This window comes from Ralstonia sp. RRA (assembly GCF_037023145.1).
Taxonomy (GTDB): domain Bacteria; phylum Pseudomonadota; class Gammaproteobacteria; order Burkholderiales; family Burkholderiaceae; genus Ralstonia.
The window spans coordinates 170,511-227,650 of record NZ_CP146092.1; the positions used below are offsets into that span (position 1 = coordinate 170,511).

Sequence of the window (57,140 nt, forward strand, 5' to 3'; positions counted from 1 at the left end):
GAACGCGCTCTTCGGAGACACCCGTGAAAATCAACCATATCGTCAACAACACGCCGGCCATTGCGCCGACCAAGGACGCTGCGTCCGGGTCGACGCGCGCGACCGGCTCGTCCTCGGTGGCCACGACGGCCACGGGCACGACGCGCCACAGCGACCAGGATTCAACCGTGCCTTCGCTGTCGGTCCATCAAGTTTCGCGCCAAGTGGGCAGCGGCGACTTCAACGCAGCACGCGTCGAGCAGATCCGCAGCGCCATTCAGAATGGCACGCTCAAGATGGACGCCGGCAAGATCGCCGATGCAGCACTGTCCGACGCGCAGTCGCTGCTCTCGGCACAAAGCAAGAAGGTCTGACGGGAGCCTCCCGTCGTCCGTCCCCCATTTCTCATGACGCCGCCGGCCCTTGGCTGATCGCGGCGGGGCGGTGTGCCGGCCGGCGGCTGCCCAAGCTCTCCAGCTAAAGGTCGCCAACATGGACAACACACTGCTGATCCGCACCCTTGCCGACGAGCAAGAACTGCTGCGTGCAGCCACTCTGACCCTGGAAGCCGAGGCGCAAGCGTTGCGCGACGGCGACATGGTCGAGCTCGAGCGCGTCACCCAAACCAAGCAGAAGCAGCTCACCGCCCTGGGCGAAGCCGACCGCGAGCGCCGCCTGTGGTGGGCGCAGCACGGCGGCGCCGATCCCTACGGGCTGGTCAAATACCTGCGCACGGATGAGACCGCCAGCCGCCTGTTCGACGAGAACCTGGCCCTGGCCCGCACCCTGCGCCAGCGCAATCTGGACAACGGCACCCTGATCGATCTGCGCCTGCGCGCCACGCAAAACGCGCTGTCGGTCCTGCACGCAGCCAACAACGGCGGCGGCACGCCCTACGGCCGCGACGGCAAGCAACCACTGTCGATGCCGCGCTTCTCGGTCGTCGCCCAATAAACCGCAGGGTCGTCAAAGACGGCCAACCGCCGGTTTACGTTTACGTCAATGGGTTTAAAGTGGGGCTAGCTGCCCCTGCCTGATCCTGCTATCTATAGAGGGTCTGGCACACCACCAATCGGGGTAAACAAAAAGGTTTACATCCCATTGATGGGTGCAACAAGCAAGCTGGGGATTTATTCTGCCGATTTTGGCGGGGTATATCCCCCGCGCCTGGCGACATAAACAAGAAAACCGGAAAGAAATCGCGCCTGAATGGCATGCCAAGGTTTCGGCCCGGCGGCACCGTACCTGGTGACTGCCGGTTGAACGGGGAAATATACCGAAACCGCGCGTCATTGCGTTTCTACCAGCCACGCCTGTATCAATTTGGATCTCGCCGATCCAAATGGGCGACGGCCGGCCATATTCCGGAAATGGGCAAACAACCATAACCAGACAGGCGGCGCAGTGAAATCGATCGTAGTTGAGGCACACCCCTTGGTGCGTGCCGGTGCGACCCACGTTTTGCAATCTTTGCCGGCCATTTCCGAAGTCGTCAGCGTCGACCCGGACGAGGCCCTCTTTGAAAACCTTGCGGCGCATGCGGACGCCGAGCTGGCCCTGATCGGCCTGCCCCTGCCGGGCATCGACGATCTGCCGGCGCTCTCTCGGTTGCTGCAGCAGCCGCACCCACGGCATGTCGCCGTGCTGGGTGAAAGCGATTCAGCCGCCCATGTGCGCGCGCTGATGCAATTGAATATCTCGGCTTATCTGCTGAAAAGCTATTCCGGCAAATTGATTGCAGCGGCATTGGAATTGGTGCTGGCCGGCGGCCGTTATATACCCGCCTCAATCGTGCTTGCCCGGTCGGATACGCTGACAGGTGGTGCCGCCAATGGCGCCGACGACTGCGCATTATTGGGACTCACCCAACGCCAATACGAGATTCTGGTTCTGCTCTCGCGCGGTCATCCGGTCAAAACCATCAGCCGCATGCTCAGCATTTCGGAGGCCACCGCCAAGGCGCACATCAATGCGCTGTACCGCCGGCTGGAAGTACGCAGCCGCACGGAGGCCGTATTCGTCGCCACCCAGCGTGGTGCCATGCTGCTGAATCAGCCGGGCACCGAGCCTTCCACAGCGCCGTTGCGCCTGGCTCGTACCGGCTGAGGCTGGCCGCCCACTCAACGTCCTCGCACAACAAAAACGGCGCCCGGAATCCGGACGCCGCTGCAAATGCGCGCCCGCGCTGTCGACACGCGGGCGGTGACAAGGAAAGCGCACGCTCACAACCGCTGTCAAGACGGGGAGACGGTTCCGGATTCGGAATGCCGCCGGAACAGCCCAAATCGTTTTTGATCGCGGTGCTCTGCGCTGTGCACTCATGCCGATACTGAAGATATCGGCAGCAGCGCATCAGAAGTGGTATTCGACCCGCACCATCGGCGTTTTTGCCAGTGAGCCGGGCACGGATGCCGGGTTGCCGAACTTGTTGCGCCAGTATTGATATTCAATGCCCGCGCGCAGCGTGTTCTTGCCCAGATGCAAAGGCGTGCCCAGGTCGTACATCAGCATGGCATCGATATTCAATTCCGGTGACGTTGGGCCACCGAATTCGTTCGTGCCCTTGGCCGCGATGTAGTTGGCATACCCCTCAAACGACAGGCCCGTCGAGCCGATGGGGATGCCCCATGCGGCATTGAGCATCGGATGCGCCTTGTAGTGGTAGCGGCTGGTCACCCCAATCGGCTCGTTGCTCTCCCACAGCATCAGCAGACTGATGTTCAGGAAGCCCGGGACATCCATCATCAACGTAGGACCCGCCACCAGCATGCGCTTCTTGGACGCATAGCCCGTATCGTTCTTGGTGTTCCAATCAAAACCGGCAGTCAGACCATAGCCACGGATCGGCCCCGCGCCGAGGTTCTTGTCGAAGACCTTGCCGATATCGAGCGTGTGGCGATACACCACATAGGCTTCCTGTGCGTTGCTGTCCTTGCTGTCCGATTGCAGCAGATCGACGTTCAGGTAGTTCGTGCCGTACTTGTATCCGTCGGCATGCGTAAAGTTGAAAACGTTCTTGTGAATACCGGTGCCGACAAACGGCTCGGCAAATTGCGTGCCGTAGCGATAGCCGATCGAGGTATCGCTCCATTCCACTGCCCCCGCATCAGCGGCCCCCATGGACAAGGCGGCTACCGTCAAGGTACAGGCCGCAAATTTGCCTACCGTCGTGTTTTTATGCGTTGTCATAGTGTTTGATTTCCTCCAGAAATTGACGCCAAAAAAGAATCCATTTGTATTCGCCCGGACTTTCGCTCCGAATCGGTATTGAGCGAATGCCCAACCAGATCGAGCCTTGGCAGGCATCGACCTCCTCAACCCGAGTCATCTCGGCCAAGGCCATCATTCGCGGTTGAGTGGATTGCTTTGCGGGGAAGGCGGCTCAACCCGCCCCGCACAATCGAGGCGGGTCAATGCAACAGCCGTGCCAGTCCAGCATGACGGCGTTGCGACACAACAAATGAGCGCTTTGGTGACAAAACGGCGGAGCGTAGCTTGACTACCTCAAGCAGACAAGTCCCAACGCCGGGGGGTGTGGCGCCGTTTCTGCACCGTGCTGGCGCAGGCGCAAGTTCAGTCGTTCTGGAGCACGCGGATGTCGACTTCGCGCGTGTAACGCTCGGTGGAGAAATCGCAGTACGTGAGGGAGATCGGTACATCGGCCAGGCTGTAGCCGATGCGGCGCACACGCACCAGCGGCACGCCAGCTGCCACGTCGAGCTGGCTGGCCTGGTGGGCATCCGCCACGCACGCCAGCGGCGCCTCGCGCGAGCGCGCGATGGTCAGGTTGGCGCGCTGGAAAACCTGCACGAACAGGCGATCTTCAAAGTCGCGCGCCTCGAGCATCGCCGCCAGCCTTGAGGTGAGCCACGTGCGCAACAGCATGATGGGTTTGCCGTCGACCTGCGCGCGGCGCTCCACAAACGCCACCTGTGCGCCCACCTCCAGACCAAGCGCAGCCGCCACGACCTCGTCGGCCTGCTCCATCCGGAATGCGCTGACGGTGTAAGCGGCGCCGGGCACATACTCCAACGCGGCATCGGACTGGCCCGGTGCGTACAGCACCGGACGATGCGGCCCCACGCGATCGAGTACCACGCTGCGCTGCCCGCGCGAGCGCTTGAGCAACCCGCGTGCGGCCAGCTCATTGAGCGTGCGGCGCGCAGTCAGCCGCGATACGCCGTAACGTTGGGCGACTTCGTTTTCGCTGGGGGCAATACTGCCAGCCGGCAAGGCGCCATGCAGGATGTCGAGCCGGATGCGATCGGCCAGTTCGAGGTATTTGGGGAGGCGGGGCGTCATGTCGACGTTATAGTCAGGAACGCCCATGCGCTCCAACAAAAACGGCCCACCGGTCTGGTGGGCCGCCGTACTGAAAAGGGCAAATCAGGCGATCAGGAATTTGTCGCGGTTCTTGCCGATCCAGGCCGGTGCACGGCCACGGCCAGACCACGTTGCGCCCGTCTTCGGATCGCGGTACTTCGCCGGCACGGGTGCCTTGGCACCAGCACGACGGCCGCGGCGCGGTGCCAGGCCCAGGTCTTCAGCCGTCAGGCCGTATTCGGCAACCGTTTGACGCACTTGCTGGATAACGGCTTCCAACTCTTTGGCGCGAGCGGTTTCGATCTGCTCTTCCAGCTTGGCCTTTTGTGCAACCAATTCCTTGTATGTCGCCATATGCGCTCCCAATAAATCCTGTTGTGGGTCAGATATTAGTTCAATTGTATTCATAACTGAAATGAAATTTCAACGGTTTTGATCGCGCACCGCGGCTTGCCGCAAGTGCACCAAAAGCGGCCGAATCAAATCAGGCACACCGAATGCTCAGGATTCAACCAGAAAGTCAGGTTGATGCATTCATCTGGTATACGCGATGAGACGAGACTGCAAACCTGCAAGGCACTGCATTTCAGTGCCACCACATTAGCAAGTGCCATTGGGTCCTGCAATTTCCGATGCCGACTTACGCCGGTACATTGCAGGCGACCAGCCGTGCCGCCGCCCATCAAGCGACATAGCGACTGGCGTTGGTACCGCATTGCTTCACCACTCTGGAGCGATGTTTGAGCGCCGCTAAAACCGTTTCAAAGCGGCATACCCTGCGGATGGATGGTTGGATACGCCCACGATGAATCCGTCCTTGCCCGCGTTTTACAGCCGGCTTTGCGCTTCGGCACGCCAGCACACATGCTGCTTACAGGCACAATTTTTTCTTTCCATAACGTTCATCGGTCGAGTGAACAGCTGTCTCGTCCTCACAATGCGAATTTGTATCTTGATGTCGGCGCGCAGATTGGCGTGCACGCCTTGCCGAACCAAACGGCATTTCACCGACAAGGGAAGCGCTTCAGATGCGGTGTTACTCGCGTCATCGAATCCGTATCGGTAGAACCGCCCTTTTCAGCGAATGCTGCAAACCACCGAGAACTGCGCAGACAAACCTAACATTTAGTGTGTTGTATAAATCACAAATCAACGATTTGCGCGACACGCAACTTTTGCGCATCATAAAAGTCGTTGTCCCGCCTCCGCAGGCTGGCGCCTGTTGCGTTGCCCGCGGACACATTCATTGCGTGGTACTCGGGCAATACCATTGGTTGGAGCGTGGGATGCAAGACGAACTTTCCTACCCGCTGTCGGCACAAAGTCTGCCCGTTCCCCTCTATGTCGTTCTCGAAGGCCGCATCGTGTACGCCAATGCGGCCGGCATCAGCATGGTGCGCGCGCTCTCGGTCGATCAGCTGCTCGGCGAGCCGTTCTCGCGCTTCTTTCAGGATGTGCCCGCCGCGCTGAATGCGTACGCAGGCGCCGATGCTGATCCGCAGACGCCCGATACAGCCGCCGCAGAGGTGGCTTCCGCTGTTGACCTGGGCACATCCGAGGCGCCGGTCACCGTCCGGCTGACCGTCACGCCGACACGTTTCGATGGCCTGCCCGCACAGCAGGTCGTGGTGCACGGGCTGCCTTTGCCGCTTGATGCGCAACTGCCTGGCAAGGCGGGCGAGCGCATCCTCAGCGCCGAGGCCATCGGCGCGGCGTTGCCGCACGAACACCTCGATCATCTGCTGTCTACGCTGCCGTCTGCCGCGTCGCTCGGGGAGCGCCTGCACGCGGTATTGCGCGCACTTGAGGCAGCGCTGCCCACCACGCTATGCGTCGTGACGCGTGTGGTATCCGGGCGGGCGCGGTTGTATGGCACACAAGCCGCCCGCGAACAACTGGTCGCGCCAGTCTCCGGCGAGCTCGATGTTGAACTTGCACGCATCGCTCCGCTGTTGAACGACGTGGCCCCCATTGAACTGATTCGCCGGTCCAATGTGCCGGCCGCCCTGCATGAGGTACTCACGCACGTGCTTGGCAAGGCGCTGCCCGCGTGGCTATGCCGCATCCCAGCCCAGCACGGCGGCATGACGTCGAGCGGTGATCTGCTGTGCCTGTTCTACCCCACACCAGCCGCTACACCCGATGACGCTGCATTGCGCACCGCTTGCGCCAGTTATGTCAGCGCGCTGGTCAAGCTGTTGCGCCTGGAAGGCGAGTACGCCCAAGCGCGTGACCTGCGCGATCAATACCGCCTGGTCGTCAACCACTTGAGCGAAGGCGTGCTCACGCTGTCCACCGATGGCCGTGTGCTGTCGTACAACCGCAGCGCGTCCGAGATCCTGCGCTTGTCGGGCGCTTCATGGAAAGGCCGCCCGCGCATGGCACTCAGCGACATGATGCTCGGTGAAGACGGCGCCATCCTGCCGCGCGCAGCATGGCCTTCCACGCTAGCAGCACGCACCGGACGCGCCATCAGCAACGTGGTGGTGGGCGTACCAGCCGGCAATGGACAGATTGTCTGGCTGCGCGAATCCGTGCTGCCGATGTTTTCACCGGACAGCGCCTCGCCGCATGCGGTGCTGGTCATCTTTACCGATATCACCGCGGAACGTTCGACCCACGAGCAGTTGCGCCTGCTGGAAACAAAGGACTCGCTGACGGGCTTGCCCAATCGCGCGGCGTTCATCGAACGGCTCGACGCACGCCTGGCCCTGCCCTCCACCGGCCGGGCCGCGCTGCTCTACATCGGGCTGGACCACTTCAAGACCGTCAACGAGGCGATGGGCCACCACATCGGCAACCAGGTACTGAACCTGGCGGCGCAGCGCATTCGCGCCGAGGCCGGCCAGCGTGCATTGCTGGCACGCCTAGGCGGTGACCAGTTCTGCGTGGCGATCGACGACACCGACACCGTCAACGCACTCGCCCAGCAGGTGCTCGATGCGCTGGCCAAGCCTTTTACCGGCGATGACCGCGAACTGCACCTGTCCGCCAGCATTGGTGTTGCGGCATATCCGGAAGACGGCAGCGATGCCGGCACACTGGTCAGCCATGCCGAGGCCGCCATGTACCGTGCCAAGGAGAACGGCCGCAACCGCATCGCGCGATACTCGCGTGCGTTGGAAACACAGATGCTGCGCCGCTTCACCTTGAACGAACGCATGCGCCGCGCCCTCGCGCGCGGGCAGGTGCGGCTGGTGTATCAGCCCAAGTACGCGCTTGCCTCGGGCGAACTGGTGGCAGTGGAAGCGCTGATGCGCTGGTCCGACCCGGAGCTGGGCGCGGTTTCACCCACCGAGTTCATCGCCGTGGCGGAAGAGTCCGGCTACATCCTTGAGCTTGGCCGCTGGGCGCTGATGCAGGCATGCACGCAGGGCCAGGTGTGGGAACGCAACTTCGGCTTCACGGGGCGCGTGTCCGTCAACGTATCGGCGCGGCAATGCGATGCCGGCGTGATCGAGCGCGATGTGGACGAAGCGCTCAAGGCGTCGGGCATGACGTCGTCGCGGCTCGAGCTGGAATTGACGGAGAGCGTGCTGTTGGCCGATCGCCTGTCGACGCAACGTCTGCTGACGAGCCTGGCCGCGCGCGGCGTGCGCATCTCGCTCGATGACTTTGGTATCGGGTTCTCGTCGCTGTCGTACCTGCGCAGCCTGCCGATTCACAATATCAAGATCGACCGCTCGTTCATCAGCGGCGTGCCAGCGGTGGCCGACTGCGTGGCGTTGACGAAGACCATCATTGCGATGGCGCGCGCGCTGAACATGACCGTAACCGCAGAGGGCGTAGAGACGCCCGAACAATCGGCCTTTCTCTCGACACACGCCTGCGATGAGGTGCAGGGCTTCCTGTTTGGCCGCCCGCTCGAGGTGCCCGCACTCGAGAGTCTGCTGCGTTCACTCAGCCGCGCGCAGGCATAAAAAAACGGACCCGCGGTTGTCACCCGGGTCCGCTTTCGCTTGAACGATGTGCGTATCGCCGTATCAGCGTGTCGATACGTTGCCCACCAGGCCGCCCAACGCAGCACCACCCAGCGTTGCACCTGGGCCGCCGATCAGTGCGGCACCAGCGAGACCGCCTACGCCCGCGCCGATGGCGGTATTGCGTTGACGCGCCGTCATGTCGGCACAACCGGTTGCCGTCAACACCGTGGCAGCCGCCAGAAAAATCGTCAGTACCCGGACCATGTTCTTCTCCTTCAAATGCGTCGGTCGCGACCCGAGATCGCCGGGATCGTCGTCATCGCGTACCGGGAGTCTGGTCGAAGACCGCCTGACATTCTGTTTCCGGTTGTAATCAAACGTTGCAAGAAGCTCACCGTGTCAACCCGACGGGGTGTGCCAAATCCCCGAGCAATGCCGACCAAAGCCCGTCGCCACGCGGGTCGGACAACGTTTCCCACAGACTTATCCACATGTTCTGTGCATAACCCGGCATGCCGTTAACCGTTGACATGACAACGGGCTTGACGGATTCCTGCAAACGTGTCGACAACGTAAAACGGGCAGGTCTGGCGAAAGTTATCCACATCGTGTGCGGCCGTTACATCAAGCAACAAATCCTTGTGCGTCAATCGGTTGCGACCGGTTTCGCAGGCGGTTTGGGCGTTGCTGTGAACAAATTGTGCAACTGCGAAGAATCGGGGCGCTACGCCAGATCAGCGGGGGTATCGACATCGCGCAGGATGCCGGCGTCGTTGCTGTCGATCCGGACGAGCATGGCAGGATCAATCAGGCGCCGCGCGCCTTCATCGCCGTCGAGCGAGGTCAAACCGGCAAAGAAATTGGCGCCGAAGCCGATGGGGTGGCCACGCTGCCCTGCGTGGAACGGCGCCACGCAGTGGTGCGCGTCGAGCGCCTGCGCAACCTGCGCAATGGTCTCGGGGGCAATCCACGGCATGTCAGCCAGGGCGATGACCCAACCGCCTGCGTCGGGACGAGCGCCAACGCCTGCCGCCAGGCTGGCACCCATGCCGTTGGCCGCCGTCGGGCATCGCACGACATCACAACCGGCCTCGGCCAACAGCACAGCCAGTTGCTCAACCTGCGCGCCATGCGTAGCGGCGGCGGGCACCACGGCCACCACATCCCCCACGGCTTGCCGTAGATGCCGCGCAGCCTGCACGGCGACAGGCGTGCCCGCCTGTATACCGCCACCGTCAGGCAGCGTGGCGAGCAGCTTGTTCACCGCACCCGCAGGGTCGAACCGGCTGCCGCGGCCCGCGGCCAGCAATACCCCAACAACAGCACCAGCAACGGGCCGCTTGTGCATCAAACCACCTCAGTCTTGAGCGTGACTTCCACGTTGTTGCGCGTGGCGTTGGAGTACGGGCACACCTCGTGTGCCGTGGCCACCAGCTTGTCAGCATCAGCTTGCGACAGGCCACCAACGCGCGCGGTCAGCCCGACCTTCAGGCCGAAACCGCCTTCGGAACGCGTACCAATGCCCACGTCACAGTGAATTTCGACGCTGCTCGGGTTGAGCTTGAGCATGCTCTTGGCGACAAAGTCGCATGCCGAGCCGAAGCACGCGGCATAGCCGGCGGCAAACAAGTCTTCTGGCGTGGTGGTGTTGGGCTTGCCTGGGCCGCCCATTGCCTTCGGGATCGACAGGTCGTGCGAGACCTGGCCATCGTCGGTTTGCGTGTGGCCGTTGCGGCCGCCTGTGGCGGTGGCGTGGGCGGTGTACAGGATGTTCAATGCCATGACGTGCTCCTCCGGGTGGAAAGACAACACAAGCGCGGACGCAAGAAACAGTCCGCTGAACAATAAAGCCGGCACACATTGCTGCATGCCGGCTCCAATCGCATCACGCGATGATGACAATTACACCGTGTCGAACGGCAGCTTGCGAAGGCGCTTGCCCGTCAACGCAAACACCGCGTTGGCCACGGCCGGCGCGATCGCGGGTGTACCGGGTTCGCCCAGGCCGGTCGGGTTGTCTTCCGACGGCACGAAGAACACGTTCACCGGTGGCGCGTCCGGCATGCGCACGGGCGGGTAGTCGGGGAAGTTGCTGTTCTTGGTCGCGCCGTTCTCGATCTCGATGGCAAAGCCCGGAGCAATCATCGCCAGGCCGAACACGCAGGCACCCTGGATCTGCGCTTCCGCACCCATCGGGTTGACCACGCGGTTGGCGTGCACACCGGCTGTCACGCGATGCACGCGCGGCTTGCCCTTGTCGATCGACACCTCCACCACATAGGCCACCACCGACTCGAACGATGCGTGCACCGCCACGCCCCAAGCCTGGCCTTTCGGCAGCTTGCGCTTGCCGTAGCCGGACTTGTCAACGGCCAGTTGCAGCGCGGCGCGATGACGCGCGTGCTCCTTGTCGGTAAAGCGCGCCAGGCGGAAGGCCACCGGATCTTGCTTGGCGGCGTGCGCCACCTCATCGACCATCGTTTCCATCACGAAAGCCGTATGCGTGTGGCCAACCGAGCGCCACCACAGCACCGGCACGTTCACGTCCGGATGGTGCACCGTCAGCTGCAAGGGGAAGCCGTAATCGTTCTCGATCACGCCTTCGACCATCGTGCTGTCGACACCGTTCTTGACCATGAACGCCTCGAACGGCGTGCCCTTGAGGATCGACTGGCCGACGATCACGTGATTCCAGCCGACCACCTTGCCGCTGTTGTCGACACCCACGTCCACGCGGTGCAGATGCATCGGGCGGTAGTAGCCGCCGCGGATGTCGTCCTCACGGCTCCAGATCACCTTGACGGGGCCACTGTGGCCTGCGGCTGCATACGCCTTGGCCACGTTGGCGGCTTCCACCACGTAGTCCGACGTGGTGATCGCGCGCCGGCCAAAGCCGCCGCCAGCCATCATCGTGTTCAGCTCGATCTTCTCTGGGGCCACGCCCAGCACCTTGGCGATCGCACCCTGGTCGATGGTCTGGAACTGCGAGCCGACCCACACTTTCGCGCCACTGATCTTGCCGCCAGCACTCTGCACGTCGATCGTGCAATTCAGCGGCTCCATTGGTGCGTGTGCGAGATACGGAAACTCGTAGTCGGCCTGAATGCGCTTGGGCGCCGACTGGATGGCGTTCACGTCAGCCGGCTTGGCCACCGTGCCGGGCTGGCTGGCGAGCTTTTTGTACGCCTCCATCAACGCTGGCGTCGACACCGTCGAGCCGGTGTCTTCCCAGCTCACCTGCAGCGCGTCGCGGCCCTGCTTGGCCGGCCAGTAGCCATCGGCAATGACGGCCACACCCGTGCCGCCACGATCCGTCGGGATCTGCAGCACATCGACCACGCCCTTCACAGCCTTGGCCGCTGCTGTGTCGTACTTGGCCACCTTGCCGCCAAAGCGCGGCGGGCGAGCCAGCACAGCTACCTTCATGTTCGGCAAGCGCGTATCGATGCCGAACTTGAGCGAGCTGTCGAGCTTCGCACGTGCATCCAGACGCGGCGTGGGTTTGCCGACAATACGGAACTGCGACGGGTTCTTCAGCGTGACCTGCGCCGGCACCGGCAACGCCATCGCGGCTTGCGCCAGCTCGCCATACGTGGCGCGGTTGCTGCCCGAGGTGATCACGCCATTGGCCGTCTGGCACGTAGAAGGATCCACATTCCAACGCTGCGCAGCAGCCGAAATCAGCATGGCGCGTGCGCGCGCACCCAGCTCGCGGTATTGCTGGAACGAGTGGTTCAGCGCAGTGGAGCCGCCCGTCATCTGGATGCCGAAGCCCGGGTCCTTGTACGGATCGCCCGCCGGCGCCAGGACGCCGCGAACATTGCGCCAGTCGACGTCGAGTTCTTCCGCCAGCGCCATCGGCAACGCGGTGTGCACACCCTGACCAAACTCCAGACGGTTCACCGCCACGCTCACGGTGTTGTCCGGGGCAATGATGATGAACGCCTGCGGCGGCGAAGGCGGCTTGGCCTTCGCGTCCTGTGCGCCTGCCAGCACCGGCGCAATACCAAGTGCAAGACCGCTGCCGGCCAGCGACGTGAGCTTCAGAAAGCTACGGCGATCCAGTGTCGCCACACCTGCGTCCGCAGAGGCCGGTTGAGGGTGCGCGCCGCCACCAGCCAGTGCTTCAAGATTTCGAATACGCATCATGAATTCTCCGGTGGGGCTCAGGCCAACGACTTCGCGGCGTCATGAATCGCCGCGCGGATACGCTGGTACGTCGCACAGCGGCACAGGTTGCCGGCCATCGCGCTGTCGATGTCGGCATCGGTCGGCTTCTTCTTGCTGCGCAGCAGACCCACCGCGCTCATCATCTGGCCGCTCTGGCAATAGCCGCATTGCGCCACGTCGTGCTTGATCCAAGCGTCGAGCACAGCCTTGCCGACCTTGTCATCGGCGATATGTTCAGACGTGGCGATCTGCTGACCGGCCACCGCGGAGATCGGCAGCACGCAACTGCGCGTGGGCTGACCATTCAAGTGCACCGTGCACGCACCGCACGACGCAACGCCGCAACCGAATTTCGTGCCGGTCAGGCCGAGGTTGTCGCGCAGCGCCCAAAGCAGCGGCGTCGACGGATCGGCATCAACTTCCACCGGTTTGCCGTTGATGTTCAACGTGACCATTGTGGTGTTCTCCTTGTGGGGCATGAGGGAGTCTTACCGTTATAAAGCCTTTGATACAGCGGGCCGGCGGTATGGACGGGGTGTATTAAAGCAGGTTCGCTTACGTTTTGCTGGCGAGTACTTCACATGGGATTTCCGGCGGACGAGGCGATTTGCCGCCCTGCCAGGTGCGATCCGGAACCGTCCGATTTTCGCCCAGGCAACTTGACAACGCCCGCGTCCGCCCGCAGTATCGAAGAATGCACTCCCAGCAGATCGCCCTTCTCACCGCTCCTGCCCGCACCCTCTCGTGCGTGCGCGGTCTGCTATCGCTATCCGCTTCCCTACTACGCGTGTAAGCGCGTAGACCTCTCTTCCCCCCCTCGTTCCGGTGTTTGACTGGTCCGTTGCGCAACAGGCGACGGGCCTCGTCTGATGTGGCGTCATCCGGTAATCCGTTCACCGATTTGGAGCTTCGCATGCCGACCTCGATCCTGCTTTCGCTACGACTACTGACCCGACTATCGCCCGGCAGCCAGACCACGCGCCCGTGGCTGTCTGGCCGCCACACCCGCACCCCGAACCCGGCCACGCCGGACGCCGCACGCGCGGTCGTCCCTGACGTAATCCACCGATCTCGATCTCACAGGACATCCACACCATGTTGAAGAACCCCGCCACCAAGTACCGCCCCTTCCCCCAGATCGCCCTCGCCGATCGCACCTGGCCCAACAAGACCATCACCCGCGCCCCGATCTGGATGAGCACGGACCTGCGCGATGGCAACCAGGCCCTGTTCGAGCCCATGAACGCCGAGCGCAAGATGCGCATGTTCAAGATGCTCGTGCAGATCGGCTTCAAGGAAATCGAAGCCGCCTTCCCCGCTGCCTCCCAGACCGATTTTGATTTCGTGCGCGAGTTGATCGAAGGCGGACACATCCCCGACGACGTGACCATCGAGGTGCTCACGCAGGCACGTGAAGACCTGATCCGCCGCACGATGGAATCCCTGCGTGGTTCCAAGCGCGCGATCATCCATCTCTACAACGCCATCGCGCCGGTATTCCGCCGCACGGTATTCAATACCGACCAGGAAGGCGTCAAGCGCATTGCCGTGCAAAGCGCCAAGCTGATCCGCGAGATTGCGGAGACGATGCCTGAGACGCAGTGGACGTACCAATACAGCCCGGAAGTCTTCAGCGGCACCGAACTGGAATTTGCGCTGGAAGTCTGCAACGCAGTGACCGAGGTCTGGGACCCCAGCCCGACGCACAAGATCATCTTCAACCTGCCGGCCACGGTGGAGATGGCCACGCCCAACATCTACGCCGACCAGATCGAGTGGATGCACCGCAACCTGGCGCGCCGCGATTCGATCATCCTTTCCGTGCATCCGCACAATGACCGTGGCACTGCGGTGGCCGCGGCCGAGTTGGCGGTGATGGCCGGCGCCGACCGCGTGGAAGGCTGCCTGTTCGGCAATGGCGAACGCACCGGCAACGTGGATCTCGTTACGCTCGCGCTGAACCTGTACTCGCAGGGTGTCGATCCGGCGCTGGATTTCTCGCACATCAATGACGTGGCACGTACCTGCGAAGACTGCACGCAACTGCCCGTGCACCCGCGCCATCCGTACGTGGGCGACTTGGTGTTCACGGCGTTCTCTGGCTCGCACCAGGACGCGATCAAGAAAGGCTTTGCGGTGCAACAACCCGATGCTCTCTGGGAGATGCCCTATCTGCCGATCGACCCGGCCGATGTGGGCCGCACGTACGACTCGATCATTCGCGTGAACAGCCAGTCGGGCAAGGGTGGCATCGCGTATCTGCTGGAATCGGGCTACGGCGTGGCGATGCCGCGCCGGCTGCAGGTGGAGTTCAGCAGCACCGTGCAGCAACTGACCGACGAAAGCGGCCGTGAAGTCACTGGTGCCGACATCTGGGCACTGTTTCAACAGACGTATCTGCGCACGGATGGCGCCGTCGGCTATGTATCGCACCGCCTGACAGAACAGGATGACGGCAGCCAGCACATCCGCCTGGTGGTCAACATCGACGACCATGAGCACGTCTGTGAAGGCACCGGCAACGGGCCGCTGGATGCGCTGGTGCACGCGCTGTCGCACGTGCTGACGGCACCCGTGTCGGTCCATCACTACGAAGAGCGCGCCTTGGGCCAGGGCGCCAATGCCGATGCCATTGCCTTCGCAGAGATGGCTGCACCGGGTGTGGCGGGCAGCGTGTTCGGCGTGGGTGTGGATGCCAACCTGACGACAGCGTCGATTCGTGCGGTAGTGGGTGGTGTCAATCGCCTGATAGCGCGTGCCGGCACTGGCATGCTGCGCAGCGGCAAGAGCGCGGCACAAGCGGCTTAACGCCCAGTACGCACAAGTCGGCCTCACGCAGTGGAGCGCCAGTTGCTAAATTGGAGAGATGCGGCCCGGGCACGCCCCGGCCCATCCCTTCCGAAGCGCGCAAGCGTGCACGTCCACTGCCAAAGGAGAATCGACATGACCAATCGTCCGACCGCGAAAGACAATGCCAAGCGTTTTGCCAGTGTGATCCAGGCGCTTCATGCTTGCCAAACCGCTTGCGAGCATTGCGCGACGGAATCCGGCAAGAACGGCCACGCTGAAACCATGGCGCGCTGCATGAGCCTGTGTACGGACTGCGCAGAATACTGCGCCATCACGCGCAGGTTCCTGGAGCGCAATAGTGAATTTGCTGAACTGCTGCTGGAAGACTGCGCCGAGATTTGTAACCAGTGTGCGGAAGAATGCGATCATCACGGCCAAGGCCATTGCAGCGGCTGCGCAACCGCCTGCCGCGCCTGCATGAGCGCCTGCCTGAAAGTCGCTGGCGTTGAGGCAGCCACCGCTGAACCGACCGTTTTCTAATCCCCTTTTTCAACGCATATGAAAATTGGCGAGCTCGCCCAGCGCACGGGCATCAGCATCGAGACCATCCGTTTCTATGAAGCGCAGGGCCTGCTGCCGCCGCCGGCGCGCGCCGCCAACAACTACCGCGTCTACACACCCGAGCATGCCGAGCAACTGGCCTTCATTGCGAAGTGCCGGTCGCTCGACATGGCGCATACCGAAATCCGCCGGTTGCTGGAACTGCAGAGCAACCCGCAGGCCTCGTGCGAGGAAATCAATCATCTGCTGGACGACCACCTGCGCCATGTTGAAGCACGCATTGCCGAGCTGACCGAACTCAAGCGCCAGATCGAATCGATCGGGCTGCGCTGCACGACGGCCGCATCCGTGGCGGAATGCGGCGTGCTGCAGTCGCTGCATGAAGAGCCGGTCGCCACCAGCCCCCACGGCCACAACCATGATCATGGCGAGGCCGAACACGCACATCGTCACATCCGCGGCGTGCATCGCTGACGGGCCATACCTGCTGCCGGGCACGTCACTTTGACGTGCGATACTCGCCGCATTTCACGACATGTGGATGGGGCGGATGAAGACGAAAACGGCAACGCATTTTCTGCATCAGCAACGCATGGCGCTCGGCGCGGTCACGATGGCCGCCGCTGCGGCAACGCATGCCGCAACGCCATCGCGCATCACCGATGTCACGCTGTATCCGGATAGCGCCACGGTTGTGCGCACCGCCACCGTTGCCGCCGGTGCACGCAGTGTCGAGCTGACCTGCCTGCCAACCACATTCGATGCCGACAGCTTGCGTGTCGAGAGCGAGAGCGCCATCCGCGTGGGTGATGTGCGTGTGGAAACCGTGCCCAGTGAAGGCAGTACTTGCGCAAAGACTGCCCTGGAAACTCAGATCCGCACTCTCCAAGATCAGCGAGCCGCGCTCGACGTGCAACTGCAGGCGAACGCGCTGTCGGCCAGCTACCTGAAGGCGGTAAGTGAACGTACCGGCGGCGATGGGCGTGCACCGGCCACGGACTTCTCAACACTGGGCCGCGCCACCGATGCGCTGGCGCGTAACGCGCAGGAAGTCTTCACGCGGCAAGAGCAACTGAAGAAGCGCGACGCCGAGTTGAAAGCGCAGCTCGATGCGCTGCAACGCACGCATGGTTCGGGCGCCGACACGCTGCGCACAGTTCGCATTGCCGTGGCAGCACCGCGTGGCGGCGAATTGCGCGTCAGCTACCAGACCGCGCGTGCGGGCTGGCGGCCGGCATATCAGGCAAGTGTGGATTCCGTGCACTCGAACGTCGTCGTTGAGCGACAGGCAACAGTTGCGCAATCAACCGGGGAAGACTGGCGCGGCGTTCGGCTGCGGCTGTCGACGGGCCAGCCACGCAATACGCCTCGTGGTCCGGAGCCGTATGCATGGCAACTGGACATCCAGCAACCGCAGCCCACACCCAAAGCCGCCCCTGCGCCGGTGTTCTCAAGGGCAGTCGCGCCGGCAGCCGTCGCCTCGGAAACCTCGCGCTGGGGGCTTCGTGGGACGGAAGACGCCCCGCTCTTTGACGTCAACACCATCCAGACCACCTTCTCCACCGAATTTGAAGTCCCCGGCGCCGTGGAACTGCCGTCCGATGCGCAGAAGGTGACCTTCTCGCTGGCAAGCGAAACGCTGCCCGCCAAGCTGACGGCGCGCAGCACACCCCGCATGGATCGCGCTGCTTACCTGATCGCGACCGTGGATCGCCCGCAGGGCGTCTGGCCGGGCGGCACGTTGCAATTGCGCCGCGACGGCGCGGTCGTGGGGACAACGACGTGGAATCCGGCAGGTGAAGACCAGAAGATCACACTTCCCTTCGGCCGCGATGATTTCGTGACGGTGGTGGTGGAAACACCCAATACCTTCCAGCGCAGCGTTGGTTTGCTCGACAACCGCAACGAGCGCCAGCTTGGGGCGCTTTACACGGTGCGAAACCAGCACCGTGACGCGATCACCGTCGAGATCCTAGAAGCCACGCCGGTCAGCCAGTCCGACGACATCAAGGTGCGCTCAACCTTCTCGCCGGAGCCGGCCAAGCGCGACTGGGAGCACCGCCCGGGCGTGATCGCATGGGAGCAGACGATTCCGGCCGGACAGAGCGCCCGCTTCTCCGCCGACTACCTCATCACCTACCCGAAGGACGCGCGCGTCACCGGCTTGCGTTGATGGTCTTCTCGTGCACGCGCTGTCGGATCGCGATGATCAGACGCGCGTGTGCATCACCCGCAGCCCGTTGAACACCACCAGCAGGCTCGCGCCCACGTCGGCAAAGATGGCCATCCACAGCGTGGCGTCACCCATCACGGCGAGTGCGAGGAACACCGCCTTGATGCCGAGTGCCAGCACGATGTTCTGACGCAGCACCGCCACCGTGCGACGGCTGATGCGGATGAAGCCGGCGAGCTTGCGCGGGTCGTCGTCCATGATGGCGACGTCCGCAGCCTCCAGTGCCGTGGCCGTGCCCGCTGCGCCCATGGCGAAGCCGATGTCGGCGCGTGCGAGGGCCGGGGCGTCGTTGATGCCGTCACCGACCATGCCGACAAAGCCATGCTGTGCGGCAAGTTCGCCCACCACGCGCTGCTTGTCGGCGGGGAGTTGCTCGGCATGGACGTTGTCGATGCCGACCGCCTTGGCGATGGCCTGTGCCGCGCGGCGGTCGTCGCCGGTAATCATGACGGGCTGCACACCCAGTGCACGCAGCTCAGCGATGGCCTGTGCGCTTTCCGGGCGCTCGCGGTCACGCACGCCGAAGAGTGCCACCGCACCGTTCGTGTCGCACAGCGTGACGGCGGACATGCCTTCAGCCTGCAAACCTTCCGCGGCGGCGCGCCAGTCGGCGGTATCAAAGCCGCGCTCAGCCACCAGTGCGGCGTTACCGAGGTGCCAGCGCACGCCACCCAGCGTGCCGGCCACACCACGGCCCGGCAGCACGGACAGGTCCTCAACCGCGCCCGCATCTACGGCGCCATGCGCTTGCGCAGCCTGCACAATCGCCACGGCAATCGGATGCGTGGTATTGGCGTCTAGCGCGGCGGCCACAGCCAGTGCCTGCAGGTGGGCGCCATCCGTGGCGACACTCAGATCCGCCACGGCGCGGCGCGTGCCCCGCGTGTCATCAGGCAACACCACGGCATCCAGCACCGGGCGGCCAGCAGTGAGCGTGCCGGTCTTGTCCAGCGCCAGCGCACGCAGGCGCCGGCCGCTTTCCAGATAGACACCGCCCTTGACGACGATGCCGCGTCGCGCCGCTGCAGCCAGGCCGCTGACCACCGTCACCGGCGTGGAGATCACCAGTGCGCAGGGGCAAGCGATCACCAGCAACACCAGCGCGCGATACGTCCACGTCAGCCAACCATCGGCAGTAACCAGGGGCCCGCCCACGGCAACCGCCAGCGCCAGCAGCATCATGGCGGGCGTGTAGATGGACGAGAACTTGTCGACGAAGCGTTGGGTGGGCGCGCGCTGCGACTGCGCTTCCTGAATGGCCCCAGCGATGCGCGCGAGCGTGCTGTCGGCGGCCACCGCCGTGGCTTCGGCCTCGATCACGCCGTCGGTGACGATGGTGCCGGCAAGGATGGTGTCGCCCACGGTCTTCTCCACCGGCAGGCTCTCGCCGGTGACGGGCGATTCGTCCAGCGCTGCGCGGCCGCTCACGATGCGTGCATCCACTGGCACACGGCTGCCCGTGCGTACTCGCAGGCGTGCGCCGATGGCGACCGTGTCAACGGCCACATCACGCCAGCCGCCATTGCCGTCAGTCAACTCTGCAGTATCGGGGGCGATGGCAATCAGTGCGCGTACCGCATCCCGGGCACGCACCAGGGCGCGTGCCTCAATGGCTTCGGCCACGGCAAACAGGAAGATCACCATGGCCGCTTCCGCCCACTTGCCGATCAGCAGCGCGCCGATGACGGCCACCGCCATCAGGAAGTTGATGTTGAACGTGAGCGCGCGCACGGCAATCCAGCCCTTGCGCAGCGTCGGTCCGCCGGCCAGTGCGATAGAGGCAAGCGCCAGCGCCAGCACCGGCCAAGCGTGATCCCCCAGGGACCAGGCGATGGCTTCCGCGCCAAACGCGGCCACACCGCCGATACCCAGCAGCCACGTGCGACGCGAGATGCCAGTGGGCTCAGCAGACGCCGCAGCCGCGCGGTCATGCGCCTCCAGCACCTCGCCATCCATGCCGATGGCGCGCAGCGCTTCCAGGAACGGCGTGACGTCGTCCACGGTGTGGTGGATGGTGAGGTGGCGCTCCAGCAGGTTGAAATCCAGCGCGATCACGCCGGCGGCGTTGCCCAGCTTGTTGCGGATCATGCGTTCTTCGGTCGGGCAGTCCATCTGCTGGATGCGGACCTTCGTGCGTCCCTTGGCGCGGGCCAGGACCGCGGCATCAATGGGGGCAACTACCGGTGCCGGTCCGTGTGCATGCGCATGATCGTGGCTGCAGCTATGGCCCTTGCCGTCCGCCTGCTCATGTTCGTGGTCATGGTCATGTTCATGGTCGTGACCGTGGTCATGGCCGTTTCCAGGCTGGTGCGCGTGGTCGGCAGACTCCCGTGCAACGGGATGATCGTGACCGCAGCAACCGCCGCAGCCAGACGCTTCCGGCTTGGCGGCGTGGTTGTGGGATAGGAGGGCGGAGGCGAGATCTGGTTTCATGCCTCCATTCAAAACCCTGAAGAAGCTTTAGGGTCAAGCCCTCATCTCAAATAGGGCTTTTGCTCCACTTAGTAACGATGGCGCGGGCTTCCGGCCAGTCGCCCAGGTCCGATTCGGCATTGATATGACCGCGCGCCCCCAGATCGATGGGCGTAGCGCCCCAGGCTTCGGCCTGTTGGCGGCTCCAGACGGCATCGCTGAAGGGGTCGTTGGTGCTGAAAATGAGGGTGGCCGGAAACGGCAGACACTGCTGCGGCACCGGCTGGAAGTCAATCAGCTCGGGTGGCGAATCTTCGCGGCCAAGCTGCGGTGGCGCCACCAGCAAGGCACCGCGCACGCGCGCTGTGTGGGCAGATGCCGCTGCCCAATGCGCCGTCAGCACGCAGCCCAGGCTGTGCGCCACCAGCACGACATCACCCGGTGCGTCACGCACGGCTTCATCCAGTGCGGTCACCCAGTCGGTCCGTTTGGGGGTGAACCACTCGCGCTGCTGAACACGGCGATCCCCGTGCAACGCCTCCCAGCGCGATTGCCAATGTTCGGGGCCGGAGTTCTGCCAGCCAGGCAGGATCAGGATGGTCGGGGCAGTGCTCACAGAGTCTCCAGCATCGGGTTGGAACGCGCCACATTCTGCCGGGATTTTCCGAGCGGCGCCTACATCACTTATCGTCAAATCAGCTCAATCCATCCAAATATTCGGTTTCACAGGCAGATCACCAGCTTCTACAGTCGCCTGTAAATCCCGCCAACAGGGATTCCGATTCCAAGCACTCGGAGGAGACCATGCTCGCACTGCTCGGGCTGCTGACCATCGTCGCGCTGTTTGTCGTCATCCTGACGAAGCGCATGTCGCCGTTGGTTGCGCTCATCGCCATTCCCGTCATCGCCGCGCTTGTGGGCGGCTTCGGGCTCAACACCAGCAAGTTCATCATCGGCGGCATCAAGGATGTGGCGCCCGTGGCGGGGATGTTCATCTTCGCCATCCTGTACTTCGGCATCGTCACGGATGCCGGCATGCTGGACCCGATCATCGACCGCATCCTGCGCACCGTGGGCAGCCGGCCGCCGCGCATCGTGGTGGGCTCGGCGCTGCTGGCGCTGCTGATTCACCTGGACGGCTCGGGCGCGGTGGCGTTCCTCATCACCATTCCGGCCATGCTGCCGCTGTACGACCGGCTCGGCATGGACCGCCGCATCCTCGCGTGCGTGACGTCGATGGCCTGCGGCGTGAACTTCCTGCCGTGGACGGGCCCGATGATTCGCGCCTCGGCCTCGCTGCACATGCCGGTGACGGACATCTTCAACCCGCTGATCCCGGTGCAGATTGCGGGGCTCGTCTTCGTGTTCGCGTGCGCCTGGCTGCTGGGCAAACGTGAAGAGAAACGCCTGGGCCTTGCCAACCACGGTGGCGCCACACAAGTCGTCGCCCGCCCGCTCACGGAGGCCGAACAGGCGCTGCGCCGCCCACGCAATTTCTGGATCAACCTCGTGCTGACCGTCGTGGTGATGGGCGTGATGGTGAGCGGCAAAGTCGACCCGGTGGTGATGTTCATGCTGGGCGTAGTGGCCGCGCTGCTCATCAACTACCCGAACGTCGATCAGCAACGCCAGCGCGTGGATGCCCACGCCAAGGCCGCGCTGATGATGGCGAGCATCCTGCTGGCGGCAGGCGTGTTCACCGGCATCATGAGCAAGTCCGGCATGCTCACGGCGATGGCGAAGACGGCGGTCGACTTCATCCCGCCTGCCATGGCGCACCACATTCCGGTGGTGCTGGGCGTGCTGTCGATGCCGCTGTCGCTGCTGTTCGATCCGGATTCGTTCTACTTTGGTGTGCTGCCGGTGGTGGCAGAAGCGTCGAAGATGCTGGGCGTGGCACCGGTCCACGTGGCGCAGGCTGCTGTGCTCGGCCAGATGACGACGGGCTTTCCGGTCAGTCCGCTTACGCCCGCGACCTTCCTCGTGGTCGGCCTGTGCGGCATCGATCTGGCGGACCACCAGAAATTCTCGATCCCCTTCCTGTTCGGTGCCTCGCTGCTGATGACCGCAGCGGCGGTGGTGCTGGGCGTGCTTCCGTGGTGATGGCATGACGACCCAGTTGAAAACACTACGCATCGGCGGCGGCGCCGGTTATTCGGGCGACCGCATCGAACCTGCACTGGAACTGGCAGAGCACGGCGACATCGACGTACTGATGTTCGAGTGCCTGGCCGAGCGCACCATCGCGCTCGCGCAGCAGGTGCGCCGCAAAGATCCATCGCACGGTTACGACCCGCTGCTCGAAGCACGCATGCGCGCGGTGCTGCCGGCCTGCGCGGCGCGCGGCATCCGCATCGTCACCAACATGGGCGCAGCCAACCCGCAAGCTGCAGCGGAACGCACGCGCGACATTGCCCGCGAGCTTGGCCTCAAGCTGCGCGTGGCGGCTGTCACCGGCGACGATGTGTACGACTTGTTGCAAACGCGCGGCCAGGACTTCACGTTGATGGATGGCGGTGAACCCGTTGCGTCGCTCGGTGCACGCATGGTGTCGGCCAATGCGTACCTCGGTGCGCAGGGCATCGTGGATGCTCTGGCGCTAGGCGCAGACGTCGTCATCACCGGGCGCGTGGCTGATCCCGCATTGGCGCTTGGGCCACTCATCCACGCCTTCGGCTGGCGCATGGACGACTGGCATCGCCTGGGCTGCGGCACGCTGGCCGGGCACCTGCTCGAATGCGCGGGGCAGATCACGGGTGGCTACTTTGCCGACCCCGGCATTAAGGACGTGCCCAATCTCGCGCGCCTAGGCTTCCCCATCGGTGAAGTCGGTGAGGACGGTGCCGTGCTCATCACCAAGGTGGCCACAGCCGGCGGCCTCGTCACCGAGGCAACGTGCAAGGAGCAGTTGCTGTATGAGATCCACAACCCCGCACGCTACCTCACACCCGATGTGGTGGCGGATTTCTCCAACGTACGCATGTACACCGATGGCACCGATCGCGTCGTCATCGAAGGCGCAACGGGCACACCGCGCACCGGTCAGCTAAAGGTATCGATCGGCTATCTCGACAGCTATATCGGCGAGGGCCAGATCAGCTATGCCGGCCCCAACGCAGTGGCACGCGGCAGGCTGGCGCTCGACATCGTGCGCGAGCGATTGGCGCTCACCGGTGTGCAGATGACGGAGACACGCTTCGAGTTGATCGGCGTGGATGCGCTGCACGGCGCTGCCCTTTCGCGCGCGGATGCGGAACCGTATGAAGTGCGGGTGCGGGTGGCGGCGCGCACGACGTCGATGGCCGAAGCCGTGCGCATCGGCAACGAGGTGGAAACGCTGCTGACCTGTGGCCCCTCCGGCGGCGGCGGTGCGACCAAGAGCGCGCGTGAAGTCATCGCCGTCGCGTCAACGTTGATCCCGGCCGAGCTGGCGCCTCACAACGTGCAGATTCTGGAGAGCTGACATGACCCGCATCCTCCGCGACCTTGCCCACACCCGTGCCGGCGACAAGGGTGACATCTCATGCATTTCCGTCATCGCCCATCGCGATGAAGACTTTGCCGTGCTGGAGCAACACGTAACGGCAGAACGCGTGCGCGCGCATTTCGCCGAGCTCGTTCACGGCGATGTTGAACGTTACGTGCTGCCGCAGTTGGGCTCGCTCAACTTCGTGCTGCACGGCGCGCTGGCCGGCGGCGTAACACGCTCGCTGGCGCTGGACGCGCATGGCAAGTCGTTGTCGAGTGCGCTGCTCACCCTGGAGATTCCGGGCTAAGCTGGCGCACCACGCCCCACCTTCGCCATGAACCTCTCCGTCAAGCAGCTCCGCGCCTTTGCCGCGCTGCGCGAGCACAAGAACTTCACGCAGGCGGCACAAACCTGCCATCTGTCGCAGTCGGCCTTCAGTGCATTGATCCAGAACCTGGAAGCCGATGCCGGCGTGCGCCTGTTCGATCGCAACACACGCCACGTTGAGCTGACGCCCGAGGGCGAAGCGTTTGCCGAATCCGCCCTGCGCCTGCTGGCGGACTTCGAGGCCACCTTTGCCGAACTGCGCGACCGCGCGGCTGCGCGCACGGGGCGTGTGACGGTGGCCGCGCTGCCATCGATTGCGGCGGGCATTCTGCCGGGCGTGCTGGCGGACTTTTCCGCGCAACATCCTGGCATTCAACTCGCCCTGCACGACTTACTGTCAGACCCGTGCATCGACATGGTCCGGCGCGGCGCGGCGGACTTCGCCATTGCAGCCATCGGTGCAGACATGGCCGGGCTGACCGCGCAGCCGTTCTGCACAGACGACTTCCATCTCGTCTGCCATCAGGGTCACCCGCTCGCGCACAAACCCTCGCTCAGCGTGAGCGACCTTGTCGACGCGCCGTTCATCCACCTCGCGCGCAACACGAGCATCCGGCAATACCTCGACGCTGCACTGCACCCGACGAAGTTGCGCAGCGGCATGGAGGTCGAGCACTTGGCCACGGCCGCTGCGCTGGCGGCGGCCAATCTGGGCATTACCGTCATTCCGGCGCTGGCGCTGTTCCAGTTCCGCCTGCCAGAGCTGGTGGTGCGGCCGCTACCGTTACCAGGGCTGGTGCGCACGCTGTACGTGATCCGGCGCGACGGGCGCAGCCTGTCGGTGGCAGCGCAAGGTTTGCTGGATCTGTTGCTGGCCCACCCCGTCCATACCGACAGCGAAGCCTGACGAGACTTGAGACTTGATGCGACGCAAACGCGTGCGCTCGCCAGGCATGGCAGCGTCAAACGAGGCTGCTACAGTGGACGCATCCTCACACCTGGAGCGCCCCATGTATCAACGCATCCTCGCCGGTTTTGACGGCAGCCACGAAGCCAGGCTTGCAGTCGATCAAGCCGCGGCACTTGCCCAGGCATTCGGCGGCCGGGTGCGCATAGTGTGGGCGATTGGCTCGCCAACCATGCCGGAGTCGCGCGAGATCTACAGCGTCGATACGCTGCGTAACACCGAACACCAGAGCGCCGACCACTCCCTGGCCGAGCTGCAACGTACGCTGGAAGGTGCCGGCGTTGTTGTCGAGACCGGCGTCCTGATGCTCGACTCCACCGACGACGACATCGGCAACGCCCTGGAGCACGAAGCCGTGCGCTGGCAGGCCGATACCATCGTGGTCGGTTCACAAAACCGGAGCGGGTTGTCGCGCATCCTGCTGGGCAGCGTGGCCGAGCGTACCGTCAAGCTATCGCGCCGCACCGTCATCGTGGTACGTGCGCAGCACGCTGATCACACAAGCGGCTAAAGAATCACTTTCACTAGAGCTGGCTTACTATGCAACTTGTTGCATAGTGAAAAGTGCTGTGCTATGTTGCCTCCACGCTGATGCAATCTGTTGCACTTCTGTTCAGGAGACACTGTGACCCAGCCCGCAGTTCGACACATCGCTACCGCTCTGTCCGCCCAGTCGCAAGCCACGCTCACCGCCTGGCACGCCATGCTTGAGAGCGGCAACATGGACGCGCTCGACGACCTGTTCGCCGAGGACGTCGTCTTCCGCTCGCCCGTGGCGCACACGGCGTATCCGGGCCGCACGGCCACCACGCTGGTGCTGCGCACCGTCAACACGGTCTTTGAAGACTTCCAATACCACCGCAGCTTCGCCACGGATGATGGTGCAAGCGTGGTGCTGGAGTTCAGCGCCAACGTGAGCGGCAAATCGCTCAAGGGCATCGACATGATCCGCTTCAATGCGAGCGGCAAGATTGTCGAGTTCGAGGTGATGGTCCGCCCGGCCACAGGCCTGCAAGCGCTGGGCGCGGCCATGGGAGCCAAGCTGGCCGACAAGCTCGCGCTGCTCAAGGCCGAGGCCTGATCCTCCGCGTCGCCCCCCTTCCTGATTCCATAACGATTTCCAACGGAGACTGCCATGTCGCTGCCGCCGATCCTGCAAAACCGCCTGTCCGTGCCCGTGGTGGGCTCGCCGCTATTCATCATCTCCAACCCTGACCTCGTGATCGCGCAGTGCAAGGCGGGCGTGGTCGGCTCGTTCCCGGCGCTCAATGCGCGCCCGGCCGAGCTGCTGGAAACCTGGCTGCAGCGCATCACCACGGAGCTGGCCGAATACGACGCGCAGCATCCGGACAAGCCATCGGCGCCGTTTGCCGTCAATCAGATCGTGCACAAGTCGAACGACCGCCTGGAGCACGACCTGGCGCTGTGCGTGAAGTACAAGGTGCCCATCGTCATCACCTCGCTGGGCGCGCGTGAAGACGTGAACCAGGCCGTGCACAGCTACGGCGGCATCGTGCTGCACGACGTCATCAACAACAAGTTTGCCAAGAAGGCGATCGAGAAAGGCGCGGATGGCCTGATCGCTGTGGCCGCAGGCGCGGGTGGCCATGCGGGTACGACCTCGCCGTTTGCGCTGATCCACGAGATTCGTGAATGGTTCGATGGCCCGCTGCTGCTGTCGGGCGCGATTGCCAACGGCAATGCCATTCTGGCTGCGCTGGCTGCTGGTGCGGACCTGGCCTACGTGGGCTCGGCGTTTATCGCCACGGAAGAAGCCAACGCGATCGAGGGCTACAAACAAGCCATCGTGGAATCCACCGCCAGCGACATCGTCTACACCAACCTGTTCACAGGCGTGCACGGCAACTACCTGCGCAAGAGCATCGAGAGCGCGGGCCTGGACCCGGAAGCCCTGCCGGAATCGGACCCGAGCAAGATGAACTTCGGCTCCGGCGGCGGTGCCAAGGCCAAGGCATGGAAGGACATCTGGGGCGCCGGCCAGGGTGTGGGCGCAGTCAAACGCGTGGTGCCGGCGGCGGAACTTGTCAAGCGCTTTGCCGAGGAGTTTGAAGTGGCGCGCCGTCGCCTGAACAACATCGAGGCACTGCGCGCCCCGGCGGGTGACAAGGCACCGGCGTAAACCGTCAGGCCACTAGGGCCCGTTGGCCCTAGGCCGTTACCGAGGCTGGCTCCAGCAACGGCAGCACATCGTCTGCCCACGCGAGCCAGCCTTCTTCGTAAACGATGCCGCGCTGAAGCACCGCATGCTGCAGCCGCTGGGCGCGCGTGAGATCAGCGCGCAAGAAATCGCGCTGTTCGATTTCGCGGAATGTGTTCAGGCGCGTACGGTGCTGCTCGATCAGGCGCTGCATCTCGCCAATAAAGCCGAGCGGGCCGATCACAGCCTCGGCGCGCAGCTTCACTAGCACCTCTTCACGGTTATCCGACGACACGGTCGGCTCCAGCACCCAGCGCGCTAGCTCTTCGCGCCCCGGCTGCAGGACCGTGTACGTCTTCTTGCGGCCGTCTTCCTCTTCCTCCACGCTGACCCAACCGGCCTCGGCCATGCGACCAAGCTCGCGGTAGATCTGCTGATGGGTGGCACTCCAGAAATAGCCCATCGATTTGTCAAAGCGGCGGGCGAGCTCATAGCCGGACGAGGGCTTTTCGAGCAGGGAAGTGAGCAGCGCGTGTTGGATGGACATGAGCGAAAAGTAACGTCGGCCTTGTGTTTCAGCGATCGGGAATGGCACACCGTTGCCCGATGCGATCTGCGAACTTTACAGAACAGTCATCGACACGTCATGCAGTGTTTGCCACTGTTGCATATCACTCGGCAGCCTGTGCCTGCGTGAAGTCCTGTGCCGCTTGCACGAGCCATGTTCGCAACGCCTGCAGCGGCGGATAGTCGGTCCGACCTGTGGGCCAGGCCAGATAGTAGCGCTCGGCGCTTTCCATCTCCGGCACATGGGGCAAGGCCAGCACAAGATCGCCCTGCCGCAATTCGTGAGCGATCAGAAAGCGCGGCAGCAATGCCACGCCCAGGCCCGCAACAGCCGCCTGGGCGGCGGTCGCAAACTGGTCGAACACCATGCCTTGCGTATCCCCCCCGTCCACCTGATGAGTGGCCAGCCAACGCGACCACGCGTCGGGGCGCGAAGCCAGGTGCAACAACGGTGCACCCAGCAGATCGCGCGGCTGCGCAAAGTTGTATCGGGCCAGCAGCGCCGGGCTGCAAGCGGGCACGACGGTCTCGCTCATCAACAAGGCGAGTTCGGCCCCCGGCCAGTGCTGCGGGCCGAAATGGATGGCCGCATCCACCGCCTCCCACTGGAAGTCGAACTGCGACAGCCGCGTCGTCAGGTTGATCGTGATGCCGGGGTGCTGATCGAAGAACTGCGGCAGGCGCGGTGCCAGCCAACGGGTGCCGAAGGTAGGGAGGATGGCCAGGTTCAGGCTGCCCCCTTGCGGATTCGCACGAAAGCCAACCGTGGCGCTGGAAATGCGCATCAACGCACCGCGAATGTCTTCCGCATACGCCTGGCCCGCCGGGCTCAGACGCACGGTCTGGCGCTCACGCACGAACAGCTCGGCCCCCAGGCGATCTTCCAGCGCACGAATCTGCCGGCTGACCGCGCTTTGCGTCAGGTGCAGTTCAGCGGCAGCCGCCGTGAAGCTCTGGTGGCGCGCAGCCGCCTCAAATGCGCAAAGCAGGGACATGGGCGGCAGAAAGCGGCGTGGCGGAAACATGCAAGGCCCTGGCGATTGGGTTGGGTGGTCAAGCGAGAAGCTGGCAGGTCATTCTATTCTGGAATGAACTCTGTCCGGATTATCGTTTGACCGGCTTCCAGTGCGCCACCTAGCATCGATCCAATCCTCGCCAATCCCCATCCCGTCATGAGCGCTTCGCATCAACCCACGGCCGATTCCTTCGTCTCCGCAGACGACATCCGCACGCGTTTTTCACGTGCCATGTCCGCCATGTACCGCCAGGAAGTGCCGCAGTACGGCACCTTGATCGACCTGGTAGCCGACATCAACGCGCGCACGCTGAATGCCCAACCCACGTTGCGCGCGCAGATGGCGCATGCGGGTGAGCTGGAGCGACTGGATGTGGAGCGCCACGGCGCCATCCGCGTCGGCACAGCGGCCGAGCTGGCGACGCTGCGGCGGCTGTTTGCCGTCATGGGCATGGAGCCCGTGGGCTACTACGACTTGTCGGTGGCGGGTGTGCCCGTGCACTCCACGGCGTTTCGTCCGGTGGCCGATGCTGCATTGGCGGCCAATCCGTTCCGCGTGTTCACGTCGTTGCTGCGGCTTGAGCTGATTCCCGATCCGGCCTTGCGCGAGAAGGCGGCAGCCATCCTGGCACGCCGCCAGATCTTCACGCCGCGCGTGCTGGAATTGATCGCGCAGTGCGAGACCGATGGCGGACTCTCCGACACAGATGCCGATGCCTTCGTACGCGAGGCGCTGGAGACCTTCCGCTGGCACAGCACCGCCACCGTCGACGCCGACACCTACCGCGCCCTGCAAGCGGCACACCGCCTGGTGGCCGACGTGGTCTGCTTCCGGGGGCCGCACATCAACCACCTGACGCCGCGTACGCTCGACATCGACGCTGCGCAGGCCGCCATGCCTGCGCGCGGCATGGACGCCAAGGAGGTGGTGGAAGGCCCGCCGCGTCGCAACTGCCCCATCCTGCTGCGCCAGACCAGCTTCAAGGCATTACAGGAGGCCGTGCGCTTTACCGATGATGCCGGTGCGCATACGGCGCGCTTTGGCGAGATCGAGCAACGCGGCGTCGCCCTGACGCGCAAGGGCCGCGCGCTGTACGACACGCTGCTGGCCGAGGTGCGTGACATGGGCAATGCCGGCAGCGCCGCGCCAGACTACGAGAGTCGGCTGGCACTGGCGTTCCGCGCCTTCCCCGATACCCATGAAGCATTGCGTGCGCAAGGGCTGGCCTACTATCGCTACAGCCTGACGGCATCGGGCGAAGCGGCGCAGATCGACGCCGACGCCTCGTTGGATGCGCTGCTAGCCAATGGTCACGTACAAGCCGATCCGATCACGTATGAAGACTTTCTGCCGGTGAGCGCGGCGGGCATCTTCCAGTCCAACCTGGGCGGCGAAGAACAGAAGCAGTATCAGGCCCATGCCGCGCAGCAAGCGTTTGAGGCCGCGCTGGGTGGGCGCGTGCATGACGAAATCGCCCTCTACGAAGCGGCACAGCAGCGCTCGGTCGACCAGCTGCGCACCGTGTTGCGCGGCATGCCCGTCGTGGATGCCACAGCATGAGCGACATGCCGGCCTTTGCCGCCCCGTTTGCGCACCCTGCAGGCTCGCCCATTCGCGAGCTGTTTCCGTACCTCAACCAACCGGGGATGATCTCGCTGGCTGGCGGCTATCCATCGCCCAGCCTGTTCGATGCCGAAGGGCTGGCGCAGGCGGCCGCCCAAGCCATGACGGGCGATGCGCAGACACTGCAGTACGGCGCAACGGAAGGACTGCCCATCCTCCGCACTGCGCTGGCAGCCCTGATGCGCGAACGCGGCATTCAGTCCAGCGCCGAACAGGTGATGGTGACCACGGGCTCGCAGCAGGCATTCGATCTGCTGGTGCGCGTGCTGATCGAACCGGGGGATACGGTTCTGGTGGAAGTGCCCGCCTACCCCGCCACGCTGCAAGCCTTGCGTCTTGCGCAGGCGCGCATCGTGCCCGTGCCGATGGACGAGCACGGCCTGCAAGCCGACGCACTGGCCGAGTTGCTACGCCAACTGCCCGCGGAGCAGCGTCCAAAGCTGCTCTACACCGTACCGAACTTCTCCAACCCCCGGGGCACGCTGCTGGCCGCCGAGCGCCGTGAGGCCCTGGTGCAACTGGCCTGCACCCACGGCTTTTGGGTGGTAGAAGACGACCCCTACGGCGAGCTGCGATTCGACACCGATGGCCCGATGCCGCCAACGCTGCGCACCATCGGCGACCGATTAGCCGATGGCGGCGTGAACCCGGTGGTGTATCTCTCCAGCCTGTCCAAAACCGTTGCCCCGGCACTGCGCGTTGGCTGGATGCTGGCCGACAACAGCCTGCTGCGCCGTTGCGCGGTCGCCAAGCAGACGGTGGACCTGTGTACCTCGCCACTGGCGCAGATGGTGGCCGCCCGCTACCTGGAGAGCGGGCGCTATCCGGCCACGGTGCAGCGCGCCCGCATCGAATATCAGCGGCGCATGCAGGCCCTGGTGCAAGGCGTCGCTTCCAGCTTGAGCGGCCACGTGCATTGCGCGCCGCCGGCGGGCGGCATGTTCGTCTGGGCCACGTTTGCACAGTCGATCGCCCCACAGGCGCTGTTCGATGCCGCTGTCGCCCAGCACGTGCTGTATGTACCCGGCAAGGCGTTCTACCCAGACAACACGCCGCACCACACCATGCGCCTGTCTTTCGCCGCGCCCGACGTGCCGCAAATCGAGCAAGCCGTGCAGCGGCTCGCTGCGGCCGTAAATGAAGTCCTCCGCTGACAGCTTCAGCGACTGACAACCTTCATCACCGTTGCCATGACACCCGACAACCTGATCCCTGCCTTGCGCGACATCGTGGGGGCCGCCCATGTTCTGACCGGCGATGCGTGCATCGAATACGAGACCGATTGGCGCCAGCGCCTACAAGGCAAAGCGCTGTGCGTAGTACGACCCGGCTCTACCGCAGAAGTGGCCGAGGTGATGCGTGCATGCGCCCAGGCCGGCGTCTCGATCGTGCCGCAGGGTGGCAATACGGGCCTGGTGGAAGGCTCGGTACCCAGTGGAGGTGGCCAGCAGGTCATCTTGAGCCTGCGCCGCATGCAGGCCGTACGCGCCATCGACCTCGCCAACATGACGGTTACGGTGGAAGCAGGTTGTGTGCTCCAGTCTCTGCAGGAGGCAGTACAGGACGCGGGGATGCTGTTTCCGCTGAGCCTGGGTGCCGAGGGCAGTTGCACCATCGGCGGCAACCTGGCGACCAACGCGGGCGGCACGCAGGTGGTGCGCTACGGCAATGCGCGCGAGCTGTGCCTGGGGCTGGAAGTGGTACTGGCCGACGGGCAAGTCTGGGAAGGCCTGCAGGGCCTGCGCAAGGACAACACCGGTTACGACCTGCGCAACCTGTTCATCGGCAGCGAAGGCACGCTGGGCATCATCACGGCGGCCACGCTGCGGCTGTATCCGCAGCCCGCAGCGCAGTTGACGGCTTGGGCCGCGGTGCCCTCGCTGGAGGCGGCCACGGCGCTGCTGGCCTTGTCGCATCGGCATCTGTCTTCTGCGCTCACGGGCTTTGAAGTGATGAACCAGGAGGGGCTCAAGCTCGTTGACGAGCACTACCCCCATCTGCGCGTACCGATGTGGCGCGACACGATGTGGTGCGTCTTGCTGGAAGCATCCGACAGCGAATCCGAAGCACACGCCCGGGCACAGTTCGAACACCTGCTAGAGACCGCGATGGAAGACGACATCGTGACAGACGCCATCATCGCGGAGAACCTCCGCCAGGCGCATGATCTGTGGCACATCCGCGAGAGCATCACGCTGGCGCAGGCGGCCGAGGGCCTCAACATCAAGCACGATGTGTCTGTGCCGATCTCATGCATTCCCGAGTTCGTGGCGCAAACCGATGCACAACTCCAAGCACTGGCGCCGGGCGTGCGACTGATCAACTTCGGGCACCTGGGCGATGGGAACCTGCACTACAACATGCAGGCGCCGGCCGGTGCAGATGCGGCCGCATTCATCGCGGCGCATGAGGCAACGATCAGCGATGCGGTCTATCAGGCCGTTCACCGGTTTGGCGGATCGATCTCGGCAGAGCACGGCATTGGCGCGCTCAAGCGCGACAAGCTTCCCCACTACAAGACGCCCGTGGCGCTGCAGTTGATGCGCACTATCAAGCAGGCGCTGGACCCGCAGTGTTTGCTGAACCCCGGCCGGGTGCTTGCCGCAGAACCCACTCAGTGAGCCGAATCAGATTGCCCTTCAGATCGCACGATACGCGTCGCTCACCGCCATGGAATGCATGGGCCGACGCAGCGTCGGATCAAACGGGTTGATCTGCGTGGTCAGCCGGTTGGCCTCGCGCAGCAGCATGTCGACCACGATGGGCAGCCGGTCGGCGCTCAGGCGGTTGACGAGCGTGCCGACCGACAGCGCGGCCACCACGTTGCCGTTGCGATCGAACACCGGCACGGCAATGCCCGCCATGCCTTCGAGCAACCCATCCGTCTTGGCGCTGTAGCCCTGTTCGCGGGCCTTTCTGACTTCGGAGCGCAGGTAGACCTCGTCATACACGCTGTAGTGCCGGATGCGCGGCAGGTTGTAGCGCAGCACCTCCTCCTGTTCTGCCTCGGGCAGGTGCGCCAAGATCACCATCGCGCCCTGGCCCACGCCCAGTTCGATCCGGCCGCCGACATCGCCCGTAAAGGTGCGAATGGGGTACTGGCCTTCCACGCGGTCAAGGCACACCGCATCGAAGCCCGAACGCACCAGCAGCAGCACCGTGTCGCCCAGGCTGGCATTCAGGCGCAGCAAGGCCGGCCGCGCCACCGCGCGCAGATCGTTCACCGTGCCCGCCTGGGCCGCCAGGCAGAACAGATCCAGGCTCAGCCGGTACAGCTTGTTCTGCTGATCCTGCTCGACCATGCCTTCCTGCGTCAGGCCCTGCAACAGGCGGTGCGTTGTGGCGGGGGTCATGCCCAGCGTCTTGGCCAGGTAGGTGACACGCACACCTTGGTGCTGCTGCTCCGCCATGGTGCGCAGGATCTGGAAGGTGCGGTGCATGGCACTGCGCTGATGCGCGTCGTCTTCGAAATCAGAAGCCATGAAGCTGGAATGGAGCGAATTGGGTTGATCGATTGTATTCCGTTAATCGGAATAAATTAGAGAAATATTCCGTTTACAGCGTATACACCTACGTAAACCCAATGTCTTGGCACGTGCATTGCAATAGCATATCCATATTCTTCAGACAAAGAATGCGGCCTCAGGACCCAGAACTAAGGCCCCGTCGCAAAGGATGACCGATGAGTTTTCTGCGCCTCAACCATGTCTCCAAGCAGTACGGCGACCTCCGCGTGGTTCAAGACTTCAACCTGGAGGTGCACAAGGGCGAGTTCGTCTCGCTGCTCGGCCCCTCGGGCTGCGGCAAGACCACGACCTTGCAGATGATTGCGGGCTTTGCGGAGGTGTCTGCGGGCACCATCGAGCTGGACGGCAAGAACATCACCCGTGCCAAGGCCAACGCACGCGGCCTGGGGATCGTGTTCCAGACCTACGCGCTATTCCCGCACATGACGGTGCGCGAGAACGTGGAGTTCGGCCTGGAGATGCGCAAGTGCCCCCCGGCCGAACGCCGCGAGCGCGCCCTGCAGACGCTGGCACTCGTACATCTGGACAAGCATGTCGACCGCTACCCGCGCGAGCTCTCCGGCGGCCAGCGCCAGCGTGTTGCCCTGGCACGGGCGCTGGTCATCAAGCCGCCGGTGCTGCTGCTGGACGAGCCGCTGTCCAACCTGGACGCCAAGCTGCGTGAAGAGATGCAGTTCGAGCTGCGCGAGATCCAGCGCAAGGTGGGCACGACCACCATCATGGTCACGCACGATCAGGCCGAGGCCATGTCGATCAGCGACCGCGTGGTCGTCATGGAAGCCGGGCGCATCACGCAGGTGGATACGCCGCTGGCGGTGTACGAGCACCCGCGCAATGCGTTCATCTCCACCTTTGTCGGCAAGGCCAATCTGCTGCATGCGTCGGTGGTGTCAGGCAGCGATGGCGAGATCCGCGCGACCGTCGGGTCGGTTCAGGTGGCGTTGCCGCCGGGCACCTCTGCCGGCAACTCCGTCGTGCTGGCGCTGCGCCCTGAAAAGATGACCTGCACCGCTGACGGCACCGGCCGCTGCGAAGGCCGCGTGACCGAACGCTTCTTCCTCGGCAATCAGTGGATGTACACCGTCGATACCCCGCTGGGCGCGTTGCTCGTGTCGGCCGTCAACGACGGCGGCGCGCCGTGCGATGTCGGTCAGACCGTGGGCGTGGACTGGCAGGACCAGTATGTGCGAGTCATTGGCGCCGCGGGGGCCGCAGCATGAACCGCGGATTCAACTGGGTGCCATGGAGCATGACGGGCCCTGCGCTGGCCCTGTTCACCGTGATGCTGCTCGTGCCGCTGGCGCTGAGCGCGGTGCTGTCCTTCAACGCGTTCGACATCGACAAGGGGCCCATCGCGGGCACCTTCACGTTCGCGCACTACCTGCACGTGGTGCAGGACCCATACTACTACGAAATCTTCTGGCGCACGCTGCGCATCTCGGCGCTGGTGACGGTGGTGTGCATTCTGGTCGGTGCGCCGGAGGCCTACATCCTGAGCCGGATGGGCAAACCGTGGCGCTCGATCTTTCTGCTCGTCATTCTGGCGCCGCTGCTGATCTCGGTGGTGGTGCGCGCGTTCGGCTGGAGCATGCTGCTCGGGCCCGAAGGCCTGATCAACGGCGTGCTCAGGGCCGTCGGCATCGGCCCGGTCAAGCTGCTGTACAACGAGACGGCCATCGTGATTGCGCTGGTGCACGTGATGCTGCCCTTCATGGTGATCCCGGTGTGGACGTCGCTGCAGAAGCTCGACCCGTGGGTGGAGAACGCGGCGCTCTCGCTGTCCGCATCGCACTTCACCACCTTGCGCCGCGTGGTGCTGCCGCAGGTCATGCCGGGCATTCTGTCGGGCAGCCTGATCGTGTTTGGTCTGTCGGCCAGTTCATTCGCCATTCCGGGCCTGCTGGGCGGGCGCCGCGTGAAGATGGTGGCCACGCTCATCTACGACGAGTACCTGAACGAGCTCAACTGGCCGCTCGGTGCGGCGATCGCGCTGATTCTGCTGGCGGCCAATCTGGTCATCATGCTGGGCTGGAACCGCATGATCGAAAGCCGCTACAAGAAGACGCTGGGCTGAGGGGGCGCACATGCAAAAGAACGGACCCCTCGCGCTCGCTTTCAACGCGCTCGTCATCACCTTCATGCTGGCGCCGCTGGTGATCGTGTGCATCGTCGCCTTCACCCCGGAGGAAACACTCACGCTGCCGACCAGCCATTTCTCGCTGCGCTGGTTTGATCAGGTGCTGCATCACCCAGATTTTGTGCAGTCGTTCTGGAACAGCCTGTGGCTGGGTGTAGCGGCTGCCACCATCTCCACTGCGCTGGCGGTGCCGGCAGCCATGGCGATCGTTCGCTCGCGGGCGCCGGGGCTGCAGTTTCTGCAGGGGCTGTTTCTGTCGCCGCTGATCATTCCGCACCTCGTGCTGGGCGTGGCGCTGCTGCGCATGTTTTCACTGGTGGGTGGGCAAGGCAGTTTCGGCTGGCTGATCTTCGCGCACGCGCTCATCGTCACGCCCTACACGATGCGGCTGGTGATGGCTGCGCTCGTGGGCTTCGACCACTCGGTGGAGCACGCGGCCTACTCGCTGGGCGCCAGCGGCTTCACGGTGTTCCGCCGCATGACGCTGCCGATGATCCTGCCGGGCATCACCGGTGGGTGGCTGCTGGCGTTCATCAACAGCTTTGATGAGCTGACGATGTCCATCTTCGTGGTATCGCCCGCCACCGTCACGCTGCCGGTCCGCATGTACATGTACGCCACCGAATCGCTCGACCCGATGATGGCCGCCGTCTCGGCGCTGATCGTCTTCCTCACGCTGGCGCTGATGCTGCTGCTGGACAGGGTCTACGGTCTGGACCGCATCCTGATCGGCAAGCATTGAGACAGAGACCACGATGAATGCTCCTGCAAAACCGATAGCCGTTGCGCAACTCCAGCGTCTCAAGGAACGCAACCGCCCCCCAGTGGCTTTCGTGCTGGATGGTCAGCCCGCCGAAGCACTGGCCGGCGACACCGTACTGACGGCGGTGCTCACGCAATCACGCCAATTGCGCATCAATGAATTCAGCCAGCAACCGCGTGCCGGCTTCTGCCTGATGGGTGCCTGCCAGGACTGCTGGGTGCGCCTGGCCGATGGCCAATCGCTGCGCGCCTGCCAGACCATGATCGAACCGGGTATGCATATCTGCACGCAGTTGGCCGGCACCGAGGGAGCCACGCAATGCTGACGACGACTGCGTCCGCTGCGCCCACGTTGCAGCGTCAGAGCCAGCACGATTTGCCGCCCGTCATCATCGGTGCCGGGCCGGCAGGTGTGCGCGCGGCCGAAACCTTGCTGGCACACGGTCTCAAGCCCATCGTGCTGGACGAGGCGCCGCATGCAGGCGGCCAGATCTATCGTCGCCAACCCGATGGCTTTGCCCGCACCGCTGCAGAGCTGTACGGCACCGAGGCCGCGCGCGCGCGGGCGGTGCATGCCACCTTCGACCGCATCCGACCGCAGATCGACTATCACCCGCAAACGCTGGTGTGGAATGCGCAGCCCGATCTGCTCGACCTGCTGCACGTGCCCACGCGCGAAATCAGCAGCCTCGCCTGGCGCGATGTGATCGTGGCCACCGGCGCCACGGACCGCGTACTGCCCATCCCAGGTTGGACGCTGCCGGGGGTCTACACGCTGGGCGGCGCGCAAGTCGCGCTCAAGTATCAAGGCTGCGCGATCGGCGATGCCGTGGTGTTTGCCGGCACTGGACCCCTGCTGTACCTGGTGGCCTGCCAGTACGCCAAAGCCGGGGCGAACGTGGTAGCGGTCCTCGACACCGCACCCGCTACCGCGCGCTACAAGGCCGCGCCGGCCATGCTGGGCCAGCCTGCCGTCATGGCCAAGGGCGTGGCGCTGGTTGCCTGGCTCAAGCTGCACGGCATTCCCATGCACCACGGTGTGCGGCTGCTGCGTGCCGAGGGCGATGCGGCGGTGGAACATCTAGTGTGGCAAGACAGCGCCGGCCGCGAACAGCGCACTGCGTGCTCCGCCGTGGGCATGGGTTACGCCCTGCGGCCCGAAACCCAATTGGCCGATCTGCTGGGCTGCGCGTTCGAGTTCTCCACACTGCACCGCTCCCACGTGCCCCGCATCGACGCGATGCGGCGCAGCTCCGTGGCGGGCGTGTACCTGGCGGGCGATGGCGCGGGCATCATGGGCGCCGATGCCGCCGAGTCCTCGGGCGCGCTGGCGGCAATGGCACTGCTGCAGGACCGGCAAACCGCTATCGATACCGACCGCGTACGCCGTCTGCAAACGCGTTTGCAAAAGATCGAGCGATTCCGCCATGCGCTGGAAACGGCGTTTCCGTTTCCCGAAGATTGGGCTGCGCACGCCAGCGACGATCTGGTCGTGTGCCGCTGTGAGAACGTTACAGCCGGCACGCTGCGCCAGACGGCCACCGAGTGCGGTGCGCATGAACTGAACCGCCTCAAGGCGCTGTGCCGGGTGGGCATGGGCCGTTGCCAGGGCCGTATGTGCGGTGCAGCGGCAGCGGAAATCCTGGCGCACGTACGCTCCGTACCGCTGGCCCAGGTGGGCCGCCTGCGCGGTCAGGCACCAATCAAACCCTTGCCGCTGGATGTGACTGCCGTGGAGGACGAGCATGCGTGAGCAACTGGCGTGCGACGTGGCCATCATCGGCGGCGGCATCATGGGCAGCGCCACTGCGCTTTTCCTGCGCCAGCGTGGGCTGACGGTCACGCTGCTGGAGCGCGACCTGTGCGGCTCGCGCTCGAGTGGCGTCAACTTCGGCGGCGTGCGGCGCCAGGGGCGTGCCATCGCACAGTTGCCACTGGCGCAGCGCTCGCACCAGATCTGGGGGCGCCTCACCGAGTTGATCGGCACCGAGGCGGAATACGAACGCAGCGGACACTTCAAGATCGCCCGCAGCATCGCGGATATGGAATCACTGGCCGACTATGCCGAGCGCAGTCAGAGCTTCGGCCTTGGGTTGCAGTTGATCGAGGGCCGGGCCGCGCTGCAGAAGTATTTCCCGATGGGAGGCGATCAGATTGTCGGCGGCTCGCTGTGCCCGGAGGACGGGCAGGCCAATCCGCGTCTGCTGTCTCCCGCGTTTGCACGCGCCGCGCAGGCTGCCGGCGCCGATGTGCGCGAGCACGCGCCGGTGCTGTCGGTCGAGCACGACGGCGCACGCTTCGTCGTGCATGCGCGCCAGCATGATCGTGACCTGGAGATCAAGGCCCCCGCCCTGGTCAACTGCGCCGGTGCCTGGGCAGCGCAGTTTGCTGCGCAGTGGGGCGAACCCGTGCCCATGTTCACCATCCCGCCCACCATGGGCGTGACCGAACCCTTGCCCTTCTTCCTACCGTGGAGCCTGGGCGTGGAAGGCGGCGGCATCTACTGCCGCCAGGTGCGGCGCGGCAATGTGGTGTTCGGCGGCGGGCGCGGCTACCTGCTCGACGACCAGCGCGCGCGCTCGTCGCACGTGGCCATCCTGCGCCAGTTGCCGCAACTGGCTGCCCTGCTGCCGCAACTCAAGGGCGCGCACATCATCCGCACCTGGAGCGGCACGGAAGGCAACCTGCCCGACGACCAACCCGTGATCGGCGCCAGCGCCCGTCGCCCCGGCCTGTTCCATGCCTTCGGCTTTGCCGGTGCCGGCTTCCAGCTGGGGCCCGGCGTGGGCGATGTCATGGCCGAGCTGATTGCCGAGGGCCGCACCAGTACGCCGATCGAACCCTTTTCCATCCAACGTTTTCTGCATCCCGACGCTTGATGCAGCTTGATGCACTTGATGCCCCAGGAGATCACCATGCTTGTGAAACACGCGAAAACATCGTTCGTTGCAGCGGCTGCCGGTGCTGCGCTACTTGCAGCTGGCACCACCCACGCCGAAACCAAGACGCTGTACATCGGCATGAACGGCGGCAACATGGAACGTACCTACACGCAGTTCGTGTTCCCGCCGTTCGAGAAGGCCAACAACGTCAAGGTGGTCGTCGTGCCCGGCACTTCGACCGACATCCTCGCCAAGGCTCAGGCCACCAAGGGCAAGGCCCAGATGCACGTGATGACGCTGGATGACGGCGTCATGTTCCGTGCCATCGGCATGGGGCTGTGCGAAAAACTCAAGCCTTCGGCCAACCTGTCGGCGGTGCCCGCCATTGCCCACCTCAAGGGTGACTACGCCGTGGGCCTGTCGATGGGGCTGACGGGTCTCGCCTACAGCACCAAGATCTTTGCCGACAAGGGCTGGGCGCCGCCCACCTCGTGGGCCGACCTGGCGGACCCGAAATACAAGGGCAAAGTGGTGGTGCAGTCCATGCCGGCATCGTCGTTTGGGCTGGACGCCTTCCTGATGTTCAACCGGCTCAAGGGCGGCACGGAAAAGAACGTCGACCCGGCGTTCAAGGCGTGGCCCACCACGATTGGCCCGAACGTGGTCGAGTACATCCCCAACTCGTCGAAAGTGGTGGAGATGATGCAGGCGGGCGATGCCGCCGTGTTTCCCTACACGCTAACGCAGGTTGAGCTGATGAAGTCCAAGGGCATTCCCATGGAGTTCGTTGCGCCCAAGGAAGGCGCTGTCGTTCTGCTGACCGCGCAGTGCGTGCTGGCCAACAACCCGGATGCCGATCTCGCGCAGAAGCTGGCGGACTACCTGATCAGCCCCGAGGCACAGGCGCTCGCCATGGAAAACGGTTCCTACAATCCAGTCAATCCGAAGGCACCGCTCAAGGGCAAGGCTGCGGAAGAGCAGAACAAGATGAACGGCATTCTCAAGACGGCCGTTGCGCTGGACTGGGACGTCATCAATGCCGAGCGCCCGGAGTGGAGCAAGCGCTGGAACCGCGTGGTCGAGCGTTGATCGCCCGGCAAGCGCACACTGATTGATCAGTTGAATACGAAAGAACAGTAAGGATGGATGTATGGCAGATTCCCGCACACGATTGCAAACGGTACTGAACGCCCTGGGCCTGGACTTGAAGGCCTACGAAGGCACGGACTGGACGAGCCGCGCCCCACGCGACGGCTCCGTATTGGCCCGCGTCAAATCGCACACCGCCGAGCAGGCGCAGGCCGCCATCCAGAACGCGCACACGGCGTATCTGACGTGGCGCACCGTGCCCGCGCCGGTGCGTGGTGAGCTGGTGCGCCGATTGGGCGAGGTGCTGCGCACGCACAAGGCAGCGTTGGGCGAACTCGTATCACTGGAGGCAGGCAAGATCGCCTCTGAAGGCCTGGGCGAAGTGCAGGAGATGATCGACATCTGCGATTTCGCGGTCGGCCTGTCGCGGCAACTGCACGGACTGACCATCGCCAGCGAGCGGCCCGGGCACCGCATGATGGAGACCTGGCACCCAATGGGGGTGGTGGGCATCATCTCGGCGTTCAACTTCCCCGTGGCGGTGTGGTCGTGGAACGCGGCGCTCGCCCTGGTGTGCGGCAATGCCATCGTCTGGAAGCCGTCAGAGAAGACACCGCTGACCGCCATTGCGTGCCAGCACCTGATGCAACAGGTGGTGGATGCGTTCAATGCGGAGAAGCCGGGCGCCATTCCTGCAGGGCTGAGCCAGTTGCTGATCGGCGGGCGCGACGTGGGCGAAGCGCTGGTGGTCAGCCACCTTGTGCCGGTGGTCAGCGCCACGGGCTCGACCCGCATGGGCCGTCAGGTTGGTGTGAAGGTGGCGGAGCGCTTTGGCCGTTCGATTCTGGAGCTGGGCGGCAACAACGCGATGATCGTGACGCCCTCAGCCGATCTGGAACTGGCGGCTCGCGCAATCACCTTTGCCGCCGTGGGCACGGCGGGCCAGCGCTGCACGTCATTGCGCCGCCTGATCGTGCACCGCTCGGTGGCCGACACGCTGCTGGCACGCCTGGAAAAAATCTACCAGAGCATTGCCATTGGCGACCCGCTGGCCGACGGCACGCTGGTTGGCCCGCTGATCGACCAGGCCGCTTTCGATGGCATGCAACAGGCACTGGCACAGGCACGCGCTGAAGGCGGCACGGTGCTCGGCGGTGAGCGCGTGCATGAAGAACTCGGTGCCGATGCCTGGTACGTGCGCCCCGCGCTGGTCAAGATGCCCAAGCCGACCCACGTGATGCAAAGCGAGACCTTCGCGCCCATCCTGTACGTGGTGGTGTACGACGGCGACACCGACGAGGCGATCGCGATCCAGAACGGTGTGCCGCAAGGGCTGTCATCGGCCATCTTCACGGGCAGCCTGAGCGATGCCGAGCGCTTCATGTCGTCGGCGGGCAGCGACTGCGGCATTGCCAACGTCAACATCGGCACATCGGGCGCCGAGATCGGCGGCGCGTTTGGCGGCGAGAAGGAAACCGGCGGCGGCCGGGAATCCGGCTCAGACGCGTGGAAGGGCTACATGCGCCGCGCCACCAACACCATCAACTACAGCGGCGCGCTGCCGCTGGCGCAGGGCGTCCGGTTCGACGTGTGACAACCAGGCGGCGACGAGGTCGGCTGTCGCATCTCGTCGCCTTCCTACCGCTCAGCGCGGGGGGCGCGTCCGAAAGCGCTCCATGAAACCGCTGGCACGCACTCCAGGTGCTGGCGCAAGATCGCGCCTGCGGCCCCATGACAGGGTGGATCGCACCGAATGCGCAGGCAATACGCCCGCAGCCCGCACTCCGGCGACAGGCCGTTCGCAATCGCTTTCCTGTGCTTCAATGCAGTTCGACTGCAACACTGCACCCACATGAAGCGCTTCGACGACCTGTACCTCTTCACGCGCGTGGTGGAAGCCGGTGGCTTTTCCGCCGCCGAGCGCGCCACGGGCATCCCCAAGTCACGCCTCAGCCGCCGCATTGCCGAACTGGAAACGCAGCTCGGCACGCGCCTGCTGCAGCGGTCGAGCCATCGCGTGTCAGTCACGCCGGTGGGCGAAGCGGTGTATCGGCATGCGCGCGACATGGCCGATGCGTCGGCGGCCATCGAAGCACTGGCGGGTGCAGCGCGCAGCGAGCCTGCGGGGGTCCTGCGCGTGGGCACATCACCGCTGCTGGCCGAGACCTTGCTCGCCGGCTGGCTGGCCGAGTTTGCCGATGCCCACCCGAAGCTGCGCATCGAGCTGGACCTCTCCAACACCTATGTCGACCTGATCGAGCAACGCATCGACGTTGCCATTCGCGCGGCCACCGGGCCGTTGCCGTCGCGCGACGTGGTGGCGCGCCATCTGGCGGTCTCACCGCGTGTGCTGGTGGGCAGTCCCACGCTGCTTGCCCGTGTGGAAGCGCCAAGAACGCCGGCCGATCTCGACAACCTGCCGTGCCTTGGCCACGGCACGCTTGCGCGCAGCCGCGACTGGGTTCTGCAGGATGCGCGCGGCCATCGGCTGGCGCTGCCCGTCCGGCCACACTTTGCCGCCGACAACATCATCGCGTTGCGCGAAGCGGCCATCGCCGGGTTGGGCCTCGCCATCCTGCCGCAGCACTGCTGCCACGAAGCGCTTGTTAATGGCCGCTTGCAGACGGTGTTGCCGAACTGGACGCCCGAGCCGGCTGACCTGCATGCGCTGTACCCATCGCGCGCGGGTGTACCGCCGTCGGTGAAGGCGCTGGTGGCATTCCTGCGGGAGCGTTTTGCCAAGGAAACCACCATGCAGCCGATCCACTGAGGCTGGCCACTTACCTCACCACCCTGCCGAAAAAGTCGAGCATGCGCGCACCGATTTCCTCGTGGTGCGTCTCCAGCGCAAAGTGGCCGCTGTCGACAAAGTGCACTTCTGCATCCGGCAGATCACGCTTGAACGCCTCCGCACCGGGCGGAATGAAGATGGCGTCATTGCGGCCCCACACGGCCAGCAGAGGTGGACGGTGCGCGCGAAAGTACGCGTGCAGCGCCGGATACAACGCGACGTTGCTGGCGTAGTCCAGGAACAAGTCCATCTGGATGTCGAGCTGGCCCGCGCGGCCCAGGAAGTACTGGTCAAGCAGATAGCCATCCGGTGCCACGCGCGTTGGATCGGGCACGCCGTTCAGGTACTGCCATTGCGTCATCTCGTCGGAGACCAGCCCGTGCAGCTCCCGGCGATGTGCTTCGTCCGGGTTGGCCCAGTAGGCCTTGATTGGCGCCCACGGGCCCTCACCAAAGCCGTCCTCATAGCCATTGCCGTTTTGCGTGACGATGGCCGTGATGCGTTCCGGATGTGCCATCGCCAGGCGCCAGCCGGTCGGCGCACCGTAGTCGAACACGTAGATCGCATAGCGCGACAAGCCAATCGCTTGCGTGAAGCCATCCACCACGTGCGCAAGGTTGTCGAAGGTGTAGCGGAAGCCCTCTGGCGCCTGCGTCAAACCGAAGCCCGGCAGATCCGGCGCAACCACGTGATAGCGCCCGGCCAACTGCGGAATCAGGTCTCGGAACATGTGCGAGGCACTCGGGAAGCCATGCAACAGCAGCACGGTGGGCGCGTCGGCCGGGCCGGCCTCGCGGTAGAACACGCGCACACCCTCAACGTCTGCCATGCGATGGCGGACGGCGGTGGGGGCATAGGCATCAGCAACAAGATCGGCCGGGTGGGCTGGGGCGTTCATGACAGGGTTCCTGGTGAGATTTTGGGGAACAGCACCGCAGCCACTGTAACCAGTGAAATTATATTTTTAAAGTTACATGAAATTTTCCCATTGGTCGCATTCCGATCTGTGATGCAAAACAAAACGGGCACGCCGTGTGGCGTGCCCGCGTGGGGAGTCCTGCAGCAGGAAAACTCAGGTGAGCCGCTCAAGCGCCTGGGCAGCGATACGGCGCGTGATGACCTCGGCGGAGTCTTCCGTGGCCAGTTGGGCGCCCTGGCCCGACCACAGGTTGATGAAATCGCCCGAGCCGGTCGGCTCGGTCTTGGCGCGCAGCGGTGCCAGCGAACCACCGGCCGTCGGGAAGGCCGGCGCAAACGCACTCATCGGGCCAATCTCACGCATCAACCGGTTGACGATGCCGCGCGCCGGGCGACCGGTGAACACGTTGGTGAGGGCGGTATCCGCATCCGTGGCCCGTTTGAGTGCGGCGCGATGGATGGCCGACGTCTTCGCTTCGGGCGAAAGCATGTAAGCCGTGCCGATCTGTACCGCAGATGCCCCCAGGGCGAACGCCGCCACCACGCCCCGCGCATCGCCAATACCACCCGCCGCGATCACCGGCACGCGCACCGCATCCACCACCTGTGGCACCAGCGCAAACGTACCAACCTGAGACTCGATGGACGTGGTGAGGAACATGCCGCGGTGGCCGCCAGCCTCGTTGCCCATGGCGATGACGGCGTCCACGCCGCGGGCTTCCAGCCAGCGCGCCTCTTCCACCGTCGTGGCGGCAGCGATCACCTTCGCGCCGCTGGCCTTCACGCGCGCCTGCAGTTCGGGCGCCGGCAGGCCGAAGTGGAAACTCACGACTTCAGGCTTGATCTCTTCAACCAGGGCACAGGTTGCTTCGTCAAACGGCGCGCGATTGACGGCCGGCACCTGCGTGTTCAGGTCGATGCCGAGCTCCGCGTAGTACGGCGCCAGATGCGCACGCCACTTGGCCTCACGCTCCGGATCAGGCTGCGGCGGCGTGTGGCAGAAGAAATTCAGGTTGATCGGGCCGCGTACCGCCGCACGAAACTGCTCGACCTGCTGACGAATCTGGTCTGCACTCAGCATCGCGCAGGGGATTGAACCCAAGCCGCCCGCACGCGCCACGGCAATCGCCAACTCGGCACCACCCACGCCAGCCATGGGCCCCAGCACGATCGGCACATCAATGTTGAACAACGCCAGCACGCGGGCATCAGGCCATGCGCTCATGATCTTCTCCAGCAAGGGTCTTGGATGGAGACATGGTAATGCGGCTGCCTTTGCGCGCGATCCCGGTCGTGGTGGCTCATCCCTCGATGTAACTAGAATAATTTCTCTATATGGTTACAATTACAGCATTGACGCCGAAGCTCATCCCATGCCCCAGCCCGCCGCCGTATCGCCTGACTCACCCGCGCTGATCGCCGACCACCCGGTGCTCGACATGCTCAACACCATCGCCAATGTCGACGGCCAGCCACACGACTTCTGGCAGACCGATGAAGATGTCTCTGACTGGCTTGTGCGCGCCGGCTGGTTGACAGAACCGCTGGCCGGTGGCTACCCGCCCGGCGTGCTGCTGGCCGTGGCGCGGCATCTGCGCGAGGTGATCCGCACGCTGGTGGAGGCGCGCAAGGCTGGCCGCCCTGCAAGCGCGGATGCGCTCAACGTGTTCCTTCGGCAAGCGCCCAGCCACCCTGTGCTGGTATGGGATGGCGACACCCCGCGCGTGGATCGCCTGCGCCCCGCCGATTCCGTCGAACAGCGCCTCGCCCCGCTGGCCGAGGCCGCCGCCCACCTGCTGGCGGAAGGCGATTTCCAACTCGTGCGCGTGTGTGAACACCCGGAATGCACGCTGTGGTTCTACGACCGCACCAAGTCGCACAAACGCCGGTGGTGCAGCATGGCCGTCTGCGGCAACCGGCACAAAGTGGCGGAGTACCGCAAACGCCAGCAAGGCTGATCCCCAGTCGTTCCAACGCTGGAACGCCGCGTCGCTGCCACGCTGGCTGCGCGCGGGCCGGCCAGTTCGTAACCTGTTCTCCCGAAACATTGCCCTCTTTCAGGAGAACACCATGTCGCAAGCCCAACCCTCCTCGCAGCGCCTGGCCGGCCGCACGGCCATCGTCACCGGCGGTTCGCGCGGCATCGGCGCAGCCGTTGCACGTCGGCTGGCCGCCGATGGTGCTCGCGTGGCCGTGGTCTATCGCAGCAACAGCAACGAAGCCAATGCGGTGGTCGAGTCCATCCGCAAGACCGGCGCAGAAGCCATTGCCGTACAGGCCGACGTGGCCGACGCCGCCTCCGTCAACACGATGGTCACCACGGTGCGCGAAGCCTTTGGCGCCATCGACATCCTCGTCAACAACGCGGGCATCCTGGAAGGCCAGCCGGTAGGGGAGATCGATCAGACGTCGTTCGACGCGCAGTTCCGCACCAACGCCTTCTCGGTCATCCTCGTCACCCAGGCGGTGCTGCCACACGTGCCGGCACGCGGCGGGCACATCGTGAATGTGTCGTCGAGCCTGGTATATCGGCCGCGCGCGGGGCTGGCGGTGTACGCCGCAAGCAAGGCAGCCGTCGACGGGCTCACGCATGCCTTTGCCATCGAACTGGGGCCGCGCAACATCACCGTCAACGCAGTAGCACCGGCGCTCACACGCACCGATATGACCGCGCCAATTCCCGATGAAGTGAAAGACCGCATGCGCGAATCGACCCCGTTGGGCCGCCTGGCCGAGCCGGAGGACATTGCAGACGCCATCGCCTTCCTCGCCTCAGACGATGCACGCTGGATCACCGGCCGCACACTCAAGACGGACGGCGGCTTCATCTAAGAAGCCCACTGAAACGGCCATACCCCGAGCCCATGCACCCAGACGGTTTGGCCGTACCCTGCCCTATGCGGCGCCTTGAATTTTTGTGGGCGGGCGGAAAAAAGAAGGAGGCTGTCTGAGCGCAGCGAGTTTGTCTCCTTCTCCGCCCGGTCACGGAAATTCAAGGAGTGGGTCGCCGCATCGGGCGCGCCTTTCTTTGCTTACTTTCTTTGGCAAGACAAAGAAAGTGAGTCGGCCCCGGCAGGGGACGAAACACCAGCGCACCACCACCGCCAGTAAGCCCGATCCGCGCCCGCAGAACGCAGGCGCGGCACTCGCATCTACATTTACTCAGCCAGTTGCTTAACGAGGCGATACAAGAACTCACGCCCGTCATATAGGCGCGCGATCTCGATACGCTCATCCAGACCGTGCGTACGCAGATCAGCCGGCTCGGTAAACAAACCCGACACGCCATACATCGGAATACCGGCATTGCGCATAAAGCGGCTATCGGTAGCGCCCGTGCTCATCGCTGGGATGACCGGCACATTCCACATCTGCTGCGTAAGCGCATCGACCGTCTTCACCAGATCACCGTTAAGCGGCGAAGCCGGGCTCGCGAGCGGCTTGTTGATGTAGCGCACGGCAATTTTGTCATTGCCAATTACCTGCTTGAGCTGACGATCAATGTCGGCCGGATCATCATGCGGCAGGATGCGGCAATTGACGGTTGCCTTGGCCGATTGCGGCAGCGCATTCTCCGCATGACCAGCGTTGACCATGGTGGCAACACACGTGGTGCGCAGTTGCGCGTTGTAGAACGGAATGGCCGACAGACGATCAATCGCCGCCTGATCCGGCTTGCCGGTACCGACCGAGCGCATGTCGTCCGCCAGCTGCCCCGTCGCCAGCGGCGCGCTGCGTGCGAAGTAGGTCTGCGTCACGTCCGCCAGCTTGACGGGAAACTGATACGCGCCCAGCCGATCCAGCGCTGCCGACAGCGCGTACACCGGGTTCGTCTTGGTCGGCACCGAGCTGTGGCCACCCACATCACGCACTTCAAGCTCGTACGTCGTGTACATCTTCTCGGCCACCTGAATGCGGTGGAGCACCGGCTTGCCGCCACGCAGCTCACCGCCACCGCCTTCGTTGATGCCGAATTCGGCCTTCACGAGTTCGGGCTTGTTGTTGACGATCCAGTACGCACCATTGCTCGGCACGTCGCCGCGCTCTTCGTCGGTGGTCAGCGCCAGGATGATGTCGCGCGAGGGCTTGAAGCCCTCCTGCTTGAGCTGCCCCAGCACGGAGACAAACGCCGACGCCATCGCCTTGTCGTCAATCGAACCGCGTGCGGTGAAGTAGCCATCGGTCTCTTGCAGCTTGAACGGATCGGTCTTCCAATCCTCACGCTTGGCTTCCACCACGTCGATGTGGGCCAGCAGCAGGATCGGCTGCTTCGCACCGGTGCCCTTGTAGCGCAGTACCAGGTTGCCCTTCTTCGGGAAGGGCTCGATCACCTGCATGTCGGAAGCGGCAAAGCCCGCGTCGGCCAGGCGCTTTTCCATGGCACGTGCGGCCTGGGTGGTGTCACCCACCGAATGCGTCGTGTTGATTTCGACCAGCTCTTTGTAGATGTCGTGGTAGCGCTGCTGCTCGGGCGTGAGCGTGGTGGGCGCGGGCTTGCTGGCGGGAATGGTCTGAGCGATCGCCCCAGCGCTGCATGCCAGTACGGCAGCAGACACAAGAGCGCGAACAGAAACACGACGACACTGGAAACGCATGACACCTCCGAATAATCGTTATGAGTGCACCGCATAAAAAAAGCGGGGCCGACCCAAAGGTCGACCCCGCAGTGTAGCGCCGCGGCAGCCAGATCGCTGCCGGGGCAAACCATCGGGAAATGGTGCGTTACATCGCCACGCGGAACACCGCCACAGCGCGGCGCAGCTCGTCAGCCTGCTCTTCCAGCGCCTGTGCGGCAGCAGCTGCTTGCTCAACCAATGCGGCGTTCTGCTGCGTCACGTCGTCCATCTGCGTGACGGCTTCGTTGATCTGCTCGATGCCGCTGCTCTGCTCGGCCGAGCCCGCGCTGATCTCACCCATGATGTCAGTCACGCGCTTCACCGCCACGACGATCTCTTCCATCGTCTTGCCGGCACGCGCCACCAGGTTCGAGCCCGAATCCACACGCGTGGCGGAATCCTCGATCAGCGATTTGATTTCCTTGGCAGCACCCGCGCTGCGCTGTGCCAGCGTGCGAACTTCACCGGCCACCACGGCAAAGCCGCGGCCTTGTTCACCCGCACGTGCAGCTTCCACTGCAGCATTCAACGCCAGGATGTTGGTCTGGAACGCGATGCCCTCGATCACCGCGATGATGTCGGTGATCTTGCGCGACGATTCGCTGATCTCGCCCATCGTTGCCACCACGTCCTGCACCACGGCACCGCCCTGCACGGCGATCTCGGAGGCGCTCACTGCCAGCGTGCTGGCCTGACGGGCGTTGTCGGCATTCTGCTTCACGATGCTGGTCAGCTCTTCCATGCTGGAAGCGGTTTCTTCCAGCGAGCTGGCCTGCTCTTCCGTACGTTGCGACAGGTTGGTGTTGCCGGCCGCAATCTGCTGCGTGGCCGAGGCGATCGACTCGCTGCCACGGCGCACCGTCACCACGGTTTCCTTCAGCTTGGCCTGCATCTGCTGCAGACCTTCCATCAGTTTGCCCATCTCATCACGTGAGTGGATACGCACGTCGGTGGTCAAGTTGCCGCCGGCAATCTCACGGAAGTGCACCAGCATCTCTTCCAGCGGGCGCGAGATGGCACGCGAGAGCACGACGTAGCAGCCGGCCGCCAGCGCAAGGCCCAGGGCAATGACGATACCGAATGTCCACAGCAATCCGCTGAAGAAGGATTGCGATGCCGCGTAGGCCGCTCCGGCCACCTCTTCTTGAATCGTGTTCAGACGGTCGGACTGTTCGGCGTAGGTGCGGTACTGCCCGGGAATCTTGTCCGTCACGAGTGCGCGGGCAGCATCCTTGTCGCCCCGCTTGATGGACTCGATGGCCGCGGCGATGCTTTCCTTGATGAGGGTTCGCTGCTTGCCTGCCTCACCCGCCACGCGCTCCTCTTCCGGCGTGGAGAATGGCAGCGCTAGGTAGCTCTTCCACCCTTGCTCGCTTGCATCCACATTTTTACCGACCGAGCTGATAGCGTCAGCCGTCTTGCCAGGATCCGTGTCGAGAATGGCGCGATCCAGCGAGGTGCGCGCCTGCGCCAGCTTGGATTCCGCCCGGCCCAGCATGCGCGTGGACGGCAGGTTGTTGGAGAAGGTTTCCTTGAGCGCCGCGTTCGAGCGCAGATTGCCGACCAGCCCCAGCGCACCGACGCCCGCCAGGAATACAGCCAGAACAAACAGCACCAGCGCCAGCCGGGCCTTGATGGAGAGCGTCTTCATATCCGTCGCTAGAAATTTTGTGGGGCAGAAACCGATTCCTCTGGGGGATTCGAGTTCAACAAAATTAACGACAGATGCTCATCAAACTTTAACCACATCCCGAGGGTTTCCCCGAGGAACAACGCCCCGCGCGCGTCTTGGGTCAAGCCAGCATGCGCTCCATCAGCGCGTTGTCGAGTAATACACCGCGCCGCGTAACGGTCTGGCGCGCGACCACGGCAAACCCGTTACGGGCGAAAAACGGCTCAGCGCTCAAACTCACGTGGGCTTGCACGCGCGTCATCCGGCGTTGCGCGGCCAGTTTGAGGATGTGGTTCATCAGGCTCTGGCCGACGCCCTGCCGCGCATGCGCAGCGGCCACGAAGAAGTGGTCGATATAGCCATTGGCTTGCAGGTCGGCGTAGCCCACGGGTTGTCCGTCGATCTCCGCCACAAAAGGCTGGATGCGGCGGATGCGCTCGGCCCATTGCCCGGCATCGTAGTGGGTGGGCGCCCAGGCTTCGAGTTGTTCGGGGCTGTAGCGCCCGGCAGCGATCTCATGCACGGCGGAATGGAAGACCGCGTGCAGGGCTGGTTCGTCACCAAGGCGGAAGGGGCGAATCAGCACGATGCTGTGAGTAAGCTCAAGCCCAGTAAGCAGAAGAACGAATTGAAAATTTTTCCCGCGAGCCACAAACCGGTGGCGGAAATCACTACTAGCAAGAAGGCACCTAGAAACGAGCTATCCAGGATGTACTTGAAGAGCACCATGCAAACGAAGGGTGCGACGATCACAGCAGGGGATCCGATTACCAGCACACACGCGTAGCACGCGATCAAGGCAAGCACCAATGCCAAAGCAGAACGCGGCATCGTCGCACGCTCTGCACCGACGGCCTGGGCCCCAAACCAAACCGGCACGGTTGCCACCGCAACAAACCCGGCCGCCCAAACCCCCAGCGGCAAACCCAAAATGTGCGAAGTCGCCACAACTCCCCCTCTTTTTATTAGTTAATAGGCGAGGCGATTATGCCCGGGGCGGTTCTGGAATTATTAAGTCAACCTTACTGACCGGCATACGGCAAATCCATCGACGCTAATACGTCCTTGATGTGCTGCGCCGCTTGTTGGGCGTTCTGCGCAGCCGGCACAGGCGGTTGCTGATCCGTCGACAGATTGCGCACGTGGTCATCAATGCTGATGCCCGTGCCCAGCGGCGCCAGCATCGCCGCTGATTCGTGCATGGCCCACTGGAAATCGTTGAGCGGTGCGTTACGCGCGGCCTGCAGACCGGCTGGGTCGGCAACCATGGGGCGGGCGACGACGGGGTCCCGGTTGTCATCGGGTGCAGTCAGCTCCAACACCTGGGCGAGGTCCGGCGCACTGGCATCGCGTGCAGTGAGCGGTGTCTGAATGTTGTAGCGGTTGCGCAGCGTCTTGATGATGGCGGTGTGGTCGTATGGCTGCGCCACCGTCGAGCGGAAGATCGTGCCCTTGGGAATCCACGGCGATACCACTACCGCCGGCACACGCACCCCCAGCCGGTCAAACGCGAAGAGCTGCCCCGGCTGCGGCGGGCTGGGCGGCACGGCAGACGGCGGCGGCACGTGGTCATAGCAGCCGCCATGTTCGTCAAAGGTGACGACCAGCAGGGTCTGGTGCCACTGCGGCGAGGTGCGCAGCGCGTTGTACACCTGGGCGACCAGCGCATCGCCATAGCCGATATCGTGCGGCGGGTGCATGTCATTCGGCCAGTTGAGATCGGCAAAGTAGCGCGGCTCGATAAAGCTGTACGAGGGCAAGTTGCCGTTGGCGGCATCGTCCAGAAAATCGTCGAACAGGTGGAAGTGGTCCAGATGCATCCACAGCCGCGTGAGCGTGAGCGACTGCGCAAAGTCGTGGTAGTAGACACGCCAGTCGTCCGGCACCACACCATCCAGCGCGTTGAACAGCGTCGGCATCAGATACGGAAAGTGCACGGGCGAGTTGTTCGGATAGCCGTGCGCCGTGCCGGTATGCACGAAGAAGCGGTTGGGCCACGTCTGGCATGGCGCGGAGGCAAACCACGCGTCGCTCACGGCGTAGTTGCGTGCCAGCGTGGACAGCGCCGGCACCTGGTCCGACGTGAAGAAATGCATGATGTCGCGCGGGTCACCGCCGTTCTTGGCGTAGTTGGTGGTGAAACCCTGCATGGCGGGCGTCTGCCCCAGCGGGGTTTGCGCGCCAAAGAGTTGCTGGTTGATGTCGGTGAACAGCTCGCCCGGATCGGGGCTGGGCAGCGTCATCACGTTGGGTGGCGCTGGGGTGGTCCACACGCGGATGGGGTCACCGCTGCCGTCGGGGTTGGTCTCGGTGCCGGAGAGCCCGTCAAACTCGGCGCTCTTGGGATAGAGCGTGCCGAACAGGTTGTCGAATGACCGGTTTTCCAGCATCAGCACGACCACGTGCTGGATGACGCTCAAGCCTGCCATGATGGCCCCCTCGTCTCGTTGTGCGGTGGCCGCCATATCCAGGCCAGGGCGACCTGCGGCTCACTATAGAAAGAAACGAAGGGGACTGGCGCCGCGTCTCTACCCACGTACCGCCGGCAGCACTCGCCACGCAATCAGTGCACTGAGCGCCGTCACCAGCCACACCACTGGCCACGACGACCACGCCAGCACATGCGGCAGGCACAGCGACGTCACCCCGAGCGCAGTAAAGGCGCCGGTATTGCCCAGGCCCAATGCCGTGCCGGCGCGCTGCACACCAGCCATCGTCGCCATCTCCGTAAAGCCCACACCATGCCACGCCGACACACTGATGCCGGCAACCACGATGGCCGCCACCAATGCCGCACGCATGATCGACAGATCGATCGGCAGCGCAGCCGTGGCCCATGCCACGCCGGCCAGCACGACGAACAACACCACACTCAGCCGGGCGCAGGCCAGCAGGTATGCACGGCGATTGCCGTGGCGATCCGTCCAGCGGCCGCTCCACACGCGCATGACCGCCGCGCCACCCTGCACCGCGGCCATCGTCAGGCTAAGCGTCAGCACGTTGGCGTGCGCAAAATCCCGCAGGAACACCGTGGCGAAGGCAACAACCGCCCCTTGCGGCACGCATAGCAGGCCAATGGCCAGCGCCATGCGCCAGAGCATCGGATCGCCGAGCGGGCCACGTCCGGTGTCGGCGGCGGCGGTCTTGGCGGTGGTGGTCACGATGTCCGGTGCCTCGCGCACCCACAGCCACGTCAACACCGCCGTCAACGCGCAGGCTACCGCCAGCACGCCGTACACCACGGCAAAGCCAGCGTGTGCAGCCAGGCTCGGCAACACCAGCGCACCAATGCCACCACCCAGCGGCACGGCAGTCTGGCGGATGCTCATGGCGAGACCACGCTCACCCTCACGGAACCAACCCATGACCGCGCGGCCGCTGGACCCATTCACGCTGCCGCCCAGCAGGCCGACGCTCAGCATGCCAGCCGCCAGCCACGTCAGCGGCGGCACGCTGCCATGCATGGGGGCCACGAAACACGCCATCACAAACAGCGCCAGCGCCGTCAGCCCGAGACCCGCCAGCAGCACGGCACGGTCACCCCAGCGGTCGGTCAGCAGGCCCCACGGCAGCTCGCTGATGGCAATGCCCAGCCCCAGCAGCCCCAGCGCGATGCCCAACTCGGCATTGCCCAGGTGATACGCCGAGCGGATGAACACCGCCGTGGTCGGGATGCCCGAAAACGCGGCAGAAAAGCTGGCATTGGCGGCCACGCCCACCCCCAGCACCTTCCAGCGGTGATGGCGTGAACGTTGGGCGGAACCAGCGGATGACAGCGCAACGGTGGTCATGATCGACTCTCCAGCAGTGCATTTGACAGGCGCAGTCTGGCGGAGGAAGATCCGTCTCAAATGTCGTTATTCCCTCATTTCAAGACATCATGCGCAGAATCGGCTTTCTGGTGTTTCCGGGCTGCAGCCTGCTGGATTTCACAGGCCCGCTGACCGCCTTTGATGTGGCCAACCGCCTGGCGCCGCAACCGGCCTACCGGATCGACGTACTGTCCGAAGATGGCGTACAGGTGCGGAGCGCGCCCGGCCTCGTCATGCAGACACAGAAGCTGGACGACCCGGCCTTCGACACGCTGATCATTTCGGGCGGCAACGGCCCGCGTGAGGACACGTTTTCCGCCACGCTGATCGCGTTCGTGCAGGAAGCCGCACAGCATTCGCGGCGCATGACGAGCGTGTGCTCCGGTGCGTTCGCGCTGGCCGCTGCGGGGCTGCTGGACGGCCGCCGCGCCACCACACACTGGCGTGTGGCCGCGCAATTGCAGCGGCGCTATCCGCACGTTCAGGTGCAAAGCGATCACATCTTCATCCACGACGGCCCGGTGTGGACGTCCGCCGGCATCTCGTCGGGCATTGACCTGGCGCTCGCACTCATCGAAGAAGACCTGGGTGTTGAAGTCTCCCGCGCGGTAGCGCGTGAGCTGGTGGTGTATCACCGGCGGCCGGGTGGGCAGTCGCAGTTTTCTGCGCTGCTGGAACTGGACCCGGCATCGAGCCGCATTGCGCGTGCGTTGAGCTATGCACGCGAGCACCTGCACGAAACGCTCGATGTGGATCGCCTGGCGGAAGTGGCGCATCTGAGCCGCCGGCAGTTCGATCGTGCCTTCGCGGCCGAGACCGGCCAGACGCCCGCCAAGGCGGTCGAAAAGCTGCGCGCGGAAGCCGCCCGGCCGCGCGTGGAATCCGGCGATGAATCCCTGGAACAGGTAGCCCGCGCCGTCGGCTTTGCTGATCCGGAACGCATGCGGCGCGCGTTCATCCGTGTGTTCGGGCAGCCGCCGCAGTCCGTGCGGCGTGGTGGGCGCTCAGCGCGGTCACAACTGGCGGCGTAAGACTTGCTGGTCACTGCAAACCCGCTACCCTAACGCGCTCAGCATCAACGCTTTTTGCCTCACCCTATGTCCACCGACACCACCCTGCCCCTGCTCTACAGCTACCGCCGCTGCCCGTACGCCATGCGTGCGCGCCTGGCGATGCTGCAGGCCAACCGGCGCTTCCAGACGTTTGAAATCGTGATGCGCGACAAGCCCGCCGCGCTGCTCGCGCTGTCGCCCAAGGGGACGGTGCCGGTGCTGCATCTGCCCGATGGCGGCGTGCTGGAAGAGAGCCTGGACATCATGCGCTGGGCGCTCGAATCGCCCGACCTCGAAGGCTGGTGGAGCCGCGCCCAGACTGACGACAACCTGGCGCTGCTGCGCACCAACGATGGCGACTTCAAACGCCTGCTCGACCGCTACAAATACCCTGACCGCTATCCGGAAGATGGGCAACCGCGCGAGGCCGTGCGCGCGCAGGCCGTGGCCGCGCTGCTGACCCCACTGGAAGCGCGATTCCAGGCACAGCGGTATCTTGGCGGCGCAACACCGTGCGCGACAGACTTGGCGATCTTTCCGTTCGTGCGCCAGTTTGCGGCGGTGGAGCCGGATTGGTTTGCAGCGCAGCCCATGCCCGCGCTGCAGGCTTGGCTGGGGGGTTGGTTGGGCAGCCGCCTGTTCGAGGTCTGCATGACCAAACAGCCCGTACAGGCCGCTGCCGTGTTTCCCGAGTTTCAGCCACTCACCTGACCCACCCACGCGGAGGCATTCATGAGCGCAAGCAACATGCAGGATCTGGCACCGGACAGCACCGCAGCACGCGTCGCCCTGTGGCGCGCCTTGCATGTTGAAGTCGACGCACCGCCGCATGTGCTGGAAGACAACGTCGGCCTGCAGTTGCTCGCACCCGAGCCCGGCTGGCAACAGCGCGGCGACATGCATCCGGAGTTCACACGCCCTTTTCGCGCCTCCATCGTGGCGCGGGCGCGCTTTATTGAAGACCTGGTCGTCGAGCAGGCTGCGCGGGGGCTGAGCCAGTACGTCATCCTGGGTGCGGGGCTCGACAGCTTTGCGCAACGCAGGCCGGACGTTGCGTCGCACCTCAAGGTGTTCGAAGTGGATCAGCCCAACCCCCAGGCATGGAAACGCCAGCGCCTGGCCGACCTTGGCTTTGGCGTGCCCGATTGGCTGCGCTTTGTGCCGGTTGATTTCGAAGCGGGCGGATCCTGGCAGGCAGGTCTTGCGGCGGCAGGCTTTGATGCGGGCAAGCCCGCCGTCGTCGTGTCGACGGGCGTGAGCATGTATCTCACCAAAGAGGCGAATGCGGCCACGCTGCGCGAAGTGGCGACGCTGGCACCAGGGTCAGTGCTGGCGATGACGTTCCTGCTACCGCTGGAAATGGC

53 protein-coding genes (1 of these 53 only partly in view) are annotated in these 57,140 nt (G+C 64.3%); 32 read left to right on the top strand and 21 right to left on the bottom strand.

Annotated features, from left to right (window positions below):
* Positions 1-23 precede the first annotated feature (23 nt).
* The 3 genes from flgM to V6657_RS18820 all read left to right on the top strand — a co-directional run bounded on the left by flgM (position 24) and on the right by V6657_RS18820 (position 2,085).
* Positions 24-353 carry a flagellar biosynthesis anti-sigma factor FlgM gene (gene flgM / locus V6657_RS18810; RefSeq protein WP_048935595.1) on the top strand — a complete coding sequence of 110 codons (330 nt, stop codon included), beginning with the start codon at positions 24-26 and terminating at the stop codon, positions 351-353.
* A 118-nt stretch (positions 354-471) separates the two neighbouring features.
* A complete protein-coding gene (locus V6657_RS18815) occupies positions 472-933 on the top strand; it encodes a flagellar protein FlgN (protein ID WP_048935596.1) in 462 nt (153 codons plus the stop codon).
* Positions 934-1,383: 450 nt separating this feature from the next.
* A complete protein-coding gene (locus V6657_RS18820; RefSeq protein WP_082170299.1) occupies positions 1,384-2,085 on the top strand; it encodes a response regulator transcription factor in 702 nt (233 codons plus the stop codon).
* Positions 2,086-2,331: 246 nt separating this feature from the next.
* On the opposite strand, the gene V6657_RS18825 is transcribed toward V6657_RS18820, so the two are convergent.
* The 3 genes from V6657_RS18825 to V6657_RS18835 all read right to left on the bottom strand — a co-directional run bounded on the left by V6657_RS18825 (position 2,332) and on the right by V6657_RS18835 (position 4,656).
* The gene (locus tag V6657_RS18825) at positions 2,332-3,168 is read right to left on the bottom strand and encodes an outer envelope protein (RefSeq protein WP_248694774.1); all 837 of its coding nucleotides are present in this window, start codon (positions 3,166-3,168) and stop codon (positions 2,332-2,334) included.
* Positions 3,169-3,552: 384 nt separating this feature from the next.
* On the bottom strand, positions 3,553-4,281 hold the full coding sequence (locus V6657_RS18830; RefSeq protein WP_048932962.1) for a GntR family transcriptional regulator: 729 nt from the start codon (positions 4,279-4,281) through the stop codon (positions 3,553-3,555).
* Positions 4,282-4,365: 84 nt separating this feature from the next.
* On the bottom strand, positions 4,366-4,656 hold the full coding sequence (locus tag V6657_RS18835) for an H-NS family nucleoid-associated regulatory protein (RefSeq protein ID WP_021193457.1): 291 nt from the start codon (positions 4,654-4,656) through the stop codon (positions 4,366-4,368).
* 932 nt (positions 4,657-5,588) lie between these two features.
* Between V6657_RS18835 and V6657_RS18840 the strand changes: the two genes are divergently transcribed.
* Positions 5,589-8,222, top strand: a complete 2,634-nt coding sequence (locus tag V6657_RS18840) for a GGDEF and EAL domain-containing protein (RefSeq protein WP_048932897.1) — start codon at positions 5,589-5,591, stop codon at positions 8,220-8,222.
* Positions 8,223-8,285: 63 nt separating this feature from the next.
* On the opposite strand, the gene V6657_RS18845 is transcribed toward V6657_RS18840, so the two are convergent.
* From V6657_RS18845 to V6657_RS18865, 5 genes are all read right to left on the bottom strand, one after another.
* Positions 8,286-8,489 (bottom strand): hypothetical protein, encoded by a 204-nt coding sequence (locus tag V6657_RS18845; protein WP_039596769.1) that lies wholly within the window; start codon positions 8,487-8,489, stop codon positions 8,286-8,288.
* Between the two features lie 460 nt (positions 8,490-8,949).
* On the bottom strand, positions 8,950-9,573 hold the full coding sequence (locus V6657_RS18850; RefSeq protein ID WP_048932898.1) for a nucleotidyltransferase family protein: 624 nt from the start codon (positions 9,571-9,573) through the stop codon (positions 8,950-8,952).
* Positions 9,573-10,007, bottom strand: a complete 435-nt coding sequence (locus tag V6657_RS18855; protein WP_048932899.1) for an organic hydroperoxide resistance protein — start codon at positions 10,005-10,007, stop codon at positions 9,573-9,575. Before V6657_RS18855 ends, V6657_RS18850 begins: the two co-directional genes overlap by 1 nt.
* A 120-nt stretch (positions 10,008-10,127) precedes the next feature.
* Complete coding sequence (locus V6657_RS18860; protein WP_048932963.1) at positions 10,128-12,371, bottom strand: xanthine dehydrogenase family protein molybdopterin-binding subunit; 2,244 nt, start codon at positions 12,369-12,371, stop codon at positions 10,128-10,130.
* 20 nt (positions 12,372-12,391) lie between these two features.
* Positions 12,392-12,850 carry a (2Fe-2S)-binding protein gene (locus V6657_RS18865; RefSeq protein WP_048932900.1) on the bottom strand — a complete coding sequence of 153 codons (459 nt, stop codon included), beginning with the start codon at positions 12,848-12,850 and terminating at the stop codon, positions 12,392-12,394.
* 640 nt (positions 12,851-13,490) lie between these two features.
* Here V6657_RS18865 and leuA point away from each other — a divergent pair.
* The 4 genes from leuA to V6657_RS18885 all read left to right on the top strand — a co-directional run bounded on the left by leuA (position 13,491) and on the right by V6657_RS18885 (position 17,919).
* Entirely contained in the window at positions 13,491-15,203 is a 1,713-nt protein-coding gene (leuA, locus tag V6657_RS18870) for a 2-isopropylmalate synthase (RefSeq protein ID WP_048932901.1), read from the top strand.
* Positions 15,204-15,338: 135 nt separating this feature from the next.
* On the top strand, positions 15,339-15,725 hold the full coding sequence (locus V6657_RS18875) for a four-helix bundle copper-binding protein (RefSeq protein WP_048932902.1): 387 nt from the start codon (positions 15,339-15,341) through the stop codon (positions 15,723-15,725).
* 18 nt (positions 15,726-15,743) lie between these two features.
* On the top strand, positions 15,744-16,220 hold the full coding sequence (gene cadR / locus V6657_RS18880) for a Cd(II)/Pb(II)-responsive transcriptional regulator (RefSeq protein ID WP_021193448.1): 477 nt from the start codon (positions 15,744-15,746) through the stop codon (positions 16,218-16,220).
* 76 nt (positions 16,221-16,296) lie between these two features.
* Entirely contained in the window at positions 16,297-17,919 is a 1,623-nt protein-coding gene (locus V6657_RS18885; protein ID WP_048932903.1) for a DUF4139 domain-containing protein, read from the top strand.
* 36 nt (positions 17,920-17,955) lie between these two features.
* Here V6657_RS18885 and V6657_RS18890 read toward each other — a convergent pair whose 3' ends face one another.
* Entirely contained in the window at positions 17,956-20,412 is a 2,457-nt protein-coding gene (locus V6657_RS18890; protein ID WP_048932904.1) for a cation-translocating P-type ATPase, read from the bottom strand.
* 46 nt (positions 20,413-20,458) lie between these two features.
* Positions 20,459-21,007: an alpha/beta hydrolase gene (locus V6657_RS18895; protein ID WP_048932905.1), complete on the bottom strand. Its 549-nt coding sequence runs from the start codon at positions 21,005-21,007 to the stop codon at positions 20,459-20,461.
* A gap of 188 nt (positions 21,008-21,195) precedes the next feature.
* On the opposite strand from V6657_RS18895, the gene V6657_RS18900 reads away from it, so the two are divergent.
* The 7 genes from V6657_RS18900 (at position 21,196) to V6657_RS18930 (ending at position 27,294) form a co-directional block, all read left to right on the top strand.
* Positions 21,196-22,494 carry a citrate:proton symporter gene (locus V6657_RS18900; protein ID WP_048932906.1) on the top strand — a complete coding sequence of 433 codons (1,299 nt, stop codon included), beginning with the start codon at positions 21,196-21,198 and terminating at the stop codon, positions 22,492-22,494.
* A gap of 4 nt (positions 22,495-22,498) precedes the next feature.
* A complete protein-coding gene (locus V6657_RS18905) occupies positions 22,499-23,854 on the top strand; it encodes an acyclic terpene utilization AtuA family protein (RefSeq protein WP_048932907.1) in 1,356 nt (451 codons plus the stop codon).
* Between the two features lies 1 nt (position 23,855).
* Positions 23,856-24,167 (top strand): hypothetical protein, encoded by a 312-nt coding sequence (locus V6657_RS18910; RefSeq protein WP_048932908.1) that lies wholly within the window; start codon positions 23,856-23,858, stop codon positions 24,165-24,167.
* A 27-nt stretch (positions 24,168-24,194) separates the two neighbouring features.
* Positions 24,195-25,094, top strand: a complete 900-nt coding sequence (locus V6657_RS18915; RefSeq protein ID WP_048932909.1) for a LysR family transcriptional regulator — start codon at positions 24,195-24,197, stop codon at positions 25,092-25,094.
* 103 nt (positions 25,095-25,197) lie between these two features.
* Complete coding sequence (locus V6657_RS18920) at positions 25,198-25,665, top strand: universal stress protein (RefSeq protein ID WP_048932910.1); 468 nt, start codon at positions 25,198-25,200, stop codon at positions 25,663-25,665.
* 192 nt (positions 25,666-25,857) lie between these two features.
* Complete coding sequence (locus tag V6657_RS18925) at positions 25,858-26,235, top strand: nuclear transport factor 2 family protein (protein ID WP_082170140.1); 378 nt, start codon at positions 25,858-25,860, stop codon at positions 26,233-26,235.
* 54 nt (positions 26,236-26,289) lie between these two features.
* Positions 26,290-27,294 (top strand): nitronate monooxygenase family protein, encoded by a 1,005-nt coding sequence (locus V6657_RS18930; RefSeq protein ID WP_048932911.1) that lies wholly within the window; start codon positions 26,290-26,292, stop codon positions 27,292-27,294.
* Between the two features lie 28 nt (positions 27,295-27,322).
* Here the strand turns inward: V6657_RS18930 and V6657_RS18935 are convergent, their stop codons facing one another.
* On the bottom strand, positions 27,323-27,859 hold the full coding sequence (locus V6657_RS18935; protein WP_048932912.1) for a PadR family transcriptional regulator: 537 nt from the start codon (positions 27,857-27,859) through the stop codon (positions 27,323-27,325).
* Between the two features lie 124 nt (positions 27,860-27,983).
* Positions 27,984-28,904: a LysR substrate-binding domain-containing protein gene (locus V6657_RS18940; protein WP_048932913.1), complete on the bottom strand. Its 921-nt coding sequence runs from the start codon at positions 28,902-28,904 to the stop codon at positions 27,984-27,986.
* 147 nt (positions 28,905-29,051) lie between these two features.
* Between V6657_RS18940 and V6657_RS18945 the strand changes: the two genes are divergently transcribed.
* Genes V6657_RS18945 through V6657_RS18955 form a run of 3 tightly spaced genes read left to right on the top strand, consistent with a single transcriptional unit; the run spans position 29,052 to position 33,139 of the window.
* The gene (locus V6657_RS18945; RefSeq protein WP_048932914.1) at positions 29,052-30,455 is read left to right on the top strand and encodes a VOC family protein; all 1,404 of its coding nucleotides are present in this window, start codon (positions 29,052-29,054) and stop codon (positions 30,453-30,455) included.
* 5 nt (positions 30,456-30,460) lie between these two features.
* Positions 30,461-31,672 carry a PLP-dependent aminotransferase family protein gene (locus tag V6657_RS18950; RefSeq protein ID WP_048932965.1) on the top strand — a complete coding sequence of 404 codons (1,212 nt, stop codon included), beginning with the start codon at positions 30,461-30,463 and terminating at the stop codon, positions 31,670-31,672.
* 36 nt (positions 31,673-31,708) lie between these two features.
* Positions 31,709-33,139, top strand: a complete 1,431-nt coding sequence (locus V6657_RS18955) for an FAD-binding oxidoreductase (RefSeq protein ID WP_048932915.1) — start codon at positions 31,709-31,711, stop codon at positions 33,137-33,139.
* 18 nt (positions 33,140-33,157) lie between these two features.
* On the opposite strand, the gene V6657_RS18960 is transcribed toward V6657_RS18955, so the two are convergent.
* Positions 33,158-34,000 (bottom strand): IclR family transcriptional regulator, encoded by an 843-nt coding sequence (locus tag V6657_RS18960; protein ID WP_021193433.1) that lies wholly within the window; start codon positions 33,998-34,000, stop codon positions 33,158-33,160.
* Positions 34,001-34,200: 200 nt separating this feature from the next.
* Here V6657_RS18960 and V6657_RS18965 point away from each other — a divergent pair, with 200 nt between their 5' ends.
* The 9 genes from V6657_RS18965 to V6657_RS19005 all read left to right on the top strand — a co-directional run bounded on the left by V6657_RS18965 (position 34,201) and on the right by V6657_RS19005 (position 43,685).
* The gene (locus V6657_RS18965) at positions 34,201-35,265 is read left to right on the top strand and encodes an ABC transporter ATP-binding protein (RefSeq protein ID WP_048932916.1); all 1,065 of its coding nucleotides are present in this window, start codon (positions 34,201-34,203) and stop codon (positions 35,263-35,265) included.
* Positions 35,262-36,119, top strand: a complete 858-nt coding sequence (locus V6657_RS18970; protein WP_048932917.1) for an ABC transporter permease — start codon at positions 35,262-35,264, stop codon at positions 36,117-36,119. Before V6657_RS18965 ends, V6657_RS18970 begins: the two co-directional genes overlap by 4 nt.
* A 10-nt stretch (positions 36,120-36,129) precedes the next feature.
* A complete protein-coding gene (locus V6657_RS18975) occupies positions 36,130-36,924 on the top strand; it encodes an ABC transporter permease (protein ID WP_048932918.1) in 795 nt (264 codons plus the stop codon).
* A 13-nt stretch (positions 36,925-36,937) separates the two neighbouring features.
* Positions 36,938-37,270, top strand: a complete 333-nt coding sequence (locus V6657_RS18980) for a (2Fe-2S)-binding protein (RefSeq protein ID WP_048932919.1) — start codon at positions 36,938-36,940, stop codon at positions 37,268-37,270.
* Positions 37,264-38,697 (top strand): FAD/NAD(P)-binding oxidoreductase, encoded by a 1,434-nt coding sequence (locus V6657_RS18985; protein ID WP_048932920.1) that lies wholly within the window; start codon positions 37,264-37,266, stop codon positions 38,695-38,697. The genes V6657_RS18980 and V6657_RS18985 overlap by 7 nt, the downstream gene beginning before the upstream one ends.
* Positions 38,690-39,823, top strand: a complete 1,134-nt coding sequence (locus V6657_RS18990) for an FAD-dependent oxidoreductase (RefSeq protein ID WP_048932921.1) — start codon at positions 38,690-38,692, stop codon at positions 39,821-39,823. The genes V6657_RS18985 and V6657_RS18990 overlap by 8 nt, the downstream gene beginning before the upstream one ends.
* 36 nt (positions 39,824-39,859) lie before the next feature.
* Positions 39,860-40,915, top strand: coding sequence for an ABC transporter substrate-binding protein (locus V6657_RS18995; protein ID WP_137884788.1), 1,056 nt, complete (start codon positions 39,860-39,862; stop codon positions 40,913-40,915).
* Positions 40,916-40,976: 61 nt separating this feature from the next.
* Complete coding sequence (locus tag V6657_RS19000) at positions 40,977-42,509, top strand: aldehyde dehydrogenase family protein (protein ID WP_048932922.1); 1,533 nt, start codon at positions 40,977-40,979, stop codon at positions 42,507-42,509.
* Between the two features lie 258 nt (positions 42,510-42,767).
* A complete protein-coding gene (locus V6657_RS19005) occupies positions 42,768-43,685 on the top strand; it encodes a LysR family transcriptional regulator (protein ID WP_048932923.1) in 918 nt (305 codons plus the stop codon).
* A 10-nt stretch (positions 43,686-43,695) separates the two neighbouring features.
* Here V6657_RS19005 and V6657_RS19010 read toward each other — a convergent pair whose 3' ends face one another.
* Together V6657_RS19010 and V6657_RS19015 are read right to left on the bottom strand one after the other, a co-directional pair.
* Positions 43,696-44,604, bottom strand: coding sequence for an alpha/beta hydrolase (locus V6657_RS19010; protein WP_048932924.1), 909 nt, complete (start codon positions 44,602-44,604; stop codon positions 43,696-43,698).
* Between the two features lie 174 nt (positions 44,605-44,778).
* Complete coding sequence (locus tag V6657_RS19015) at positions 44,779-45,849, bottom strand: nitronate monooxygenase family protein (RefSeq protein ID WP_048932925.1); 1,071 nt, start codon at positions 45,847-45,849, stop codon at positions 44,779-44,781.
* Positions 45,850-45,997: 148 nt separating this feature from the next.
* On the opposite strand from V6657_RS19015, the gene V6657_RS19020 reads away from it, so the two are divergent.
* Together V6657_RS19020 and V6657_RS19025 are read left to right on the top strand one after the other, a co-directional pair.
* The gene (locus tag V6657_RS19020; RefSeq protein ID WP_048932926.1) at positions 45,998-46,582 is read left to right on the top strand and encodes an ABATE domain-containing protein; all 585 of its coding nucleotides are present in this window, start codon (positions 45,998-46,000) and stop codon (positions 46,580-46,582) included.
* Positions 46,583-46,694: 112 nt separating this feature from the next.
* A complete protein-coding gene (locus V6657_RS19025; RefSeq protein WP_048932927.1) occupies positions 46,695-47,456 on the top strand; it encodes a 3-oxoacyl-ACP reductase family protein in 762 nt (253 codons plus the stop codon).
* Between the two features lie 326 nt (positions 47,457-47,782).
* On the opposite strand, the gene V6657_RS19030 is transcribed toward V6657_RS19025, so the two are convergent.
* From V6657_RS19030 to V6657_RS19055, 6 genes are all read right to left on the bottom strand, one after another.
* Positions 47,783-49,219 (bottom strand): M20/M25/M40 family metallo-hydrolase, encoded by a 1,437-nt coding sequence (locus tag V6657_RS19030; RefSeq protein ID WP_048932928.1) that lies wholly within the window; start codon positions 49,217-49,219, stop codon positions 47,783-47,785.
* A 127-nt stretch (positions 49,220-49,346) separates the two neighbouring features.
* A complete protein-coding gene (locus tag V6657_RS19035) occupies positions 49,347-50,891 on the bottom strand; it encodes a methyl-accepting chemotaxis protein (protein ID WP_048932929.1) in 1,545 nt (514 codons plus the stop codon).
* A gap of 142 nt (positions 50,892-51,033) precedes the next feature.
* The gene (locus tag V6657_RS19040; protein ID WP_048932967.1) at positions 51,034-51,501 is read right to left on the bottom strand and encodes a GNAT family N-acetyltransferase; all 468 of its coding nucleotides are present in this window, start codon (positions 51,499-51,501) and stop codon (positions 51,034-51,036) included.
* Entirely contained in the window at positions 51,492-51,860 is a 369-nt protein-coding gene (locus V6657_RS19045; protein WP_048932930.1) for a hypothetical protein, read from the bottom strand. The genes V6657_RS19040 and V6657_RS19045 overlap by 10 nt, the downstream gene beginning before the upstream one ends.
* Positions 51,861-51,934: 74 nt before the next feature.
* Positions 51,935-53,341 carry an alkaline phosphatase family protein gene (locus V6657_RS19050; RefSeq protein ID WP_048932968.1) on the bottom strand — a complete coding sequence of 469 codons (1,407 nt, stop codon included), beginning with the start codon at positions 53,339-53,341 and terminating at the stop codon, positions 51,935-51,937.
* A 99-nt stretch (positions 53,342-53,440) separates the two neighbouring features.
* Positions 53,441-54,703: an MFS transporter gene (locus V6657_RS19055; protein WP_048932931.1), complete on the bottom strand. Its 1,263-nt coding sequence runs from the start codon at positions 54,701-54,703 to the stop codon at positions 53,441-53,443.
* 89 nt (positions 54,704-54,792) lie between these two features.
* On the opposite strand from V6657_RS19055, the gene V6657_RS19060 reads away from it, so the two are divergent.
* From V6657_RS19060 to V6657_RS19070, 3 genes are all read left to right on the top strand, one after another.
* Entirely contained in the window at positions 54,793-55,755 is a 963-nt protein-coding gene (locus V6657_RS19060; protein WP_048932932.1) for a DJ-1/PfpI family protein, read from the top strand.
* Positions 55,756-55,821: 66 nt separating this feature from the next.
* Positions 55,822-56,487: a glutathione S-transferase gene (locus V6657_RS19065; RefSeq protein WP_048932933.1), complete on the top strand. Its 666-nt coding sequence runs from the start codon at positions 55,822-55,824 to the stop codon at positions 56,485-56,487.
* A 21-nt stretch (positions 56,488-56,508) separates the two neighbouring features.
* Positions 56,509-57,140 carry the 5' portion of a class I SAM-dependent methyltransferase gene (locus V6657_RS19070; RefSeq protein ID WP_048932934.1) on the top strand. The gene runs 235 nt beyond the window's last position, so only the first 632 of its 867 coding nucleotides appear in the window; it begins with the start codon at positions 56,509-56,511; the stop codon falls past the right edge of the window.

Bases quoted from the DNA above. Each gene is read 5' to 3' on its own strand.
- V6657_RS18815 (WP_048935596.1), top strand. From the start codon at position 472: ATGGACAACACACTGCTGATCCGCACCCTTGCCGACGAGCAAGAACTG.
- V6657_RS18825 (WP_248694774.1), bottom strand. From the start codon at position 3,168: ATGACAACGCATAAAAACACGACGGTAGGCAAATTTGCGGCCTGTACC.
- V6657_RS18830 (WP_048932962.1), bottom strand. From the start codon at position 4,281: ATGACGCCCCGCCTCCCCAAATACCTCGAACTGGCCGATCGCATCCGG.
- V6657_RS18835 (WP_021193457.1), bottom strand. From the start codon at position 4,656: ATGGCGACATACAAGGAATTGGTTGCACAAAAGGCCAAGCTGGAAGAG.
- V6657_RS18840 (WP_048932897.1), top strand. From the start codon at position 5,589: ATGCAAGACGAACTTTCCTACCCGCTGTCGGCACAAAGTCTGCCCGTT.
- V6657_RS18845 (WP_039596769.1), bottom strand. From the start codon at position 8,489: ATGGTCCGGGTACTGACGATTTTTCTGGCGGCTGCCACGGTGTTGACG.
- V6657_RS18850 (WP_048932898.1), bottom strand. From the start codon at position 9,573: ATGCACAAGCGGCCCGTTGCTGGTGCTGTTGTTGGGGTATTGCTGGCC.
- V6657_RS18855 (WP_048932899.1), bottom strand. From the start codon at position 10,007: ATGGCATTGAACATCCTGTACACCGCCCACGCCACCGCCACAGGCGGC.
- V6657_RS18860 (WP_048932963.1), bottom strand. From the start codon at position 12,371: ATGCGTATTCGAAATCTTGAAGCACTGGCTGGTGGCGGCGCGCACCCT.
- V6657_RS18865 (WP_048932900.1), bottom strand. From the start codon at position 12,850: ATGGTCACGTTGAACATCAACGGCAAACCGGTGGAAGTTGATGCCGAT.
- leuA (WP_048932901.1), top strand. From the start codon at position 13,491: ATGTTGAAGAACCCCGCCACCAAGTACCGCCCCTTCCCCCAGATCGCC.
- V6657_RS18875 (WP_048932902.1), top strand. From the start codon at position 15,339: ATGACCAATCGTCCGACCGCGAAAGACAATGCCAAGCGTTTTGCCAGT.
- cadR (WP_021193448.1), top strand. From the start codon at position 15,744: ATGAAAATTGGCGAGCTCGCCCAGCGCACGGGCATCAGCATCGAGACC.
- V6657_RS18885 (WP_048932903.1), top strand. From the start codon at position 16,297: ATGAAGACGAAAACGGCAACGCATTTTCTGCATCAGCAACGCATGGCG.
- V6657_RS18890 (WP_048932904.1), bottom strand. From the start codon at position 20,412: ATGAAACCAGATCTCGCCTCCGCCCTCCTATCCCACAACCACGCCGCC.
- V6657_RS18900 (WP_048932906.1), top strand. From the start codon at position 21,196: ATGCTCGCACTGCTCGGGCTGCTGACCATCGTCGCGCTGTTTGTCGTC.
- V6657_RS18905 (WP_048932907.1), top strand. From the start codon at position 22,499: ATGACGACCCAGTTGAAAACACTACGCATCGGCGGCGGCGCCGGTTAT.
- V6657_RS18910 (WP_048932908.1), top strand. From the start codon at position 23,856: ATGACCCGCATCCTCCGCGACCTTGCCCACACCCGTGCCGGCGACAAG.
- V6657_RS18915 (WP_048932909.1), top strand. From the start codon at position 24,195: ATGAACCTCTCCGTCAAGCAGCTCCGCGCCTTTGCCGCGCTGCGCGAG.
- V6657_RS18920 (WP_048932910.1), top strand. From the start codon at position 25,198: ATGTATCAACGCATCCTCGCCGGTTTTGACGGCAGCCACGAAGCCAGG.
- V6657_RS18925 (WP_082170140.1), top strand. From the start codon at position 25,858: ATGCTTGAGAGCGGCAACATGGACGCGCTCGACGACCTGTTCGCCGAG.
- V6657_RS18930 (WP_048932911.1), top strand. From the start codon at position 26,290: ATGTCGCTGCCGCCGATCCTGCAAAACCGCCTGTCCGTGCCCGTGGTG.
- V6657_RS18935 (WP_048932912.1), bottom strand. From the start codon at position 27,859: ATGTCCATCCAACACGCGCTGCTCACTTCCCTGCTCGAAAAGCCCTCG.
- V6657_RS18940 (WP_048932913.1), bottom strand. From the start codon at position 28,904: ATGTTTCCGCCACGCCGCTTTCTGCCGCCCATGTCCCTGCTTTGCGCA.
- V6657_RS18945 (WP_048932914.1), top strand. From the start codon at position 29,052: ATGAGCGCTTCGCATCAACCCACGGCCGATTCCTTCGTCTCCGCAGAC.
- V6657_RS18950 (WP_048932965.1), top strand. From the start codon at position 30,461: ATGCCGGCCTTTGCCGCCCCGTTTGCGCACCCTGCAGGCTCGCCCATT.
- V6657_RS18955 (WP_048932915.1), top strand. From the start codon at position 31,709: ATGACACCCGACAACCTGATCCCTGCCTTGCGCGACATCGTGGGGGCC.
- V6657_RS18960 (WP_021193433.1), bottom strand. From the start codon at position 34,000: ATGGCTTCTGATTTCGAAGACGACGCGCATCAGCGCAGTGCCATGCAC.
- V6657_RS18965 (WP_048932916.1), top strand. From the start codon at position 34,201: ATGAGTTTTCTGCGCCTCAACCATGTCTCCAAGCAGTACGGCGACCTC.
- V6657_RS18970 (WP_048932917.1), top strand. From the start codon at position 35,262: ATGAACCGCGGATTCAACTGGGTGCCATGGAGCATGACGGGCCCTGCG.
- V6657_RS18975 (WP_048932918.1), top strand. From the start codon at position 36,130: ATGCAAAAGAACGGACCCCTCGCGCTCGCTTTCAACGCGCTCGTCATC.
- V6657_RS18980 (WP_048932919.1), top strand. From the start codon at position 36,938: ATGAATGCTCCTGCAAAACCGATAGCCGTTGCGCAACTCCAGCGTCTC.
- V6657_RS18985 (WP_048932920.1), top strand. From the start codon at position 37,264: ATGCTGACGACGACTGCGTCCGCTGCGCCCACGTTGCAGCGTCAGAGC.
- V6657_RS18990 (WP_048932921.1), top strand. From the start codon at position 38,690: ATGCGTGAGCAACTGGCGTGCGACGTGGCCATCATCGGCGGCGGCATC.
- V6657_RS18995 (WP_137884788.1), top strand. From the start codon at position 39,860: ATGCTTGTGAAACACGCGAAAACATCGTTCGTTGCAGCGGCTGCCGGT.
- V6657_RS19000 (WP_048932922.1), top strand. From the start codon at position 40,977: ATGGCAGATTCCCGCACACGATTGCAAACGGTACTGAACGCCCTGGGC.
- V6657_RS19005 (WP_048932923.1), top strand. From the start codon at position 42,768: ATGAAGCGCTTCGACGACCTGTACCTCTTCACGCGCGTGGTGGAAGCC.
- V6657_RS19010 (WP_048932924.1), bottom strand. From the start codon at position 44,604: ATGAACGCCCCAGCCCACCCGGCCGATCTTGTTGCTGATGCCTATGCC.
- V6657_RS19015 (WP_048932925.1), bottom strand. From the start codon at position 45,849: ATGAGCGCATGGCCTGATGCCCGCGTGCTGGCGTTGTTCAACATTGAT.
- V6657_RS19020 (WP_048932926.1), top strand. From the start codon at position 45,998: ATGCCCCAGCCCGCCGCCGTATCGCCTGACTCACCCGCGCTGATCGCC.
- V6657_RS19025 (WP_048932927.1), top strand. From the start codon at position 46,695: ATGTCGCAAGCCCAACCCTCCTCGCAGCGCCTGGCCGGCCGCACGGCC.
- V6657_RS19030 (WP_048932928.1), bottom strand. From the start codon at position 49,219: ATGCGTTTCCAGTGTCGTCGTGTTTCTGTTCGCGCTCTTGTGTCTGCT.
- V6657_RS19035 (WP_048932929.1), bottom strand. From the start codon at position 50,891: ATGAAGACGCTCTCCATCAAGGCCCGGCTGGCGCTGGTGCTGTTTGTT.
- V6657_RS19050 (WP_048932968.1), bottom strand. From the start codon at position 53,341: ATGGCAGGCTTGAGCGTCATCCAGCACGTGGTCGTGCTGATGCTGGAA.
- V6657_RS19055 (WP_048932931.1), bottom strand. From the start codon at position 54,703: ATGACCACCGTTGCGCTGTCATCCGCTGGTTCCGCCCAACGTTCACGC.
- V6657_RS19060 (WP_048932932.1), top strand. From the start codon at position 54,793: ATGCGCAGAATCGGCTTTCTGGTGTTTCCGGGCTGCAGCCTGCTGGAT.
- V6657_RS19065 (WP_048932933.1), top strand. From the start codon at position 55,822: ATGTCCACCGACACCACCCTGCCCCTGCTCTACAGCTACCGCCGCTGC.